The sequence below is a fragment of the Campylobacter sp. RM19072 genome, from assembly GCF_024723485.1.
Classification (GTDB): domain Bacteria; phylum Campylobacterota; class Campylobacteria; order Campylobacterales; family Campylobacteraceae; genus Campylobacter; species Campylobacter porcelli.
Genome location: NZ_JANQCU010000007.1, coordinates 1 through 57,671, shown reverse-complemented (window position 1 = coordinate 57,671; position 57,671 = coordinate 1). Strand labels below are relative to the sequence as shown.

At 33.9% G+C, this 57,671-nt stretch carries 54 protein-coding genes and 2 pseudogenes (1 of these 56 running past the window's edge); 22 read left to right on the top strand and 34 right to left on the bottom strand.

Translation table 11 applies throughout. The features are described from left to right. The 4 genes from pyk to CSUIS19072_RS04980 all read right to left on the bottom strand — a co-directional run. Positions 1-1,288, bottom strand: partial view of a pyruvate kinase gene (pyk, locus tag CSUIS19072_RS04995; RefSeq protein ID WP_086293061.1) — the 5' portion only. It extends 155 nt beyond the left edge of the window; 1,288 of the gene's 1,443 nt are visible here — the first part of the coding sequence; the start codon lies at positions 1,286-1,288; its stop codon lies off the left edge, out of view. A gap of 89 nt (positions 1,289-1,377) precedes the next feature. After that, positions 1,378-2,724, bottom strand: coding sequence for an FAD-dependent oxidoreductase (locus CSUIS19072_RS04990; protein ID WP_086293063.1), 1,347 nt, complete (start codon positions 2,722-2,724; stop codon positions 1,378-1,380). A 188-nt stretch (positions 2,725-2,912) separates the two neighbouring features. Next, positions 2,913-4,208 carry a DNA recombination protein RmuC gene (locus CSUIS19072_RS04985; protein WP_180379398.1) on the bottom strand — a complete coding sequence of 432 codons (1,296 nt, stop codon included), beginning with the start codon at positions 4,206-4,208 and terminating at the stop codon, positions 2,913-2,915. Positions 4,209-4,251: 43 nt separating this feature from the next. Continuing rightward, positions 4,252-4,461 carry an alkylphosphonate utilization protein gene (locus CSUIS19072_RS04980; protein WP_086237644.1) on the bottom strand — a complete coding sequence of 70 codons (210 nt, stop codon included), beginning with the start codon at positions 4,459-4,461 and terminating at the stop codon, positions 4,252-4,254. Between the two features lie 141 nt (positions 4,462-4,602). Here CSUIS19072_RS04980 and alaS point away from each other — a divergent pair, with 141 nt between their 5' ends. From alaS to CSUIS19072_RS04960, 4 genes are read left to right on the top strand one after another with little or no spacing between them, the layout of a single operon-like run. After that, positions 4,603-7,140, top strand: a complete 2,538-nt coding sequence (gene alaS, locus CSUIS19072_RS04975; protein ID WP_086242529.1) for an alanine--tRNA ligase — start codon at positions 4,603-4,605, stop codon at positions 7,138-7,140. After that, positions 7,137-7,619 carry a hypothetical protein gene (locus CSUIS19072_RS04970; protein WP_086237642.1) on the top strand — a complete coding sequence of 161 codons (483 nt, stop codon included), beginning with the start codon at positions 7,137-7,139 and terminating at the stop codon, positions 7,617-7,619. The genes alaS and CSUIS19072_RS04970 overlap by 4 nt, the downstream gene beginning before the upstream one ends. Beyond that, a complete protein-coding gene (gene maf / locus CSUIS19072_RS04965) occupies positions 7,616-8,161 on the top strand; it encodes a septum formation inhibitor Maf (RefSeq protein ID WP_086237641.1) in 546 nt (181 codons plus the stop codon). Before CSUIS19072_RS04970 ends, maf begins: the two co-directional genes overlap by 4 nt. Beyond that, complete coding sequence (locus tag CSUIS19072_RS04960) at positions 8,158-10,098, top strand: transglycosylase domain-containing protein (RefSeq protein ID WP_086237640.1); 1,941 nt, start codon at positions 8,158-8,160, stop codon at positions 10,096-10,098. The genes maf and CSUIS19072_RS04960 overlap by 4 nt, the downstream gene beginning before the upstream one ends. Positions 10,099-10,129: 31 nt before the next feature. On the opposite strand, the gene CSUIS19072_RS04955 is transcribed toward CSUIS19072_RS04960, so the two are convergent. The 22 genes and pseudogenes from CSUIS19072_RS04955 to rpmH all read right to left on the bottom strand — a co-directional run bounded on the left by CSUIS19072_RS04955 (position 10,130) and on the right by rpmH (position 29,361). Further along, a complete protein-coding gene (locus CSUIS19072_RS04955) occupies positions 10,130-11,800 on the bottom strand; it encodes an FTR1 family iron permease (protein ID WP_086293065.1) in 1,671 nt (556 codons plus the stop codon). Positions 11,801-11,808: 8 nt separating this feature from the next. Next, positions 11,809-12,966, bottom strand: a complete 1,158-nt coding sequence (locus tag CSUIS19072_RS04950) for a Dyp-type peroxidase (protein WP_086293067.1) — start codon at positions 12,964-12,966, stop codon at positions 11,809-11,811. Between the two features lie 9 nt (positions 12,967-12,975). Continuing rightward, positions 12,976-13,788: an iron uptake system protein EfeO gene (efeO, locus tag CSUIS19072_RS04945; protein ID WP_086237637.1), complete on the bottom strand. Its 813-nt coding sequence runs from the start codon at positions 13,786-13,788 to the stop codon at positions 12,976-12,978. 245 nt (positions 13,789-14,033) lie between these two features. Next, the gene (locus CSUIS19072_RS04940) at positions 14,034-14,315 is read right to left on the bottom strand and encodes a hypothetical protein (RefSeq protein WP_086237689.1); all 282 of its coding nucleotides are present in this window, start codon (positions 14,313-14,315) and stop codon (positions 14,034-14,036) included. A gap of 118 nt (positions 14,316-14,433) precedes the next feature. Next, positions 14,434-14,790: a 50S ribosomal protein L19 gene (gene rplS, locus CSUIS19072_RS04935; protein WP_086237636.1), complete on the bottom strand. Its 357-nt coding sequence runs from the start codon at positions 14,788-14,790 to the stop codon at positions 14,434-14,436. A gap of 9 nt (positions 14,791-14,799) precedes the next feature. After that, positions 14,800-15,483, bottom strand: coding sequence for a tRNA (guanosine(37)-N1)-methyltransferase TrmD (gene trmD, locus CSUIS19072_RS04930; RefSeq protein ID WP_086237635.1), 684 nt, complete (start codon positions 15,481-15,483; stop codon positions 14,800-14,802). A gap of 9 nt (positions 15,484-15,492) precedes the next feature. Beyond that, positions 15,493-16,023: a ribosome maturation factor RimM gene (rimM, locus tag CSUIS19072_RS04925; protein WP_086242525.1), complete on the bottom strand. Its 531-nt coding sequence runs from the start codon at positions 16,021-16,023 to the stop codon at positions 15,493-15,495. After that, complete coding sequence (locus CSUIS19072_RS04920; RefSeq protein ID WP_086237633.1) at positions 16,013-16,258, bottom strand: KH domain-containing protein; 246 nt, start codon at positions 16,256-16,258, stop codon at positions 16,013-16,015. The genes rimM and CSUIS19072_RS04920 overlap by 11 nt, the downstream gene beginning before the upstream one ends. Continuing rightward, entirely contained in the window at positions 16,258-16,485 is a 228-nt protein-coding gene (gene rpsP / locus CSUIS19072_RS04915; RefSeq protein WP_086237632.1) for a 30S ribosomal protein S16, read from the bottom strand. The genes CSUIS19072_RS04920 and rpsP overlap by 1 nt, the downstream gene beginning before the upstream one ends. Before the next feature lie 68 nt (positions 16,486-16,553). After that, positions 16,554-17,900, bottom strand: coding sequence for a signal recognition particle protein (gene ffh / locus CSUIS19072_RS04910; RefSeq protein ID WP_086293069.1), 1,347 nt, complete (start codon positions 17,898-17,900; stop codon positions 16,554-16,556). Between the two features lie 134 nt (positions 17,901-18,034). Further along, positions 18,035-18,439 carry an acyl-CoA thioesterase gene (locus CSUIS19072_RS04905; RefSeq protein ID WP_086237630.1) on the bottom strand — a complete coding sequence of 135 codons (405 nt, stop codon included), beginning with the start codon at positions 18,437-18,439 and terminating at the stop codon, positions 18,035-18,037. Positions 18,440-18,549: 110 nt separating this feature from the next. Continuing rightward, a pseudogene (locus CSUIS19072_RS08540) lies at positions 18,550-19,071 on the bottom strand (methyl-accepting chemotaxis protein); the annotation flags it as partial. A 333-nt stretch (positions 19,072-19,404) separates the two neighbouring features. Continuing rightward, a pseudogene (locus CSUIS19072_RS08535) lies at positions 19,405-20,004 on the bottom strand (HAMP domain-containing protein); the annotation flags it as partial. Positions 20,005-20,260: 256 nt separating this feature from the next. Next, positions 20,261-21,793 carry a bifunctional phosphoribosylaminoimidazolecarboxamide formyltransferase/IMP cyclohydrolase gene (purH, locus tag CSUIS19072_RS04895; protein WP_086293071.1) on the bottom strand — a complete coding sequence of 511 codons (1,533 nt, stop codon included), beginning with the start codon at positions 21,791-21,793 and terminating at the stop codon, positions 20,261-20,263. Between the two features lie 9 nt (positions 21,794-21,802). Further along, positions 21,803-22,513: a DnaJ domain-containing protein gene (locus CSUIS19072_RS04890; protein ID WP_086293111.1), complete on the bottom strand. Its 711-nt coding sequence runs from the start codon at positions 22,511-22,513 to the stop codon at positions 21,803-21,805. 2 nt (positions 22,514-22,515) lie between these two features. Beyond that, the gene (gene purL / locus CSUIS19072_RS04885) at positions 22,516-24,711 is read right to left on the bottom strand and encodes a phosphoribosylformylglycinamidine synthase subunit PurL (protein WP_086293073.1); all 2,196 of its coding nucleotides are present in this window, start codon (positions 24,709-24,711) and stop codon (positions 22,516-22,518) included. 21 nt (positions 24,712-24,732) lie between these two features. Then, entirely contained in the window at positions 24,733-26,043 is a 1,311-nt protein-coding gene (mnmE, locus tag CSUIS19072_RS04880; RefSeq protein ID WP_086293075.1) for a tRNA uridine-5-carboxymethylaminomethyl(34) synthesis GTPase MnmE, read from the bottom strand. Next, positions 26,040-26,918 carry a Jag N-terminal domain-containing protein gene (locus CSUIS19072_RS04875; protein WP_086293113.1) on the bottom strand — a complete coding sequence of 293 codons (879 nt, stop codon included), beginning with the start codon at positions 26,916-26,918 and terminating at the stop codon, positions 26,040-26,042. Before CSUIS19072_RS04875 ends, mnmE begins: the two co-directional genes overlap by 4 nt. Further along, positions 26,914-28,473, bottom strand: coding sequence for a membrane protein insertase YidC (yidC, locus tag CSUIS19072_RS04870; RefSeq protein ID WP_086293077.1), 1,560 nt, complete (start codon positions 28,471-28,473; stop codon positions 26,914-26,916). The genes CSUIS19072_RS04875 and yidC overlap by 5 nt, the downstream gene beginning before the upstream one ends. Next, positions 28,467-28,808, bottom strand: a complete 342-nt coding sequence (gene yidD, locus CSUIS19072_RS04865; RefSeq protein ID WP_086237624.1) for a membrane protein insertion efficiency factor YidD — start codon at positions 28,806-28,808, stop codon at positions 28,467-28,469. Before yidD ends, yidC begins: the two co-directional genes overlap by 7 nt. A 77-nt stretch (positions 28,809-28,885) precedes the next feature. Beyond that, positions 28,886-29,218, bottom strand: a complete 333-nt coding sequence (gene rnpA / locus CSUIS19072_RS04860; protein WP_180379396.1) for a ribonuclease P protein component — start codon at positions 29,216-29,218, stop codon at positions 28,886-28,888. Between the two features lie 8 nt (positions 29,219-29,226). Further along, positions 29,227-29,361, bottom strand: a complete 135-nt coding sequence (gene rpmH, locus CSUIS19072_RS04855; RefSeq protein WP_086237623.1) for a 50S ribosomal protein L34 — start codon at positions 29,359-29,361, stop codon at positions 29,227-29,229. A 153-nt stretch (positions 29,362-29,514) separates the two neighbouring features. Between rpmH and CSUIS19072_RS04850 the strand changes: the two genes are divergently transcribed. From CSUIS19072_RS04850 to CSUIS19072_RS04840, 3 genes are read left to right on the top strand one after another with little or no spacing between them, the layout of a single operon-like run. After that, positions 29,515-30,168, top strand: coding sequence for a hypothetical protein (locus CSUIS19072_RS04850; RefSeq protein ID WP_086237622.1), 654 nt, complete (start codon positions 29,515-29,517; stop codon positions 30,166-30,168). Further along, positions 30,168-32,984 (top strand): hybrid sensor histidine kinase/response regulator, encoded by a 2,817-nt coding sequence (locus CSUIS19072_RS04845; RefSeq protein WP_086293080.1) that lies wholly within the window; start codon positions 30,168-30,170, stop codon positions 32,982-32,984. The genes CSUIS19072_RS04850 and CSUIS19072_RS04845 overlap by 1 nt, the downstream gene beginning before the upstream one ends. Further along, positions 32,981-33,361: a response regulator gene (locus CSUIS19072_RS04840; protein WP_086293082.1), complete on the top strand. Its 381-nt coding sequence runs from the start codon at positions 32,981-32,983 to the stop codon at positions 33,359-33,361. Before CSUIS19072_RS04845 ends, CSUIS19072_RS04840 begins: the two co-directional genes overlap by 4 nt. Here CSUIS19072_RS04840 and CSUIS19072_RS04835 read toward each other — a convergent pair. After that, complete coding sequence (locus CSUIS19072_RS04835) at positions 33,353-33,760, bottom strand: hypothetical protein (RefSeq protein WP_086237619.1); 408 nt, start codon at positions 33,758-33,760, stop codon at positions 33,353-33,355. The two genes, CSUIS19072_RS04840 and CSUIS19072_RS04835, sit on opposite strands and share 9 nt — an antisense overlap. A 98-nt stretch (positions 33,761-33,858) precedes the next feature. Between CSUIS19072_RS04835 and CSUIS19072_RS04830 the strand changes: the two genes are divergently transcribed. The 5 genes from CSUIS19072_RS04830 (at position 33,859) to CSUIS19072_RS04810 (ending at position 38,623) form a co-directional block, all read left to right on the top strand. Then, entirely contained in the window at positions 33,859-34,392 is a 534-nt protein-coding gene (locus CSUIS19072_RS04830) for an ATP/GTP-binding protein (protein WP_086237618.1), read from the top strand. 103 nt (positions 34,393-34,495) lie between these two features. Continuing rightward, positions 34,496-35,191 (top strand): dUTPase, encoded by a 696-nt coding sequence (dut, locus tag CSUIS19072_RS04825; protein ID WP_086237617.1) that lies wholly within the window; start codon positions 34,496-34,498, stop codon positions 35,189-35,191. Continuing rightward, positions 35,188-35,904 carry an EI24 domain-containing protein gene (locus CSUIS19072_RS04820; protein WP_086293083.1) on the top strand — a complete coding sequence of 239 codons (717 nt, stop codon included), beginning with the start codon at positions 35,188-35,190 and terminating at the stop codon, positions 35,902-35,904. The genes dut and CSUIS19072_RS04820 overlap by 4 nt, the downstream gene beginning before the upstream one ends. Next, positions 35,904-37,658 carry a Na/Pi cotransporter family protein gene (locus tag CSUIS19072_RS04815; protein ID WP_086237615.1) on the top strand — a complete coding sequence of 585 codons (1,755 nt, stop codon included), beginning with the start codon at positions 35,904-35,906 and terminating at the stop codon, positions 37,656-37,658. The genes CSUIS19072_RS04820 and CSUIS19072_RS04815 overlap by 1 nt, the downstream gene beginning before the upstream one ends. Positions 37,659-37,660: 2 nt before the next feature. Next, the gene (locus CSUIS19072_RS04810) at positions 37,661-38,623 is read left to right on the top strand and encodes a cation diffusion facilitator family transporter (protein ID WP_086237614.1); all 963 of its coding nucleotides are present in this window, start codon (positions 37,661-37,663) and stop codon (positions 38,621-38,623) included. On the opposite strand, the gene CSUIS19072_RS04805 is transcribed toward CSUIS19072_RS04810, so the two are convergent. The 3 genes from CSUIS19072_RS04805 to CSUIS19072_RS04795 are packed head-to-tail and all read right to left on the bottom strand — an operon-like array spanning position 38,620 to position 41,719. Beyond that, positions 38,620-39,213, bottom strand: coding sequence for an NUDIX hydrolase (locus CSUIS19072_RS04805; protein ID WP_086237613.1), 594 nt, complete (start codon positions 39,211-39,213; stop codon positions 38,620-38,622). The two genes, CSUIS19072_RS04810 and CSUIS19072_RS04805, sit on opposite strands and share 4 nt — an antisense overlap. Then, entirely contained in the window at positions 39,198-40,553 is a 1,356-nt protein-coding gene (gene mgtE / locus CSUIS19072_RS04800) for a magnesium transporter (protein WP_086237612.1), read from the bottom strand. The genes CSUIS19072_RS04805 and mgtE overlap by 16 nt, the downstream gene beginning before the upstream one ends. A 2-nt stretch (positions 40,554-40,555) precedes the next feature. Further along, positions 40,556-41,719 (bottom strand): peptidoglycan DD-metalloendopeptidase family protein, encoded by a 1,164-nt coding sequence (locus CSUIS19072_RS04795; RefSeq protein ID WP_236845300.1) that lies wholly within the window; start codon positions 41,717-41,719, stop codon positions 40,556-40,558. Between the two features lie 117 nt (positions 41,720-41,836). On the opposite strand from CSUIS19072_RS04795, the gene CSUIS19072_RS04790 reads away from it, so the two are divergent. Genes CSUIS19072_RS04790 through CSUIS19072_RS04780 form a run of 3 tightly spaced genes read left to right on the top strand, consistent with a single transcriptional unit; the run spans position 41,837 to position 44,739 of the window. Further along, complete coding sequence (locus tag CSUIS19072_RS04790; protein WP_086293085.1) at positions 41,837-42,553, top strand: plasminogen-binding N-terminal domain-containing protein; 717 nt, start codon at positions 41,837-41,839, stop codon at positions 42,551-42,553. 9 nt (positions 42,554-42,562) lie between these two features. Next, positions 42,563-43,942, top strand: a complete 1,380-nt coding sequence (locus CSUIS19072_RS04785) for an FAD-linked oxidase C-terminal domain-containing protein (RefSeq protein ID WP_086237609.1) — start codon at positions 42,563-42,565, stop codon at positions 43,940-43,942. After that, on the top strand, positions 43,942-44,739 hold the full coding sequence (locus tag CSUIS19072_RS04780; protein ID WP_086237608.1) for a YihY family inner membrane protein: 798 nt from the start codon (positions 43,942-43,944) through the stop codon (positions 44,737-44,739). Before CSUIS19072_RS04785 ends, CSUIS19072_RS04780 begins: the two co-directional genes overlap by 1 nt. Position 44,740: 1 nt before the next feature. On the opposite strand, the gene flgH is transcribed toward CSUIS19072_RS04780, so the two are convergent. Beyond that, positions 44,741-45,448 (bottom strand): flagellar basal body L-ring protein FlgH, encoded by a 708-nt coding sequence (flgH, locus tag CSUIS19072_RS04775; RefSeq protein WP_086237607.1) that lies wholly within the window; start codon positions 45,446-45,448, stop codon positions 44,741-44,743. 71 nt (positions 45,449-45,519) lie between these two features. Here flgH and pta point away from each other — a divergent pair, with 71 nt between their 5' ends. From pta to CSUIS19072_RS04760, 3 genes are read left to right on the top strand one after another with little or no spacing between them, the layout of a single operon-like run. Continuing rightward, positions 45,520-46,893 (top strand): phosphate acetyltransferase, encoded by a 1,374-nt coding sequence (gene pta / locus CSUIS19072_RS04770; protein ID WP_086237606.1) that lies wholly within the window; start codon positions 45,520-45,522, stop codon positions 46,891-46,893. Next, complete coding sequence (locus CSUIS19072_RS04765) at positions 46,894-48,117, top strand: acetate kinase (RefSeq protein ID WP_086237605.1); 1,224 nt, start codon at positions 46,894-46,896, stop codon at positions 48,115-48,117. Further along, positions 48,104-49,396: a DUF2920 family protein gene (locus tag CSUIS19072_RS04760; RefSeq protein ID WP_086237604.1), complete on the top strand. Its 1,293-nt coding sequence runs from the start codon at positions 48,104-48,106 to the stop codon at positions 49,394-49,396. Before CSUIS19072_RS04765 ends, CSUIS19072_RS04760 begins: the two co-directional genes overlap by 14 nt. A 45-nt stretch (positions 49,397-49,441) precedes the next feature. On the opposite strand, the gene uvrB is transcribed toward CSUIS19072_RS04760, so the two are convergent. Then, positions 49,442-51,418 carry an excinuclease ABC subunit UvrB gene (gene uvrB / locus CSUIS19072_RS04755; protein ID WP_086237603.1) on the bottom strand — a complete coding sequence of 659 codons (1,977 nt, stop codon included), beginning with the start codon at positions 51,416-51,418 and terminating at the stop codon, positions 49,442-49,444. Positions 51,419-51,566: 148 nt separating this feature from the next. Between uvrB and CSUIS19072_RS04750 the strand changes: the two genes are divergently transcribed. From CSUIS19072_RS04750 to CSUIS19072_RS04735, 4 genes are read left to right on the top strand one after another with little or no spacing between them, the layout of a single operon-like run. After that, on the top strand, positions 51,567-51,800 hold the full coding sequence (locus CSUIS19072_RS04750) for a hypothetical protein (protein ID WP_086237602.1): 234 nt from the start codon (positions 51,567-51,569) through the stop codon (positions 51,798-51,800). Then, positions 51,797-52,036: a hypothetical protein gene (locus CSUIS19072_RS04745; RefSeq protein ID WP_086237601.1), complete on the top strand. Its 240-nt coding sequence runs from the start codon at positions 51,797-51,799 to the stop codon at positions 52,034-52,036. The genes CSUIS19072_RS04750 and CSUIS19072_RS04745 overlap by 4 nt, the downstream gene beginning before the upstream one ends. Further along, complete coding sequence (locus tag CSUIS19072_RS04740) at positions 52,020-52,379, top strand: type II secretion system protein (protein ID WP_086237600.1); 360 nt, start codon at positions 52,020-52,022, stop codon at positions 52,377-52,379. Before CSUIS19072_RS04745 ends, CSUIS19072_RS04740 begins: the two co-directional genes overlap by 17 nt. Then, a complete protein-coding gene (locus CSUIS19072_RS04735; protein ID WP_086293087.1) occupies positions 52,376-54,205 on the top strand; it encodes a primosomal protein N' in 1,830 nt (609 codons plus the stop codon). Before CSUIS19072_RS04740 ends, CSUIS19072_RS04735 begins: the two co-directional genes overlap by 4 nt. Before the next feature lie 82 nt (positions 54,206-54,287). Here the strand turns inward: CSUIS19072_RS04735 and CSUIS19072_RS04730 are convergent, their stop codons facing one another. Both CSUIS19072_RS04730 and CSUIS19072_RS04725 read right to left on the bottom strand, forming a co-directional pair. Next, entirely contained in the window at positions 54,288-55,799 is a 1,512-nt protein-coding gene (locus CSUIS19072_RS04730; protein ID WP_236845369.1) for a hypothetical protein, read from the bottom strand. 118 nt (positions 55,800-55,917) lie between these two features. Next, positions 55,918-56,250: an MGMT family protein gene (locus CSUIS19072_RS04725; RefSeq protein WP_201790162.1), complete on the bottom strand. Its 333-nt coding sequence runs from the start codon at positions 56,248-56,250 to the stop codon at positions 55,918-55,920. Positions 56,251-57,671: the final 1,421 nt, after the last annotated feature.

Genomic DNA, 57,671 nt, shown 5'->3' with positions numbered 1-57,671 from the left:
TGGCTAGAAGTAAATTCAGTTGATTTTTAGATACAACTAAGCTTGGAGTCACGCCCCATACGATTGTAATACTTCTAGCTATGTCCTCATCGTGTGTTACGGCAATTATCGGCATTGATGGTCGATTTCTAGCCATTTTGATCGCACTTGATCCACTGCTAGTGATAGAGATTATCGCATCAGCGCCGATTCTTTGAGCTAAATGCGAGCTAGCACTAGCTACCATATCTGTCTCATCGCTAAATTCAAACTCATCAAATTTACCATAAGGATATATAGATTCACTCTGCAATATAGTAGCGCTCATAGCCTTTACTACCGCTACTGGATTGATACCTACAGCGCTCTCTTCACTTAGCATCACCGCATCAGTCCCATCTAATACCGCATTGGCAACATCACTAATCTCAGCTCTAGTAGCACTTTGGCACTTAGCCATTGTAAGCATCATTTGAGTAGCTGTGATTACTGGGCGATTGGCTGCGTTGGCTTTTTTAATTATTAATTTTTGGATACTTGGCACTTTATAGTATGGCACCTCAATTCCTAAATCTCCACGAGCTACCATAATTCCATCGCTTGCTTCTATAATGCTATCTATATTTTCTACTGCGTCAAATTTCTCTATCTTAGCAAAAACCTTAGCATTAGAGCCAAAATCTCTTAATATCGCCTTGGCATTTATAATATCATTTGCGTTTTGAACGAAGCTAATAGCTACAAAATCCACGCCATTTTGCGCTCCCCAAAGCATATCATCTCTATCTTTTTTAGTGATAACATCGATATTTAGATTGGTATTTGGGAAATTCACACCCTTATTTGAGCTTAATACCCCATCATTTTCTATAATAGTCTCTATAACATCAGGTGAGCATTTTATCACCCTAGCCTTAATGCTACCATCATATAAATATATATACTCACCCTCTTTAATCAAAGACAAAATTTGAGGTTGATTGATACTTAGCTCATAAATTTCGCCATTTTTACGACCAATTATGCTATCTTTTAATACATTTAATCTATCACCAGCTTTTAGCTCAAAAGGCTCATTTAAAGCCCCTACTCTAATCTTTGGTCCGCAAATATCTTGTAAGACTCCAACTCTGATTTTAAGGGTATTTGATGCTTCTTTGATCTTCTCAATTGTGGATTTATGATACTCGTGCGTGCCGTGTGAGAAATTCAGCCTAAATACATTAACGCCCTCTTGGATTAAGGATTTAATCACCTCTATAGAATCACTAGATGGACCGATGGTTGCTACGATTTTTGTCTTTTTCATATTTGCTCCTAAATTTTGGTAATTATATCAAATTTAAGGATAAATGATGAGAATTTTAGCAGATTTTAGGCGGATAATCCGCCTAAATATTAATCAAATAACTCTTCGTTTAATTTGGCTTCGTTGAAGTTCTTGCCTAGATATTCGCAAATTTCACGCACATCTCTTAAGGCATTGCCAAGGCAGCTTGTCGCACCTGGACTTGGAGTCATATTAAATATTATACCAGTTTTTGGATTTATACTAGCTTCACCTAGCATTAATTTTTTCTCCGTTTTATTTAACACTTGAGGGCGAACACCGCCAAAACCTTTAGCATAATAAATATCGTTAGTACTTAGGCTTGGGACAATTTTTTGAGCATCTTTGACAAATAATTTTTTGTTTAGATATGGAACTTCAAATAAGAAATTGCGTAAAATATAGTTGCGAATTTCGCTATCTTTAAATAGATCAAATAATATACCAGCAATGGCTGAATCAAAATTTAAAGTCTTACAAAAATCAAGGAAACTTCCCCAATTATCATGGTATCTCTCTAGTTTAGGAAGCGCTAAAGCAGTAGGGCCAAATCTAGTACAACCATCAGCTAAAATATCTGGATCACCATGTAAAGCAGCAAATGGCAATTTAGGATTTTGCACCATATAGACCTTGCCGTTTAATAACTTTTTCTTAGTTAAATAAAAGCTCCCAGCCACAGGCAAACAGCCAAAATCCAGCCCATATCCCATTTTGTGAGCTAAATATAAAGAGTGAGCACCAGCATTTACTACGACAAAATCAGCACTAATTGATAGACCATTTGCAGTTTGGATATAGTATTTATCTGCATTTTGAGTGATTATATCCACTTTTGAGTTTAGATATACATCGCACTCTCCGCCCTCTTTTTTAGCATTTTCTACAAATGTAGTTGTAAATGCACCATAATCAACGGTGGTATATTCACCACTTTTCACACCCATACCAACCACATTTTCAGCCCTATGAGTACCATCGCTATTTAATATAATTTTTGGCTCGATTTTAGCTAGTTCAGCCTTATCATAAAACTCCAAGTATGGATAAAGCTCTTTAAATTCATTAAATCTATTTTTAATATAATCAACCTCAACATCGCCTACGCCAATTGCCATTTTTTGACCATCAAACATATATTTGCCTTGATAGCCGTGCTGTAAGCCATATTTTACCACCATTCTAGCAGTTTTGCTGACTTTTTGAGCCTTTTCGAATGTATAGTTTGTCTCAATATCGCCACAATGGATAGTTTGAGAATTAGCCGTTCCTTTCGAATTTAGCGTAGCTAAACCGCCATATTTTTCTATTAATGCTATACTTTTAACATCTGTATATCTAGCCAATTCATATAGTAGCGCACCGCCACTGATACCGCCACCAATTATCACCACCTCATAGTGCTTCTCTTTCATCTTTCACTCCTAAGATTTTTTGAATTCCGTAGTATATATTAATAAAACTTAAAGATAACAAAAGAAAAATAGTAAATTATAATATTTAAAAATTATTCAGCTTTAAAGCTGAAGATTTAAATTTAATTAATTAAATCCCCATATTTTGCTATTTTACTTTTAAAATTACATAGTCTTTATCCCCTATTTTATGATATTAACTCATCATCGCTAATTGCATATGGCAAAGTTTTTGTAGTTTTAGCTCCTAATTTTTTAAGGTTTTCAAACTTGCTTATTAAATTTCCACGCCCTTGATATAGAGTGGTTTTACCATCTTCGATTACCTTAGACATTGCAATTACTTGATTTTCTAATCTTTCATAATTTTTGATAAACACATCAAATTTATCATATATTTTACCAGCTTCGCTAAATATCCTAGCAGCATTCTCATCGCTTTTTAAATTTCTCCAGCAGATATACACGGTTTTTAAAGCCATCAAAAGAGTAAGTGGCGTGGTGATAAATATCCCTTTTTCATACGCATATTCATAAAGAGTGCTATCAGCACCAAGAGCGACAAATAGCATATTATCATTAGGTATAAACATAAATACATACTCATAATTTTTACTATCTAAAAATGCATAATCTTTGGAGCTTAAATTATCAATATGATTTCTAATATCCTTAGCCAAAGCCTTAGCATAGCCCTCTTTTAGGCTCTCATCTGTGGCGTTGTGATACTCATTATAATTGATAAGTGAGCATTTTGCGTCTATTATCGCTTTTTTATTCTCATCAAATTTAACCACAGCATCAAGATATTTTTGATTGCCATTTTCATCTTTACAAGCTACTTGCTTATCATAATTAACACCCAAAATAAGCCCACTGCTTTGTAGCACGCTATCAAGTTGGATTTCACCCCAATTGCCTAGAATTTTCTTATTGCTCTTTAAGGCTTCGGCTAAATTATGAGCTTGAGTCATAACGCCTTTAGTTTCGCTTTTTAAATTCTCAAAATTTACCTTAAATGTGTTATTTATCTCTAAATTTGATTTTTGATATTTATTTATCTCATCTTTTAATGGCGCAATCAAGCTCTCTAAAATTTTAGCTGAGCTTTCAGCCATCTCTTTACTACTTAAATTTAGCAAATTCTCACTCATCTGCTTGGTTTTTAGCTCAAAATACTCCCTAGTCTTGTTATCTAGCTCATCTTGACGCTCTTTTAGCTGCGTGTTTATCTCATTTGCACTTTCTAATTTTGTAGTTAATTGTGTGATTTTTTGGATATTTTGGATATTTTGCTCTTGTAAATTTTTATTCTCATCTTTTATGAAGTTTAGCTCTTGATCTTTTATGCTTAAATTCGCACTTAAATCGTTAAATTTCTGTCCTAGACTAGCTAGCTGGCTCTGCTTTTTAAACAGCACAAAACCAAGCCAAATCAACACAACTACCGCCACCGCAACCACTGCGCTTAAAATCTCAACCATCTAAATCTCCACACTAAGAATCAAAGCTTTTTAATACAAATTATCAAATTTTCTTTAAAAATTCACACTTTAACACCACAACGCCAACCCCATTTATCTTACACTCTACCTCACTATCTTTGCTTGTAAGCTTGATATTTTTAATCGTTGTGCCACGCTTAATCGTGCTACTAGCACCTTTTACCTTCAAATCCTTAATCACGCTAACGCTATCTCCAGCGTTTAATTCTATCCCGTTAGAATCCTTTGCCACTACATACTCCTTAAGGTTAATTTGAGCCAAAATTATAGCTATTTAATTCTTAAATTTCATAGCTATAAAGCATAAAAATTGAGTATAAATTTAGTAAATTTATGATACAATCAAGCCATTTTTAAATTTAGGAAATTAATTATGGATATTAGAAAAGAGTATTTGGAATTTTTTAAAAGCAAAGGACATGAGATTATAGATTCAGCTCCGCTAGTCCCAGATGATGCGAGCCTACTTTTTACAAATGCTGGAATGGTGCCTTTTAAAAGCATTTTTACAGGCGATGTGCCACGCCCTACTCCACCTATTCGCACTAGCTGTCAAACCTGCATTAGAGCTGGTGGCAAACACAACGACTTAGATAATGTCGGCTACACTGCTAGGCACCATACATTTTTTGAAATGTTAGGAAATTTCAGCTTTGGGGAATATTTTAAAGAAGAAGCCATCGCTTATGCGTGGGAGTTTGTAACTGAGATTTTACAACTACCAAAAGATAGATTATATGTAACCGTGCATGAAAATGATGATGAAGCCTATGAAATTTGGCAAAAACATATTCAAAAAGATAGAATTTATAAATTTGGAGATAAAGATAACTTCTGGGCTATGGGAGATACTGGACCTTGTGGCCCTTGTAGCGAGATATTTTACGATCAAGGAAGTGAGCATTTTAATAGCGATGAAGATTATATGGGTGGCGATGGAGATAGATTTTTAGAGATTTGGAATCTTGTATTTATGCAGTTTGAAAGGGATAAAGACGGCACTATGACTCCACTTCCAAAGCCATCAATCGATACTGGAATGGGGCTTGAGAGAGTAACTGCTATAAAAGAGGGTAAATTTAGCAATTATGATAGCTCTTTATTTATGCCTATAATAAACGAAGTTGCTAAAATCGCAAATTTAAAATATGAGTATGAGAGTGGTGCTAGCTTTAGAGTTATAAGTGATCATATTCGCTCAACTACATTTTTACTAGCTCAAGGCGTAAATTTCGATAAAGAGGGCCGTGGATATGTCCTAAGACGCATACTAAGAAGAGCTCTTCGCCATGGATACTTGCTTGGGATAAAAGAGCCATTTATGTATAGATTAGTTGATAAAGTAGTAGAATTAATGGGTGAGCACTATGATTATTTAAAAGAGAAAAAAGAGTATGTAAAAGAGCTGATAAAACTAGAAGAGGAGAGATTCTTAGCCACTATCTCTGCTGGGCTTGATCTATTTAACGAAGAGTTAGCAAAAACTTCAAGCAAAACTTTTAGCGGTGAAGTAGCGTTTAAATTATATGATACTTACGGATTTCCACTTGATCTAACGGCTGATATGCTAAGAGAAAAGGGACTTAGCGTAGATGAGGCTAAATTTGATGAGCTAATGAATGAGCAAAAAGCAAGAGCTAAAGCTAGCTGGAAAGGTAGCGGAGACGCTGCAAAAGAGAGTGGAGACTTTAAGGCTTTGCTTGAAGAATTTGGCGAAAATGAGTTTATCGGATATGAAAATTTAAAAAGCACTAGCAAAATTTTAGCCCTTTTAAATAGCGAATTTAAAAGAGTAAATGAGCTAAAAAATGGAGAAATCGGATATATTATGCTTGATTCTACTCCATTTTACGCTCAAAGTGGCGGTCAATGTGGAGATACCGGGCTTTTAGGTGGCAATCAAGTTCTTGATACAAAAAAATATTTTGGATTAAATCTAAGCACCATAGAGGCAAAAAATAGCGTAAAAATAGGAGAAAGCATAGATTGTGAAGTTAGCCTTAATAGGCTAGAAATTCGCCGCCACCACTCAGCCACTCACTTACTCCACGCAGCACTTAGAAGTATCCTTGGATCTCACATAGCTCAAGCTGGAAGTAGCGTAGAGGCTAATAAGCTTAGATTTGACTTCTCTCATCCAAAGCCACTCTCAAAAGATGAGTTAGAAAAAATAGAAAATTTCGTAAATGAAGCAATACTAAAAGGTGCTAAAGCAAAAGTAGAGATAATGGGGCTAGAAGAGGCTAAAAATAGCGGAGCCATCGCTCTATTTGGCGAGAAATATTCTGATAAAGTCAGAGTGCTGACCTTGGGATGCTCTAAGGAGCTTTGTGGTGGCACTCATGTGGAAAATTTAAATGAGATAGGAAGCTTTTTTATCATCAAAGAAAGTGGCGTAAGTGCTGGAGTAAGGCGTATAGAAGCAGTTTGCTCTAAAGCAGCATTAAACTATGCAAATGAGCTAAGAAAAGAGCTTGAAGAGATAAAATTTAGCCTAAAAGGAGCTGACCCAATCATCGCTATAACCAAGCTAAAAGATGAGATAAAATCATTACAAAATGAGATTAAAAATGCCAACTCATCAGTAGAGCTTAGCCATGAGAGTATAAATGGTATAAATGTAGTAGTGGGCGAGTTTAATGGCGATATAAAAGCCAAAATAGATGAGATAAAAAATAAATTTGATAAGGTTGTGGTATTTTTAGCTAGTTCAAAAGATAATAAAGTAAGCCTAGCTGTAGGAAGCAAAAATACAGATATAAAAGCCGGAGAGCTAGTAAAAGCTATAGCCCCTATAGTTGGCGGCGGTGGCGGTGGTAGAGATGATTTTGCTACTGCTGGAGGTAAAGATATAAGCAATATCTCAAAAGCCTTAGAAGAGGCTAGTAAGATGATAAAGAGTAAAATTTGAATAGTGCATTTGCAAGGCTAGATCAGATAGCACCATTTATACATATTAGCATAGCTGTTTTATTCATAGCCTTGCATATAGTAACAGCAATTTGCGCTCACTACTGCTTTAAAAATACAGAGCAAAATTGCTATAAACTAATTTTAAAAGAATTTACCAAATTTCTCTTTAGTGCTTTGGCAATGGTGATACTTTTGCTATTTGGTGGATTATACATGTCTTATGGTGAGCACTTCCCAATAGGCGATCCAATGGTAGAGGCTATTGTCAAAACCAAGATTGCGATACTAATTTTCATCTGTGCTAATCTAGCCTATATCTCATATAAGTATCACCAAGCCAAAGGGGCATTTATCAAAGATGATATGATAATGAGCCATGAGAATTTAATTCTTATAATCTACTATTTTATCCCATTAAATATAGTTTTATCATTTATAAATATATACCTTGGCATAACTTTTAGAGGGTTTTTATGATAGTTTTAGCTTCTAGCTCTGCTAGTAGGGCTTTGATTTTAAAAGAGCATGGCGTGGAGTTTATCCAAGTTTGTATGGAGTATGATGAGAATTTTGATTCTAATTTGCCACCAGCTAAATACGCTATGAGTATCACAAATAGCAAGGCTAAGCAGTTTTTTGATAAATTTAAAAACCAATATGATCGTGTGCTATTTGCTGATAGTAGCGTGGTATGTCAAGGAGTTATTTTAGGCAAGGCAAAAGATGAGATAGAGGCTAGATATATGCTAAAACTCCAAAGCAATAGCCTAACTAGCGTATATACTGCCATGAAATTTATCACTCAAAATATGATAATTGATATGCTAAGCATCGCAAGCTATAAATTTAAAAAATTTGATAACGATGATCTAGATAGATATATAGCAAGCAATCTATGGCAAGGCAAGGCTGGAGCTATGATGATAGAGGGATTTAATAAAAAATATATAGAAGTCCAAAAAGGCAATAAACCCACAGCCATGGGGCTAGATATTATAAATTTAAAGGCATTTTTATGAAATATATTTTTAATCTACTAATAATAATTGCTTTAACCGCTATAGGTGGAGTTATATATTTTTACTCTCAAATTAAGATTGATATATCAAAAATTGTAGATTACAACCCAAAGCTCACAACTCATATATATGATAGAAATGGGGATTTAGTCGCTTATATTTTTGATGAAGAGAATAGACAATATGCTAAATTTAACGAAATTCCCCCACGCATTATAGAGGCACTAATTGCCATTGAAGATACCGCATTTTTCGAACATGGCGGGATAAATTATGAAGCGATCTTTAGAGCGGCGATTAAGGATATTCAAGCAATGGCATTAGTCGAAGGTGCCTCAACCCTAACTCAACAGCTAGTTAAAAATATGCTCTTAACAAGGGAGAAAAAATTTACTAGAAAACTCAAAGAGATAATCATATCTTACGAAGTAGAGCAAAAGCTTACAAAAGAGCAGATAATCGAACGATATTTAAATCAAGTATATTTCGGGCATGGATATTATGGGATTAAAACTGCCGCACTTGGATACTTTAAAAAGAATTTAGATGAGCTAAGCATAAAAGAGATCTCTATGCTAGTTGGTCTGCCAAAGGCTCCTAGTAGCTATGATCCAACTAGGCATTTAGATCTATCTCTCTCTAGGGCAAATAATGTCCTTTTAAGAATGTATAATATCGGCTGGATCACAGATAAAGAGTATCAAGCCGCTATAAAAGAGACACCAAAAATTTACGAACAAACCCTAACTCAAAACAAAGCCCCATATCTAGTAGATGAGACTATCAAACAGCTAACCCCACTTTATAAAGATATTAAATATGGCGGATATAAAATCACTTTAAACGCTGATTTAAAAGTCCAAGAGATAGCTAGAAATGCACTAAAATTTGGCTATAATGAAATTTTAAAAAGAAATAAAGATGCCAACACTACAGTTTTAAATGGTGCAATGATAGTTACCAATCCTACCAATGGCGAGATATTAGCGTTAGTTGGCGGGGTTGATTACGCAAAAAGCAACTTTAATCGTGCCACTCAAAGCTATAGACAACCAGGCTCTAGCTTTAAGCCTTTTCTCTATCAAATAGCACTAAATCAAGGCCTATCCCCTCAAAGCAAAGTCGCTGATATATCTAGAATTTATGAAGGAGCAAATAAGAATAGTGAAGAGGATAAGGATTGGAAGCCAAAGAATTTTAGCGGTAATTTCAAAGGGCTAATCACCCTTAATGACGCATTAAAACAATCAAGAAATCTTGCCACAATAAACCTTTTAAATTCCATTGGTCTTGATGTAGTTCAAAGGAATTTAGAGGATTTCGGATTTAAAAATATACCAAATAACCTATCAATCGCACTTGGTAGCTTCGGTGTAAGCCTTATGGATTATAGTGAGCAATACTCTATATTTCCAGGGCTTGGCACTAGGCATAAAACTAGACTCATCAACTCAGTTGAGAGTAAAGATGGGCAAATATTTAAATTTGAGCCAAAAAGTAGTGAAATTATCAAGCCAGAGCAAGCTTATTTGATGGTTAAAATGCTTCAAAATGTTGTAAATAACGGCACTGGACGCTCTGCTAAGATTGATGGTATAGAACTAGGTGGGAAAACTGGCACTACAAATGATAGCATAGATGCGTGGTTTTGTGGATTTGCTCCTGAAATTCAAGTCCTAGTCTGGTATGGAAATGATAATAACACTCCAATGAGATATGTGGAAGGCGGCTCTAGAACTGCAGCTCCTGTATTTAAGCAATTTATGCAAGAGTATATAGCAAATTACCCACAAACCAAACGAGATTTTGATATGCCTAGTGGCGTTTATCGCAAAATATATGATGGAGTAGATGCCCTATACACATCTACTTCACCACTACCAAAAGAACAAAATAGCATACTAGAAAAGCAAGATAAAGAGGGGATAATATTTTAATAGCTTTAATAATGGTAAATTGGTTGAAATTCTAAACCGCCTTTTTTCTCATTAAAAGAGCTAGAATTATTACAGATGATATATAGGCAATTTGCATAATCAACCCCTCAAGCGTATTATAAAATCCAATGAAAGATATAGAAGGGATAGATGATATAATGCTATTTGGCACTATATTTGTAAGTTGTAAGGCATGCACGCTAACACCTAAAATCTTAAAGCCAAGTGCGTAAAGCAATAAACTCATAAGCTTAAAAATATTGTGCATAGCTATTTTAGAAGTGATAAATTTCATAAAATATGCTATCAAAATCAAAATAGCCAAAGCCCCAACTATACCACTTATAAAGCTTGAAATTTGCACCTTTGGTAGCATTCCAGCATAAAATAGTATAGTCTCAGCACCTTCTCTAAAAACAGCTAAAAATGATAATAATCCAAACCAAAGCAAACTACCACTAGCAACAGCTCTATTGATCTGCTTAGTTATATAGGCATTCCAAGCCTTAAGGCTACTTTTAGAGTGTAACCAAGCTACTACAAACACCATAACAACCACAGCCAATATACCCACTATTCCTTCTAAAATTTCTCTATTTGTACCAGCTGCTGCCAAAGGAAATAGATAGCTCAAAGTCGCCGCACCAAATACACTAGCTACTATAGCAATACCAGCACCACCTAAAATATGAGCCTTAGCTCTTTGTAAATTACCTGTTTTTACAGCAGCTAAAAGTGCGACTACTATAAGCAAAGCCTCCACTCCCTCTCTAATAAGCACTATAGCTACATCATAGGCGTTGTAATTTGCATTAAAATCTAGAGAATTGATATTATCTATAATGTTATTTAGCATATTTATGGATTTTAAGGAGTCTATATCGGCTGCTATTTGTGGTAGATCGCTCTCTATTGCGTTGTATAAATTCGCACTGCGAGTTCTAATTTCACCTTCAAAAAGTGGCCAATTTGTTATAAAATTTAAAATATTGCTCTTTGCCTTAGCGTTATCAATGCCGATTAAACCTTTTACCTCATCAAGTAGAGTTAAATTTCGTTTAAGCTCTTCTAAGGTATCGCCATCAACTTTTATCTCCTTAGTATTACCAGCTAGAAAATCGTTTAAAAACTCACCTAGCTCTATAATTTGACTATCCATGGCGGCTATATCGCTAGGAGTGCTTACCATAGCCATTCTATATAGCGCCATTGATGTCTCTATCTTGCCATAATGCCAAGGACTTAAATCACCCACCACACGCTCATTTCGCTGCCAAGAATCGTAAAATCTCTTAAAAATAGACGGAATTTGCTCTAAATCTCTATCTTTAGTAGCATTTACTAACTGCTTATATAAAGACATCACCTTTTGTTTAAATTTCGCCCTTTTAGCCTCATAATCTACAGGGTTTTGCTCCTTTTCAAAAGCAATTAATGCACTAGATAAACTCTCGATATTCTCAACACTTGTATCATTTAAAACAGCTTTTAATCTCTGCTTTACATCATTAGATAAAACTGTATTGATATTAAGAGCATTAAATTGTTCTTGAAATTCAACCATTATATCTTTTGCTAGTTTGCTATCTCCGCTTTTAGCCGCACCTAAAGCGTCTGAAATTTGTATAAAAAATGGACTCATATTAGCTTCTAAATTTAAAGCAAAGAGTAAAGATAAGATCATAAAATAAAATTTAGACATAAAAACCTCTACCCTAAAATCGATCTAGCAAGATAGTCACCATCACCGCTTACACCACCAAAACAGATAAAAAGCCCCGAGCCAATATGCGTGATATACTCATTCATTCTATCTACATTTCCCAAAGTATTTTGTATCTTTATAAATTGCTCTGGGTCTTTTTGAAATGAGATAAATAAAAGCCCCGCATCAAACTGATTAGTCTTAGGTTCCACACCGCTAGCATAGGAGTATGACCTTCTAAGTATCTTAGTATCTGCACTTTTAGATAAAAATACATGAGAATCAGCTGGTAAAGGAGTATTTGAGCTTATATCAGCTTCATCAAATTCGCTCTTGCCGCCATACGGTGCGCCGCTATCTCTAAATCTACCAAAGGTATCATTTTGTCCTTTTAGATGAGTTCTATCCCAAGTTTCTAAATGCATTTGTATCTTTCTTACTGCCATGTAAGTGCCACCATCAAATGCTCCACCCTTTATCCAAACCTCCTTATCAAGCTCAGCACCCTTAGGATTGATTGTCCCATCTTTAAAGCCAAAAAGGTTGCGTGGGGTATCACTATTCATAAATGAGTTAAAGCCCATTTGTGACCATTTCATAGTAACTTGTAATCTTGCCACACGCACCAAATTACGCACCGCATGAAAAGCCACTTGCGGATCATCGCTACAAGCTTGTATGCATATATCTCCACCGCTAAATTCAGCCCTAATCTGATCTCTTGGAAAATGCGGTAAATCCTTAAGCTCCTTTGGCTTTAGCTTATCCAAACCAAGTTTTTTGAAAAATGACGCACTCACACCAAATGTCAAAGTAAGCCCACTACTTCCCAAAGAATCAGCCTCTCCAGTATCTAAAGTGGGGATAAATTTATTACTGCCATATTCGCTCACATTTTGTCCAGATGTCAATTTAGCTGAATATATAGTCCAAATTTTAAACATCTCTTTAATCTCATCAAGAGAGTTAGTATGTAAGTCTAAAACCATAAAGTATATATGCTTTTGGATAGCGGTAGCTATGCCTTGCTGGTGCTTTCCATAGAATGGATAGATATCTTTCTCATCTGATTTAATGCGTGGATTTAAGAGTTGACTAGCCCCAAGCGTACTAGCCCCAAATGCTAATACTCCACCAATAAAATTACGGCGTTTGGAATTCATATCGATACCTTAATCTAAGATTACACCCATTTTTGACAATGGCTCACCTAGTTTATTTACCGCTTCTGCTAGCTCTTTTATATCAGATTTTGATAGCTTGTCATAGCCTATATACTCATATCCATTTTTACTTTTATTGTGCTTTTCTAAAAGATTATTTACATTAGCAAACTGAATTTCAATATCTTTTGCTAATTTAGGATCTTTTTTAATTAAGTGAGATTTGAGAATTTCATAGATCTTTTGCGCTCCTTGAATATTTGCCTTAAAATCATAAAGATCGGTTTTGGAATATATATCCTCTTCTCCTGTTATCTTGCTAGTTGATACCTCATTTAATAAATCTACCGCACCAGTTAGCATTAACTCCGCATCCACCTTGACAGTTGGCACCTTAGCCCTTAACTCCTTAATATCAGCTAGCAACTTATCAGCCACGGCCTCGCTACCTTTTGTCGTATTATCTACCCATAAAATTTTTTCAATCTTATGAAATCCACTCCAATCATCTTCTCCCTTACCATCTTCTTGTAAATCAGCCAAACGGGCATCTATACTAGGATCAAGCTCTCCAAAGCTCTCAGCTATAGGCTCTGAGCGTTCATAATACATTCTAGCTAATGGATAGAGTTTTTTAGCATTTTTAGTATCTCCAGATTTTAAGTAACCAACAAATTTCTCTGTGTCTTCTAATAATTTGTCTATTTGACCGATAACATAAGACCTATACTCATTTGCCTCTTTTGATAAATCAACTGCTCCATACAAGCTACTTCCTAGCATTAAGGCCGATAAGCCTAGAGTGATTTTTTTAAATTGCATTTTTGCTCCTTTAAAATAAAATTTAAAAATGTATAGATATTGATAAACATTTTCATAATCACTATTTTAATAAATATTATCTTAAGATTATCTTATATTTTATGGTAAAATTTAAAAATTATTTAATTAATTTATTTGATTAAATTTAAGATCAATAATCTATTTGCGGGGTTAAAAGAATATAAATAAAGATTAAAATGATATAATTAAACTACTAATTTATAAAAATAAATTAAAATATTTTATTAATTATTAATGACTTTAAACACTCTTGAATGGGTATCTGATTTAGATAGGCTAAGTCTGATTATAGAGTCTTTCAAAGCTTTTAAAGAGTGCGGTACAAAAGCTGGTAGTGTAATCATATCAAGCTCACTCATTACCACAATATCCCCACTCATCTCAAACTCTATCTCTCCACGAAGAATTTGAACGATTATGGCATTTGGTGCCTTATGCTCTTTCATTATGGAATCTTTAGCCATGGTAATGCGTATCTCTTTACTAAATTCACTTTCGCAAAGCATAGCACTCTTTACACCTTCAAATGTATCAAAGTTAAAAACAATTTTTTCCACGCTAAATTCCAAAATAAAATAAAACAGATAAGCCCCAATAAAAAGGGGGCTAAAGTCTAAATGAATGCTATTTTTTAAGCTCTTTAATTCTAGCAGCTTTACCGCGTCTATCACGAAGATAAAATAGTTTAGAGCGTCTTACACGACCTTTGCGTAATACAGTAATGCTCTCTAAACTATCACTATATATAGGGAAAATTCTCTCTACGCCAACGCTATTAGCACCTATTTTTCTAATAATAAAGGTCTCTCCAGTACCGCTACCACGGCGAGCGATACATATGCCTTCAAAATTTTGAATTCTGCTTTTGTCGCCTTCTTTGATGTGAATAGCAATTCTCAAAGTATCACCAGCACGAAAGTCAGGCACAGACTTAGTCGCAATTTGAGCATTTTCAAATGCTTCAATATATTTATTTCTCATCTTATTTCCTTAAAGTTTTGGCGATTTAAGAGTTTGATACAAATCAGGGCGAAAAAACCGAGTTTTGCAAAGCGCCATATGATTTTTTAAAGCGAAGATTATACTATGATTACCCTTTAAAAAAGCTGAAGGAGCTAGTAGGCCATTAAAGATATTTGGCTTTGTAAAACTAGGAGCTTCCAATACTCCGCCCTCAAAACTCTCAATATTCAAAGAGTTAAAATTACCCAAAACTCCATAAATATTGCGACTAATTGCATCGCAAAGGCTCATAGCAGCTAACTCTCCACCAGTTAAGATAAAATCTCCAATGCAAAAAACCTCATTTACCCTACTCTCAACTACACGCTCATCAATACCCTCATATCTACCACAGATAAATGTTATATTTTTTAGCTTTGAAAGTCTTTTGGCGTCATTTTGATTAAATTTTTTACCAGCTGGAGTAAGATAGATTATGTGAGTATCTCCAAGCGTATCGATGGTATCGCAAAGCGGTTGTGCACTCATCAAAAGCCCGGCACCCCCACCAATCATATACTCATCAACTTTATTATGCTTTTGCTTTGTATAGTTGCGAGGATTAATGCAATTAATCTCTATAATCCCATTCTTAACTGCCTTACCAAGTATGGAGTCGCTAAAATATGGGGTTATTAAATTTGGAAATAGTGTTATAAAGTTAAATTTCATATCTAAAATTTAAGAGTTAATAAGTATATTCATAGAGTTTTTGACCTCTACTTTTTTGGTTGCAGTATCAATCTTAATTATAAAATTATCTTGATAAGGTATATAAAACTGCTTAGGTAAATTTTGAGATACCAAATCTAGATCTGTTTTAATGCTAAATAAAAATCCGGCACCAACTTCTAAAATATCATCAATCCTACCAAGCAAATCGCCATCTTCATAAACCATAGAGCCTATAATATCAAAGTAAAAATACTCATCTTTTTTAAGCTTACAGCTCTTTTTAGTATCTTCTATTGTGCGATATAAAACCCTATTTGTAAGCTCTTTTGCCTTTTCAACACTATCAAATCCTTCAAATATCACAAGCGAATTTGAAGGCTCATAGCTCTTAATAGAAAAAAGATTGCCAAATTTATCATAAAATTTAGCGCCCTTTTTATACTGCTCGACAAAATCGCTACGATTATGCAGTCTTAAAGCTCCCTTTAATCCAACGGATTTACCAAGTATGCAAACCTCTACTAAATCACTCTTCAATAGCTTTTACCGTAATTCTATATGAGGTTGGATCTTTAGCCTTATAGCCTATAACCACGGTTTTAATAGCATTTATCATCTTACCATCTTTGCCGATTAATTTCCCAGTATCAGCCTTGCTAGCGTATATAATGATTTCATCGAAATTCTCTCCAAGATTTATCCGCTCAGTGCGAATAATATCAGGAGAATCACTTATAAGCTTAGCATACTCTTTTAAAAAATCTTCAACCATTATTTTGTAATTTGAGCGACTCTATCGCTTAATTTGGCACCTACACTTTTCCAATATGCAAGTCTATTAGCATCAAATTTAATCACTTCTGGCTCTACCATTGGGTTATAATATCCAATACTTTCAATCCAGCCGCTATCGCGTCTTTTTCTACTATCTGTAACTACTATACGATAAAATGGTCTTTTTTTGCGTCCCATTCTTGTTAATCTTACTACTGTTGCCATCTTTGTCTCCTAAAATATTTTTATAAGGCTTAGTTATAGCTAAATTTATAGCCATAAATAAACCCTAATTATCTAGGGCGATTAGCATTTGCTAGCATATTAGCAAAGCCTTTCATACTATCTTTATTTGAGAATTTTTTGGCTAATTTTGCCGCACTGCTAAACTGCTTTAAAAATCTATTTACACTCATCTGATCTAGTCCAGCTCCAGCTGCTATCCTGCGTTTTCTAGCGTTATTTAATAGATCAGGATTCTCTCTCTCTTTTGGTGTCATCGAGTTTATCATAGCTTTTATATGTTTTATCTGTTCTGAATTATCCAAATCTATATCTTTTAACTGATTAGCCATACCCCCAAGACCTGGTATCATACCTATTAAACTCTTCATACTTCCAAGCTTTTTAACACTCTCAAGTTGAGCGATAAAATCATTGAAATTAAATTCTCCCTTTTTAATCTTTTTATTAAGTTTTTTAGCCTCTTTTTCATCAATTATCGTTGATGCCTTTTCAGCCAAAGTCGCAAGATCCCCTTCGCCAAGAATCCTACCTACAATCCTATCTGGGATAAAGCTCTCAAGATCTGCTACTTTCTCACCAACACCAACAAATCTAAGCGGAATTCCCACTTGATGGGCTATACCAATTGCCACACCGCCTTTTGTGTCAGCATCAAATTTGCTTAAAATCACTCCTGTTATGCCAAGAGCTTCATTAAAGCTAGCTGCGGTGCGAACGCCATCTTGACCACTCATAGCATCAGCTACATAGAATATTTCGTGCGGATTTAATGCGGTTTTAATCTCTTTTAGCTCACTCATTAAAGCCTCATCAATTGCCAAGCGACCAGCAGTATCGACTAAAAGCACATCATAAAGAGCATCTTTAGCCTTTTTAAGCGCCTTTTTGGCTACATTTACTGGATTATTCTCTCCATCAATGCTAAATAGCTCAATCTCATTAGCACTACATAGTTGTCTAAGCTGCTCAACCGCTGCTAAACGCTGCAAATCAGCAGCAGCGACAAGAACGCGTTTTTTACGAGCTTTTAGATAACTTGCTAGTTTAATAGTAGTTGTGGTTTTTCCACCACCTTGCAAACCAGCCATCAATACAATAGTTGGTGGATTAGAAGCAAAAACAAAGCCGCTACCCTTATTTCCATCATTTGGAGCGGTTAAGATATTTGTTAAATTTGATTTTATACTATCTAAAAATTGCTTTTGACCTATAGCGCCCTTTTTCATATCAGACTCTACAAGAGCTACTAACTCTTTAGTAACCTTATGATATACATCAGCTTTTAATAGCGACTTTTTAAGCGTCTCTAACGCATTTTTTAAAGCCTTCTCATCATCGACAAATTTAAGTTTATTTACAGCTGATTTTAGCGACTCGCCAATAAGTTCAAACACAATTTACCTTTATTAATTTTTATTAAAAGGAGATAATTATATCTTTTATTTACTTTAAAATTCTTTAATCGTAATGCTAATTGGAGATAGTATAATAAATTAAATTTAGCCACCCAAAAAAAGGTAGCTAAATATTAAAAACCATGAAGTCGCTTTAGATCATTATCTATGCTCTTTTTCTCCCCTTTTTCATCTACGCTTACATATGTAACCTCAGCAGTAGTTACTGGGACGCACTCACAAAATCCTTGAGCATTTAATCTTTGGACGACAACTTTAACTCTTGTTGTGATAGAGGTGCTACCTACATTTGTGATTTTAGCATAGCAACTAACAATATCACCTATAAATACTGGCTCTTTGAATATAACCTCTTTCATCGATATTGTAACAACCCTAATTGGGGCTAACTCTCTAGCTGCAATTGCTCCAGCTAAGTCTATTTGTGATAAAATCCAACCACCAAAAATATTTCCAGCTGGGTTTGTATCGCTAGGCATAGCTACGATTTTAATTCTTGGTTCTCCCATACCTTTCATAAAATATCCTTAATATTTTTTAATTTATTAATTTTAACTCTAAAATATTAATTATAATTAAATTTACAATAAAAATTATAAATAAATAGTCGCCCAAAGAGAGCTTAAAATCAAGTTTTAAATTTACTTAAATCAACTTCAAGTCTGGTTGCTACATCTTTTAAATTCGTAGATACATCTAAGAATTGATTAACTATCTTAGCATTATTATCAAAAGTCTCTACAGATTCTTCAGATTGATCTAATAGCTTTTTAATCTTTTTGCTAATATCAGTAGCCATAGCCGATACCTCTTGAACTATTTGCATGGATTCATTTGTGGCTGTTTGAGTAGATCTTGCTCTATCCATAAGCTCATTGGCACTTTTGCTAATTAAAGCAATGTTTTTAGCATTTTCATTTAATGCATTTCCAAGCTCCGTAGTAGATTCTATCATATTTTTAGCATTTAAATTTATACCACCTAAGGATTCATTTGTCTTTTCAGCTAGCACTCTGACCTCTTCAGCAACTACAGCAAAGCCCCTTCCCATCTCTCCAGCTCTAGCTGCTTCTATGGCCGCATTTAAAGCAAGTAAATTTGTCTGGTCTGCTATATCGCCTATAATATCTAAAACTTTTTTCATATCTTTGGTTTGGCTAACTACGCTTATGGTTTTTTGTGCTACCTCTTGCTCTTTAGCATTTGCTTCATTTAGGTGAGTTACAACCTCGCTTAATGATTGTATCATCTCTTCTAACTCATCATATGACTGCTTGTTTGCACCAGCTGCCTGGGTGGATTTATCCGTTGAAATCTCAAGCTCATCAGATATACTTTTACTAATAGCATATGAGCTTCTAGCCTTATCTTTTCCATCTTCTGTGCTGCTAAGGAGTATGGAAGCGTTATCGTGTAAGGTTAATGTCTGGCTCTCTACGCTTTTAGCACTACTTTGAGCCTTTTTGACTATATCTTGAATTTTTTCTATAAAGAGATTTATATGCTTACAAGTTTGCCCGATCTCATCGCTGCTTTTTATAGATATTCTAGCACTTAAATCACCATCTCCACTGCTTAAATCTTTAGCACGATTTAAAAGCTCTAACACAGGAGTTATAACAACCCTTTTTAATACCACCAAAACTATAATAGCTGTTAAAATCAAAGATATAGCAAATATTAATAAAAACATAACGCTCTTATCTCTTAAATCTTTATCCATAGCATTCAAAGAGTACGATAGATCCATAACGCCTAAGACTTCATTCTCTTTAGAAAGAGTATGACAAGCTAAGCACTCACTCTTAGCAATGATTGGAGTGACTAATCGTAATGTGTGATTATCTTGTGTTTTTATAGTTTGAGTATAATTTTTAGGATTTATAAATTGTGATTTTATTATATCATCTTTAGGTGCTACCTTTTCAAGACCAAAGCTTTCTGATACGGTATCTGAGCGGTATATTTTTAAAGATGCCACACCTTGGATTAAGCTTGCATCGTGGATTGATTTTTCTATTATTTGTGGATCACCAGTATTCATAGCAGTCTGAACTGTCTGAAATATAGATGAACTAAGCATATTTAAGCTATCTTTGGTAATCTGCGTAGATGAGTTATTAAATTGAGCTATGATGATAAATTGCATAGCTATAAAACTTATAAATAAAACTGCGACAATACTAAAAACTATCTTTTTACCTATAGTATTTATCATGCTGTCTGCCTTGAAAGAAGATATAGTGAAATTATACTCATTAAACTCTTATTAAAAGTTTAATGAGATAAATAGACCCTTAATTTAAGGTAAATTAAATATAAATTTACCTTAAATTTAATCAATGCAAGAAGTGTCTAATGCCAGTAAAATACATACTCATTCTAGCTTTATTGGCAGCTTCTATCACCTCATCATCTCGGATTGAGCCACCTGGCTGAATTACATTAGCCACGCCCACACTAGCAGCTATCTCTATACTATCAGCAAAAGGGAAAAACGCCTCACTAGCTAACGCACAACCCTTTAAATCTATCCCCATATCATTAGCCTTTGCCACCGCTGCACGAGCCGCATCAACCCTACTAGTCATACCCATACCAATTGCTAAAAGTGTGCTATCTTTGACATAGACAACGCAGTTTGATTTAGTTAATGCTGCTATCTTCCACGCTATTTTAAGATCTGTAATTTCACTAGGATTTGCTGCTTTTATAGTAACTTGTTTAGCATTATCAACTTCGCTATCATTTAGGCTATCTTTTTCTTGAAAGACAAACCCCCCATCAATGTGTTTAAAGTCCCATTTATATCCCGAAGTTACTAAAAATTTATTATTTTGCGTAAAGATTTTAGTGCGTTTTTTATCACTATAAAGCTCTAAAACCCCATCTTCTACATTTGCAGCAATTATAACCTCTATAAATATCTCTTTAGTTTTTAAAGCTAGCTCCTTTGTAAGAGTTCCATTTATCGCCACCACGCCACCAAAAGCACTAACTGAATCGCACTTAAGTGCTTTGATATAGCTATCTAGCTCATTTTCTCCAATAGCAAAACCGCATGGATTAGCATGCTTACAAATAGCCACCGCTGGAGCCTTACCAAATGATGAAGCTATCGCCACGGCTGAATTAATATCAGTCATATTATTAAAGCTTGCTTCGCCTTTTAATTGAGTGAAATTTAAACTTAAAAAGCTATCAAATTCATACGCAGCGCCCTTTTGGTGTGGATTTTCACCATATCTTGTATCAAATACCTTTGAGCCAGTTATAAATCTCTTAGCACCAAATCCACCCTTAAATCTCTCATTCATATAGTTAGCTATCATTGAGTCATATGAGGCTGTATGTTCATATGCTTTTATCATCAAATCCCGTCTAAATTCATAGCTATCGCTACCATCTTTTAGTGATTTTAGCACTATTTCATAATCATTCACATCAGTAACAATTAACACATCTTTGAAATTTTTAGCAGCACTTCGCACCATAGCAGGGCCACCAATATCTATATTTTCGATAATCTCATTAAAATCATCTGTGCGGATTGTAGTCTCTTTAAAAGGGTATAAATTTACACAAACTAAATCAATTGCCTTAATATTATATTTATTAGCTTGTTCTATGTGGTTAGCGTCATCTCTTTTATGTAAGATACCGCCATGAATTTTTGGATGTAAGGTTTTAACCCTACCTTCAAACATCTCAGGACTAGCGGTAAATTGGCTAACTTCTATAACTTTTATGCCACTATCTTTTAAAGTTTTATATGTCCCACCTGTACTTAAAATCTCAAAGCCCAAAGCCTCAAGCCCTAAGGCAAACTCCACCACACCGCTCTTATCACTTACACTAATTAAAGCTCTCATAAATCCTCCTTATTTATTAAATTTATTTTTTAATATCTCATATGCTTCATTTATTTGCTGCATTTTCTTAGTCGCTTGGCTTATAATATCATCGCTCTTATCCATCATAAAATCTGGATGATACTGCCTAGATAATCTCCTATGACTAGCTTTAATCTCTTCAAAACTAGCATCTTTTGAAACCTCTAAAATCTCATATGGATCAATGCTATGCTCTTTGGATAAATTCTTAAATTCAGCCTCAAAATGAGAAAAAAGCTCTTCTACAATGCTCTTATTAATAGCAAATCCATCGCAAATTTCGCGTAAAATTTCTCTCTCATCGCTATTAAATTCCCCATCGATATAGGCTAAATTCATAAAAAATACTATACGATTTATCCAAATATTTTGACTAAATCCTAGCCTTTGCCTATACTCTTTAGCAATTGCGTAGGCTGAGCTTTGATTATCTTTATAATAAAGATATATATCTTTTAACTTGGCTCTAACATCTCTATTACCAAGCTTTAAACAAATATCATCTAATAAAAGCGATATATAATTAGCCTCATCCTTACTCACAGCTCCATCGCTTTTAGCGACCTTTGCCGTTAGCATAATTAGATATTTAGCATCATCATATTGGAGTTTGTTAATCCTTAAGCTTGAGCTAGTAAATCCACGACCAAGTAGCCAAAATATAATAATAACGCCAATTAAAATTAAAAATATATGCACTATCAATCTTCACTTTTAATAACAGTAGCAAACTCGCTAAAATAGATATTTTGTAGATCTTTTAAGCTAATTTTAATATCATTTAAAACAAACTCATCGCCACCACTTAAGCCAATTTTAATAAATTCAATCCCATATTTCTTAGCTAACTCTTTAAATTTAAGCTCATCTCTAACCCCTACAACTGCCCTAGAAAAGCTCTCATCAAATATAAAGCGACTATCTTTAAGCTCTATTTTGCCATTAAAACCAATAGAGCTAACCGCTGCCATCTTGGCTAAAGTAATGGCGATACCACCTACTCCAACGCTATTTGCAAACTCCAATACTCTATCTTTATTAGCCTCAATAACCAAATCCCAAAGTGCTCTTTCAGCCTTATAATCTATCTCTTTTAACTCTCCAGCGCATAAATTTGCCACCACCTTCATATATAGCGACCCTGCAAACTCGCCAGTAGTCTTACCAAGTAGATAAACACTCACATTTTCACCGCTAAATTCGCTAATCAAGCTATTTTTAGCATCATCTCCTACGCCTACTGATACTATGCTTGGTGTAGGCTGGATACTAACTCCATCTGTCTCATTATACAAGCTTACATTACCGCTAACTACTGGAGTATTTAGCTTTGCACACGCCTCTTTAATCCCTTCGCAACCTTGTGCGAACTGCCACATAACCTCTGGATTTTGCGGATTACCATAGTTTAGACAATCAGTAATCGCAAGCGGAGTTGCACCACTCATAGCCACCTTTCGCCCACTAGCTGCGACTGTGGCTGCAGCGCCGATTTTAGGATTTACATAATTATGCCTTGTATTACACTCCATGCCCATAGCAATTGACTTGCCATTTTGCTTAATTCTCATTACAGCAGCACCCAATTTACCAGCTTTTTTAATCACATTTGTGCCTACTGTTGAGTCATATTGATCATAAATAAAACTCTTATTTGCCACATTTAAATCTTTGATTAATAGCTCAAAGGCCTCTTGATTGCTGATTTTTGGTATATTATTTAAATTTATATTTGCGATCTCATCAAGATATTTTGGTCTGCTAGTTGGGCGATTTAGTATTGGTGCGACCTCGCTAAGTGGGGCTATTGGCACGCTACCAGCTAACTCATTATGCCAGTATAGCTCCATTATGCCACTATCAGTTACTTCTCCTATAATCTCAGCATCTAAATCCCATTTATCAAATATCGCTTTTATCTTATCTTCACAACCCTTTTTAGCACAAATTAGCATTCTTTCTTGAGACTCGCTAAGCATTAATTCATATGGCGTCATTCCACTTTCACGCATAGGAACTCTATCTAAATATAGCTTCATACCGCTACCGCTTCTACCAGCCATCTCAAAGCTACTTGATGTAAGTCCAGCTGCACCCATATCTTGAATTCCAACTATATAATCGCATTTAAATAGCTCCAAGCAAGCCTCCATTAAGAGCTTTTCAGCAAATGGATCCCCAACTTGCACTGTTGGCCTTAAAGATTTATTCTCTTCATTAAAGCTATCACTTGACATCACAGCCCCACCAAGACCATCTCTACCAGTCTTTGAGCCAACATATATAACCGGGTTTCCTACCCCTTCAGCCTTAGCATAAAATATCTCATCACTTTTACAAATTCCAAGCCCAAAAGCATTGACTAAAATATTACCATTAAAGCTCTCATCAAATGTGGTTTCACCGCCAATAGTTGGCACACCCATACAGTTGCCATAGTGGCTAATGCCAGATACCACGCCTTTTACTAAATAGCGTTGATGGCGACTAATCTTTGTATCGCCACGCACTTGACCAAACCGAAGTGAGTTCATACTCGCCTCAACCCTAGCCCCCATGGTAAAAATATCCCTAAATATACCACCAACTCCAGTTGCAGCACCAGCAAATGGCTCAATAAAGCTTGGGTGATTATGGCTCTCCATCTTAAATACAGCTGCCATACCATCGCCACAATCTATCACCCCAGCATTCTCGCCTGGACCTTGAAGTACCCATGGAGCCTTAGTCGGAAAGCCATTTAGATATTTTTTACTTGATTTATAGCTACAATGCTCACTCCACATCGCAGAAAATATACCAAGTTCAAGTAAATTTGGCTCACGCCCTAAAATCTCTAATATCTTTTTATACTCATCATCGCTAATCTTATGTGCTTCTATTGTCTTTTTATCCATTATTATATCCCCTTTTTAAAATTATTTTCCTAAGCAAAAATTGCTAAACATTTTATCTAAAATTTCCGAATTTTGTAGCGGTTTTGTGATGCTTCCTATCTCTTTTATAGCTCTATTTATCTCATAAGCAAAAAGCTCAAGCACAGACTCATCTAAAAGATGGATAGCTCTATTTATCGCACTTTTGGCATCATCACAAGCTTTTATTTGTCTATTTGAGCTTAGCATTATCTCATTTGTATCTTGTGAATTTAAGTATTCTTGGATTGCTAGTTTTAAAGCATTAGAGTTATCTTTTGCACTAAGTAAAATTCCATCAATATTAAGGTCAAATTTAAATTCCAAATCAGATTTATTTAATACAAAAATTACCTTCTTATTTAAGCTATTTACAAAATCCAAAATCTCCATATCTTCGCTATTTACAACCCTTGAGCTATCAAATACACAGATGATTATATCAGCGCTATTTGCGGCCCTTTTGGAGTATTCTATACCGATATTTTCTATATCGTGATCGCTATGCCTAATACCAGCAGTATCGATTATACGCACTAAGTGGGTGCCGATTTTAATCTGCTCTTCGATAGTATCTCTAGTGGTTCCTGGAGTATTGCTAATTATGGCTCTTTCATAATTTAAAAGTGAGTTTAAAATGGAGCTTTTGCCTACATTTGGGGTGCCGATTATCGCTACTTTGTAGCCGTCTATTAGACCTTTTTTTGAATTTGAAATTGATATTATATTATCTAGTTTTGAATAAATTTGCTCTAATTTTAGCTTAATTTGCTCCATTATATCAGCTGGCAAATCATCATCAGCATAGTCAATGCAAGTCTCAGTATAAGCTAAAGCTGATATTAGCTCATCACGCAAAGTATCACAAAACTCAGCCAACTCCCCACTCATAACCCTAGCTAAAATCTTAGCCGCACCTTCGCTTCTAGCATTTATAAGACCCTGGATACTCTCAACCTTAGCTAGATCAATTTTGCCATTTAGCACCGCTTTTTTGCTAAATTCGCCAGGATTAGCAACCCTAGCCCCATAAGATAATATCTCATCGATAATCAAATTTGCTACAACCACTCCGCCATGAGTCTGAAACTCCACCACATCTTCGCCAGTGAAGCTAAATGGAGCCTTAAAATATATCACAATTGCCTCATCTAAGATATTGCCAAATTTATCCTTTAGCTTCTTTAAATATGCTACTCTAGGCGTTAGATTACCACAAATTTTATTAGCTATGCTTAGGGCATCTTTGCCACTAAGTCTAATAATAGATATAGCTCCGATGCCATATGGGGTTGCAAGTGCTACTATATTCATTTTTTATGAAAATCATTTATAACAATGAATTTGCTTTCATCGCTACTTTTAATTCCAACATATTTATCTGGAAATCTCTGCCTAAGCTGCTCTAAAGCGATTTTAACTAATACCCCATCAAGAGGCTTGGTTTGAGCCTTGCCAATTAGCTCTACTCTTTCTATAACTCCATTTAAATATACAGCCATACTGCTCTCTTGGTTTTTTAAAAATTCAGCTATCTCTAGGCGAATTCCTTTATTATATTTAGCATTAATCCAGTTAAATATGAGATATGAAATAGCCTTATATCTATAGCCCTCCTTGCCTATCATTAGTGCTGCATCAGCTCCATCAAGCTTGATATATATAGTATCAGCGTCATAAATTGATAGCTCACTAACCCAAATATCAAATAAACTAGCACCAAATAGCCTATCAAGCCCAGCTCTAATCTCTAATAAGATATTATCCAAAGATACCGCGGTTTGATTATCATCAATTTTATGAAATGAATCAAATATGGATTGGTCTATATTTAGCGTTGATTTTCTAGCCGGTTTTGCAAATTGCGCTTCTGCTTGGGTATCGCTTTGGGTTATAGTGATGTTTGGCTCAAATTTATCTTCACTACTTGGCTCGAATTTAGAGTGTGTGGATTTTTGGGCTTTATCGCACCTTATGCTCTTTTCAATGCGATCATTTTTTGGCTTTTTAACTCTTTTTTCACCATCTTTTTTTACAGATACTTCAAAAATACCATCTTTTTTAAAAAAGCCTAAAAATCCCTTTCTAGCTGCTTTTATCTGTGTAATTTCTAAATTTATGGCAGAGCATTTAAGCTCATTAGCTGCTTTTATATAAGCACTTTGTAAATCCTTAGCTTCAATCTTAATTCCCATGGTGTTTCTCCGCTATCTCTTGAGATTTATGACGCTCAAATATTTTATTTACGACCATTTGCTGAGCTATAGAGCATAGGTTGTTTATAAACCAATAAAGAGTAAGCCCCGCTGGGAATGTAATAAAGAAAAATGTAAATATCAAAGGTAGAAATTTCATAATCTTTGCTTGCATTGGATCTGTAAAATTGGTTGGCGTGATATGCTGCTGAATATACATTGTAATACCCATAAGGATTGGTAATATAAAGTAAGGATCAAGCTCTGCAAGGTCATTAATCCATAAAATCCACTCAGCACCTTTTAGCTCAATAGCATTTAGCAATACCCTATAAATTGCAAAGAATATTGGAATTTGGATTAAAATTGGCAAACAGCCACCCATAGGATTAGCCCCATGCTTTTTGTATAGCTCCATTACATGGGCGTTTATTTTTTGTGGATCGCCTTTATATTTGGCTTGTATCTCTTTCATCTTTGGAGCTAGATCTTTTAGCTTATTCATTGAGACCATACCCTTATATGTAAGAGGAAATAAAACTATACGGATAATGATGGTTAGTGCCACAATAGCAAAGCCCCAGTTGCCTATAAATGAGTAGAGCCAATCAAGTAGCAAAAAGGCAGGTTTAGCAATAAAGGTAAACCAACCATACTCAATGGTATCAACTAAGCTTGGATTGATTGATTTTAAAATTTTATAATCTTTTGGGCCGATGTAGCCTTTAGCACTGAAATTTCCAATATTTCTAACAAAGCTTAGAGTATTCTCATCGGTATCTTTTTGGATAAAGACCTCCATAGATTTCTTGCTATCATAAAATAAAGTAGTGTAATATCTATCACTATTAGCTAATAAATCCACACTTCTAAAGACCTCATTTCCTTTAGCGTCCCCATCTTCAATAATTTCTAAGCTATCATCTTCTTTTCTAAGCAAAACTCCATGAACAGTATATCCATCTACTGCTACAACTGGGCGAAATCCAGCTGTAATGAAATATTCATAATTTGAGCTTACTTTAACATCAATATCATATGAGCCATCTGCGTAGAATGTTATATTTTTTACCACGCTTACAGATGATAAATCTTGAGTTAAGCTTAAAGTAGCTGGGGTAGTGCCAACATCGATTTTATCGCTACTTGCCTTATATGCCACCTTAAAAGCCTCTTCATTTATAGCCCTATCAGAAAATCGAATTTCCAAAGGTAGTGGCGAAGTAGGTTTTAAAAGCGAAATTTGCTCACCATTTTCATTTTTAAATTTAGAATCTTTAAGCGTAAAGCTACTAATCCTTCCTAACTCATCGATTGTAGCGGTATAATTAATCCCTTCGATTGTAGCGATATTCTTGCTAGTTTGCTTTGGGGCTTGAGTGGTGCTGTTTGTTGTGGTTGTTGTCGGGGCGCTTTGATTTTGCTCTAAAGTTTTATTTATATCTAGTGGTTGCTTTGGTGCAAAAAGAGCATCATAAGCTATAAAAAATAGAACAGATATAACTGTGGCTATTATGAGCCTTTGCTGAGTTGAAAGTTTATCTAACACTTTTTATCCTTTGATAAGTCAAATGCTTTTATTAAATAAAATTTATCTTTTTTATATTTAATTAGCCAAAATTTTGGCTCTACATAATATGGCTTTGAAAATATATAAGATGGCTTAAATTCCCATCTAATAATAGGATAATCTATACCACCTCTAAAGAGTTGATTGCATCGCAAAATTCTAAAGCCAATAGCAAATATAGAAGTGATTATTCCACTATGGCTAAGCTGCCAAAGTGCATATTCAGAACAACTAGGATAGTATCTACACGACCTTGGCAATAATGGCGAGATATATTTTTTATAAAAAATAACCAAACTAGTGGCAATTTTCATCAATTTGCACCTAATAAATTTGCAAACAGAACAAGCACAAGAGTGCTAAATTCGCTACTTAAACTAAATAGCACAGGCTATCTTATGGAGTCCATTCGCTTTAACGCCCATCTAAAATTTTTACAAATTTTATCAAAAGGCACCTCATCTGCTCCGCTTTTTGCAATGAAGATATATATACCGCTTTTTAACTCATTACTAAGCGCAAAAAATGCAGCACGGAAAACCCTTTTAACTCTATTTCTTACTACTGCTTTTCCAATCTTTTTGCTTACTACTGCGGCAAATCTACTCATATCTGACTCTAAAAAATAGACAACTGCCAAATCGCAATGCCACTTTTTGGCATTTTGATAGACCCTTTTAAACTCTTTACTATCACTAATAGAGTCAAATTTGCTAATTTTCAATTTAACTCTTAAGCAGCTAGTCTTGCTCTACCTTTTGCCCTTCTAGCGCTAATTACTTTACGACCATTTTTAGTTTTCATTCTAACACGGAAGCCGTGAGTGCGTTTTCTAGGTGTTTTATGCGGTTGATAAGTTCTTTTCATAAATGTTCCTTTTGGGTAAAATTAAGTTTTGGATTTTATCTAAATTTTACTTAAACGGCTTTTAATTTGATAAATTTCATCTTGGCTAGATATATTTAAATTCTATCTAAAGCAAATTACGCTAAAATCAAGCAATTTATTTTGGAATTTAATATGATACTTTATAATCAAAACTATGAAATGATCGGTATTAGTAGCGAAGGGCTATCTCTTTTTGGCTTTTTAACTCCTGAGGATTTTTTTAGAAGTTGTAATGATGTGAGCGACTATTTTTTAGAAACTAGCCCCCTATATAACACCAAAAAACACTATATAGATCTCATAATATCTGAGTCCCAGTCCAATATCCAAGATATGCAAATCAAGCTTGATAATGGCGATATAATGAGTGCTAAAATTGCCGTTGAAGTGGTAAATTTAAAGGATTTAAATGAGCATTATTATAGCGTCAAGCTACTATTTGATGGCAATAGACTATCATATTTTAGCGACCAAACTAGATGGCTATGGGATATACTATACATTAGTAGATTGGATGCTAATGAGTTTAAAACTAGAGTTTTAGAATTTACTAAAATAGCCAAAGAGAGATATGAAGCCTTATATGAAGCGAAGCTTTTATTGATAGATGCTAGTGATATTATCAAAGAGCTTGCCGCGATGGCTACAAACTTAAAATTAACTGAATTTTGCCAAATTCTAATAAATATCCAATCTACTAATGATGAAAAAATACTCAATGATGAGTTCTACCAATATATGCAATTTATCGAAAATATCGAAAATATAATTAAAAGCGAGATGTGATGAGACTACACTTTGGCCTACTTGGAATTTTACGCTTAATAGCGACAATACCTTTGTGTATTATATTTTTTCTATCTAGCTGGTATTTGGTTAGACAGTATGATATTAATGCTGATTTAAAAGATCTAAAATCCAAATTTATCATCTCACTAGATCTTGTAAATCTCTCTAAAGAGTTGGATAAAGAGATGATTATCAATGATACAACAAGTAAAAATATAAATCGCCAAATCACAGATCACGCAATAGAGCATATCAAATCCCTACACTATAATCAAAAGAGCATAGAGCCGATTTTAAATAAGCTTAATACGCTTTTTCAAATTCGCTATAAATTAGATAATTCAGACTTTAATAAAAGTGAAATTTCAAGCTATTTTAGAGATATTAACCTACTTATCAAAGATGATATTTTAAAGCTTAGAAATTATGATATATCGCATAGAATAAATATATTTATCCTTGCTTTTGCCTCATCATACTCTAACACCATAGCCATAAGCGCTAAAAGAGATCTGGTGGCTAATATTATCAATTATAGATCCCTTAGCGATCAAGAACTTCTTTTATGGCTTGAGCTTATAAGAAATAATAAATTAGATTATAGCCACCTACCATCAAGTCAAGCCAAAAATACTATAGAATCAATACTTACAAGCAATGAGTATAAACAAGCTATTGATAATCTTAGCGCCTTTGCAATTGAGATTATAAAATATGGCTTACCAAGTGGCTACCTAGGACAGAAATATTACGATCTAATCAGCGATGAGCTAAAATTCGCATATCAAATTCAAGAAGCGATAATATCTCAAATCAAATCTGAAATAGATAATTTCTCTACAGAAATTTTATTTGATTCTATCATAGCTTTTGTGGTTTGGCTTATTAGCATTGTGCTGATTTTAACATCATATTACACTAAAAATTATATAAGAGCTAATATCAATAATCTATCAAAAATTATTAAAAAAATAAAATCAGTCTCATCTGCAAATTTATCTGATGGCACCCAAGAAAATTCGCTAGAAAATGGCCATAAAATCATCAATGAGGCCTTAGATAGGATTATCGCACAAAAAGATATAGCCCAAAGCGATAGTAGATCTAAAACCGCCTTTTTAACCAATATATCGCACGAAATCAAAGCTCCGCTAAATGGCATAATGGGCTTTATAGATCTTTTAAAAAGTCGCTCACTAGGCAAGGATGAAAAAGAGCTAATTGATATAATCGAACATAGCAGCCAAACTCTACTAAAAGCTATAAACAATATCATAAATATGGCTAAGATCGAAGCTGGAGAGAGCGAAATTTATGAGAGTGAATTTGTGCTTTATAATCTATTTGATGAGATTATAACCTCATATTTTGATAGGCTTATAGCTAAAAATCTATCCCTTACTTACTATATCGATCCAGAGCTTATGATAACTGCATTTAGCGATGAAGAGAAGATAAGGCAAATAGCTATAAATTTAATTGACAATGCCATCAAATTCACGCCAAATGGTGGCAAAATCAATATATATGCAAAGAAAATTTCATCTACAAATAGCGATATTAGCTTTGATTTTATAGTCAAAGATAATGGAATTGGGATCGCTCAAAATGCTATTAATAAGATATTTGATAGCTTCTATGTAGATGAAAATTTATCAAGAACTTATGGCGGAACTGGTCTTGGCCTAAGTATAATCAACCACTATGCTAAGATGCTAAATAGCAAGATAAATGTCCAAAGTCAGCTAAAAAATGGTAGTGAATTTAGCCTAAACTTAACCCTAAAACTCCGCCCACATAATGATAAAAACTACGCTAATATATTTAAAGGCTCAAAAGTATCGATTAATAAAAATGATATTGATGAGGAGAATTTAGAGATTATAAACCTATATTTAAAATACCTTGGCGTAGCAGTTGAGCCAAATGCCACGCCAGTTATTGGCAAATTTAAAGGCGATAAAAATCCAAAAAATATAGAGTATCAAGAGCTTAATCACGGCTTTAGCCCTAGCCTAATCTCTTTGATAAATGCACTATTAAATAGCCTTAAATCCACACAAAAATATAATTTAAAAATTCTAATTGCCACCAATGATACAAGCAAAAAAATTAAAGAGATGTTTGAGGAGATATGTGCTAATGTAGATGTGGTTTATGATGGCAAAAGCTTGTATGAGCTTACTTTGATTAACCACTATGATGCGATTTTTACTGATATTGCCCTAAATAAGCAAAACGCCATAATCGCTACAACAAATATTATCAACACGCAAGATGAAAAGGATATAGAAAGAACACCTATAATAGTGATGCTTTCAAGCCCTAAAGATAAGATAAATAAGACAAATTTGCTATTTGATTACTACTTGCAAAAGCCGTTTTTTAAATCACAAATTATCGAAATTTTATCTAGCATTGATAATAAAGACCCACTAAATGCCCTTGATGATACAAGAGATATATTACTATTAAAAAAGAGTAAAATGGAAAATAGAATTTACCAAGCCGTCCTATCAAAGATCTGCCATAGCATAGATAGCACTGATTCTTTAGATGAGCTTGAAGAGATCATACAAAATAGAGCTTATAAGCTAATTTTAATTGATTATGGAGCAGCTCAATTTGACTTTAAAAGGGTCTTAAATATCCTAAAGACTAGCTATGAATTACATAAATTTATGAGTAAAATGGTGCTATTTATAGAGCCAAATATTAAAATTCCAACACAAATAAAAACGCAATTTGCTAAGATACTAAATACAAATATCAGCAAATCTGAGCTAGAAAATCAGATAAAAGAGCTACTATGATAAAGCTAAATGTCCTTATAATCGATGATGATGAGATTACTCTTAAGCTATTAGATATGATCTTGGCTAATAATCTCTATATAGCAAGCATAACCACAGCCAAAGATGGATTAGAGGCGATGGAGATTTTAGAGCGTAGATTTGATATAAATTTGATACTACTAGATATATATATGCCACGCCTTGATGGGTTTGAGTTTTTAAACAATTTCAAACAACGCAAATATCTCCAAGATATTCCAATAATAGTCATCAGCACAGATATTTCTCAGCGTCAAAAGGCGTTGGAATTTGGGGTATATGACTTTATAGTAAAGCCAATTAGCAAAAAATCATTAAATAAATTTATAAAAAAGATAGCCAACGCTTTAGGCTAAATTTAACTCAATTTTCTTACCAAATCCTAGGCTATTATCTGTAAATTTAAGCCAATTTAGCCTAATTGTGTATAAATTTAGCTTCATAAACCTAGCATAAGCAAACCTCGATATATAGGCACTTTTATGCTCTTTAATATCGCTTTTACTTATCACTCCTTTGGCTTGAAGACCTTGAATTTTCCCTACTATATCTGTTTGTAAGGCAATATTTATAAAAACCCTATTATCACTTTGTATAGCCCTTAGGTGGTAGCTACCACTTCCAAAAGCCACAATAATCAAATTTGGCTCAATAAAAGCATAAAAACAGCTACAAAGATACGCCCCATCTGGCGAATTCACGCCAAGGGTTAATATATGCTCGTCTTTAATAAATTTAACTATCTTCTCATTCATCTTTTATATTGGCACTATTTTTGCTTGATTTTAGCCAAATTTGGCTTAAAATAAATCGCTTTTAGCCGATTTTGTTATAAATTTTCAAGGAAATCATAATGACAACTAGCAACTACGCAAACGCCTCTTATAATGCGTTTAACTACTCTTTTAAAACCAGCTCAGGCGATACTATCAATCTTTCAATGTATGATAATAAAGAGCTTAACTACTCAAATAAAAACTCTACAAATTCGCAATCACAAACCCTAAGTCTTAAACACTCTTATGGATATAAATTTGAACTAAATAGCGATAATGGCCTAAGCCAGCAAGATAGAGATGAGATAGCAAAGGCTATGGAAGAACTTCGCCCAAAAATAGATGAGTTTATGAAGCAAGTTAAGGAAAATGAGCCATTTAGCGATGAGACAATCGCAAATATCTCAAATTCGCTTAAAAAATATCTACCAGATTTAAGCAGTAATGATGCAAAAATAGAGCTAAAAAAATCGCTTTTAGATATGTTTGATGAGATGCTAAAAGAGAATAAAAGTACAAATAATAAAATAAATAAAACCTTGCTAGAACAAACCAATAAGCTATTTGAAAATATGATAAAACCACAAAATAGCCTAAACTACTACGCTTAAGCTTGCTTAAAAGCAAGCTTATTAGCTAAATTTTGCTATCTAAATTTAATCATTAACTAAATTTTTGTATAATCTTTAATTTTAAAAATTTTAAGGTAAAGCTATGATATATAGAAATTTAATAAAAGAGATGTTAAAACTTCAACAAGAACTAAATGATAATACAAATGGCATTGGCTGGGAGAGAGGCACCACTAAAGATGGCAAACTAATTAGCTGGAAGCGTTGTATATATATGGAGTGTGCTGAGCTAATTGATAGCTTTGCTTGGAAACATTGGAAGGAGATAAATGCCCCATTAGATGTCGATAATATCGCTATTGAGATTGTGGATATTTGGCATTTTATTATGAGTTTGGGACTAGAAAATTATAAGATTAACTCCCTTGGAGATATAGAAAATTTAGCTAATGATATAGTAGCAACAAGCGGATTTAATGAATTTTGTAAAGAGCCTTATAATATTAAAAAGTATAGCATTTATGAGATTATCAATGATACTGAGCTTATCATAAATCGTTGTAGTGGGTTTAATATAAATTTCTTTGATCTTTTAAGGGATTATTTTAGAGTTGCGTTAAAATGCGGAGTGAATTTACAAAAATTATTTAATATCTATATAGGCAAAAATGTATTAAACAAATTTCGCCAAGACCACGGCTACAAAGATGGTACATACAAAAAAATTTGGAATGGAGTAGAAGATAATATAGTAATGAGTGAGATATTACAAAGTGGAGTAAGTAGCGTAGATGAAATTTACTCTAAACTTAAAATTAGCTATCAAAATATCCAATGAATAGTGTGATTAAACGCTCATTTGCTGATTTTTTAAGCCTTAGATTTATCCTATTATCCATCTTGCCACTTGCGGTATCTTTGGCTAGTTTAATTGGCTTAGTTGTGCTATTTGGCGATGATATTTTTGCCGCTTTTGCCAAGCCGCAAATCCAAACCTATGCTAGTGGAGATGGATTTATAGCGTGGCTAATATCACTAAGCTTAGTTCAATTCATCATAACCTCATCATTTTATGTAATTAGCATATTCTTAGCCATCATCTTAAGCGTCGCAATCGCTGCTGTAATCACAGGATTTTTAACCCCATATATAGTTAAATTTATAAATCAAAAATATTATAATTACAACACAACCCCAGAGCCAAGCAACATTAGAGTATTAAATTTAATCTTTATCACATTTATCAAATTTATACTAATTTTTCTAATTTGTATCCCACTTCTATTTATCCCAGTAATCAATCTTTTTATACTAAATTTGCCATTTTTCTACCTATTTTATCGCCTTATGCTAATTGATGTCGCTAGCAATACCTCTGATAGATTAATCTTTGAAGTTGATTTACAAAAAGGCGGTGGAGTTAAATTTTTTAGCGCTTCAGTGATATTTTACATAATCACCTTAATACCATTTGTTGGATTATTTAGTCAAATATTTTTTGTAATATTTTTAAGCCATTTATTATTGGAGAAAAATTCAAAAGGGTTTTGATGAAAAATATTCTATTTTTTAGCTTTATAGTTTTAATATCTATTTTGATGTATATCAGCCAGAGTTTTTTGACTATTATTTTTGGGGTTTGTATATTTTTGTATGCGATGAGTGTGCTTGAAAAGAGCTTTTCAATGATGGCAAGCTTGGAGACATTTTTAAAAAAAATGACTAAAACAAATTTTCAAAGCTTTATATTTGGCTCTGTTTCTACCACCATAATGCAATCAAGCGGTCTTGTAAGCGTTCTTGCTATATCATTTTTAAGCGCTGGGCTAATCTCTTTAGCTTCAGGCCTTGCTATTATATACGGGATAAATTTAGCCACCATTACCACAGGTTGGTTTTTAGCTGGATTTGGGGTTAAGGTAGATATAGCTGCATACTCAATGCCTCTTATCGTAATTGGTATGCTATGTATGGTTAATAAAACTCAAAAGATAAAAGGCTTTGGGTATTTTTTATTTAGTATTGGGCTTTTATTTTTGGGAATTTCATATATGAAAGGTGGCTTTGACCACATTAAAGATAGCATTGATCTATCACAATTTGCTATGTCTGGCATTGGAGGATTGCTTATATATACGCTTGTAGGGGTTGTAGTTACTGTGCTAATTCAAAGCTCACACGCATCTTTAACCCTAGCAATAGCCGCTCTAAGCGTAGGACAGATAACATATGAAAATGCCGTTGGTATAGCCATCGGCTCAAATGTAGGCTCAACTGTCATGGCTGTAATTGGCTCATTAAATGCAAATATAGAAGGCAAGAAGCTAACAGTAGCTCATGTATTATTTAATGTATCGTGTGCGATAATAAGCATTATTTTAATCACGCCATTTATGTATATCACCGATATTACTAGTGATTATTTTGGTATTGCTAAAGATGATTATACTCTTAGACTTGCTGTATTTTTATCATATTTTAATGCTGTTGGCGTAATCATATTCTACCCATTAATACCATTTATCGAAAAACTACTAAATAAATTTATGAAAGATAGCAAAAAAAGGAGTAAAATCGATAGCGCTAAGTATCTTGATGAGCACTCATTACAATTCCCAAATAGTGCTTTAGAGGTCTTAAATAAAGAGATGCTACACCTATATTCTAACGCAAACTCAATCATCGCAAAAGCCATTAGCATTAGTAGTAGCGATATACAAAATAGCGATACCCCCGCTAAAGATATAATCGCCCTAAGGCAAACTGCGATTAAAATTGACTATGATGAGCTATATAATAATAGATTTAAAGAGATATATAGTCAGATTATCGACTACGCCATATTAGCTGGAGCTAATGCTAAGCCAGAACAATTGAGTAAATTTATGGATATTAGGCGCTCAGCACTGATTATGGCTGAAACCTTAAAAGATATGAAAAATGCCCAGCCAAATATCTATAAATATATCACAAGCTCTAATCAATATGCTAAAGAGGAGTATGATAAACTAAGAGTTGAAATGCTACAAAGCCTTCGCATAATGTATAAAATCGCAAATATCAAAGACCCAAGTGAGCTAGAAAATCAGATAAAAAATTTGCGTAAAATATATCAAGAGTATGATAGTGAGTTTAACTTTGATGTATTAATCATCAATAAAAAAATCACCAACAAAATGGCAACATCTTTGATGAATGATACGGCGCTAATGAAAAATATCACAAAAGGTATGCTTAAGGTGGTTGAGATGATATTTACTCATCATCATAGCGAAGAAAAATTAGAAGAGATAACGAATGCATAAATATGATAAAGCCACCGCAAAATAAGTATAAAAAAATTAGAAATAACATAGAGCAGCCATTAACGCAAAGCCAAAAAGAGCAATTTACGCTAAAAATATCGCTATATTGTGCGGTGGTGTTAGCGATTTTTGGAATTTCGTATGGGATATACATTGGCTCAAAGGCGATTATTTTTGATGGTTTGGTGGCGTTTTTGTCTATTATTTTAATCTTACTTAGCGTAATTACATCAAAATTTATCTATAAAGAAGATGATGATATTTTCCAATATGGATATATGCGATTTGAGCCTATGGTAAATCTATTTAAAAGCTTGATTTTACTAATACTATGCGTGTATGCCATAATCAACGGCATTGAAGGCATTTTAACCGGTGGCTATGAAGTTAAATTTGACCAAGCGATGCTTTACTCATTTTTATCTATGATTTTATCTATTGGAATTTGGCTTTTTACATCATATCAAGCTAAAATCTTACAATCCCCACTAATATCTGTTGATAGCCTAGAGTGGCTTATAGATAGCGTGCTTTATATGGGTGGATTTTTAGCTTTTGGGGCGGTTTGGCTATTTGATAAGGAGAGTCAAACTATATGGGCTAGATATTTAGATCCTACGCTTTTAGTGGTATTGTCTATGATCTTAGCCATAATGCCACTAAAGGTATTTATAAAAAATTTAGCCGATTTAGCCATGGTCGCACCTAAGGATATGGATGATAAGATAGACACTCTACTACAAAATATATCAAAAAAGTATAATTTTAGCGATTATGATACGCATGTAGCAAAGAGTGGGAGATTTTTTATGATTGAGATAAATATCTTAATGGGTGAGTCATTTAAAATTCAAAGCATAGATGAGATGGATCAAATAAGAGATGAGATAGAGCAAGGATTAAATATCCCAAGTTATAAAATTTGGCTTAGCGTTAGCTTTACAAAAAACCCAAAATGGCTTTAATCAAATTTAGCCTTTTTATTCATCATCCACCAAAGTATGGAAAATTGTAGATTTGGTGCCTTTACCTTGCTTTCATCATAGATGAAATTTAATATCTGGTTTTGCTTTATAAATACTAACTCTATTTTCTCATCATCTACCCCACCGCCACTTGAGACTTTCATACTCTCATCAATTTCGCCATAAAATAGAGTTTGAGAGTTCGCTCCAAATCCAAGTGCGGTAAAACTACTAGTAACTCGCTCTATATTACTAAGGCTATATCCTGTCTCTTCTATAATCTCTTCAATCATAGTAGCTTTAGTATCTAGCCCCTTATCCATAATCCCCGCACAAAGCTCATATGTAAGGCCGTTTTTGGTTTGAATTTGATTTTTCTCTTGATAGTACCACACAGATGGGCGAAACTGCCTAACAAACAAAAATGAGTCAAACTCCCTATGATATAGCAGACAACTCACGCTATCGTGTGCCTCAACGCAATCCCAACACTTCTTCTTACCATCTTGAGTATATGAGATACTAAATGGTCTAACAAATTTAGACTCCTTTAATGGTATGATTTTTAAATCACTTATAGTAAAATCCATGTCGCTAGTCCTAAAAATACAAAAAATCCTATAATATCAGTTGCAGTAGTTAAAAACACCGTGCTACCAACAGCCGGGTCAAGTCCTATGCGCTTTAAAGTAAGGGGGATAAATGTGCCTAAAAATGCCGCCATAATGATATTTGCTACCATCGCTACTGCTATTACCACTCCAAGCATTGGCATATCAAACCAAAGTCCTACTAAAACCCCTAAAAAAATCGCAAAAATCAAAGAGTTAAAGACCGCCATTATAATCTCTTTTTTAAGCACCGTCCAAAAATCATCAATCCCAATCTCGCCAAGAGCAAGTCTTCTTACAGTAACGGCTAGCGTTTGATTTCCAGCGTTACCACCCATACTAGCTACTATTGGCATTAAAACTGCTAAGGCGACCAAACTCTCAATAGACTTTTCAAAAAATCCAATAACTATAACCCCTAAAATTGCCGTAATCAAATTCACAAACAACCAAGCAGCCCTAGCTCTACCAGTTTTGACTAGCCCCTCCTCTTCAGCTTCATCATTAACCCCAGCTAGATTGTAAATCTGCTCAGTAGCACTCTCTTTTAAAAAGTCGTGAATATCATCAGTAGTAATCCGCCCAAGCAAAATTCCAGCTCTATTTGTAACCGCAATCGCACTTAAATCATAATCCATAATAATATCAGCCACAACCTTAATATCATCACTATCAATAGCAAAATGCGGTTTAAATCTCTCCTCATCTTCAACTACAATTTGATTTAAATTTAGATTAAAATCATATGTTATAAGATCCTCAAGTGCAATTGTATGCTTTAATACCCCTTCATTATCCACAACAAATAAAGAAAAGACATTTTCAATCTTATTTTCTTGCTTCATTATACGAAACCTAGCTATAGCACTACCTAAGCTCTCATCTAACCTAGCGCTAAATAGCTCTGTTTGCATATACGCACCAGCTTCGTTATATTCATAATTTATAAGCTTACTAATCTCTTTTTGGCTATCTATCTCAAGTGAGCTAAATAGCTCTTTTGCCTTCTCTTCATCTATCTCTTCTATGGTCTGTATAAGATCAGTTGCGTCATCGCTTTCTAGCTCATCTATAGCTTCGGCTATCTTATCATTTGGGATATTTTCGATCACATCACGGAGCATATGCTCTGGCATCTCCATAGCCGCCTCGCCAAGCGTGTGAGCGTCAAGCTTTTCTAGATATTTAGCATACTCATCTTCATCGTGAGTTTTTAATATCTTTAGATGGCTTGCTATATCAGCAGCACTTAGCTCACTCTCATCTATAATATGCTTTTTAAGCTTCTCTTTAGCCTCTTCTAAATTTTTATTTGGCATTGTTATATCTCGGTTATATTTGCTATATCTTCAAGTGGAGCTTTATTAATATGATTTTCAAAACTAGCTTGAATTTGATTATCTAAACTCTCTTTTAGTTTATTAAATTCGATTTTTTGCTCTTTTTTTAGCTCGGATTTAGCTATTCTTACTACAGATTCTGGATTGATGGCGTTGCCATTTTTATATAGACCAAAATGCAAATGCGGACCAGTGCTTAAGCCTGTGCTTCCTACATAAGCAATTAGCTGACCCTTTTTAACTTTTTTGCCCTTTTTAATACCCTTTGCGTAGCCATTTACATGAGCATATAAAGTCATATATCCATTTGAGTGATCTATAGTTACGGTTTTGCCATATCCGCCCTTATTTCCAACAAAGCTTACCACCCCATCTCCAGCAGCATATATTTTTGTTCCTCTTGGCGCAGCATAATCAACACCAAGATGAGCCCTATATCGCTTTAACACTGGATGAAATCTCTTAGGATTAAATCTTGAGCTAATCCTTGCATTTGGCACTGGTCTAGTAAGCAAGAAATTTTCAATCTCCTTGCCATCAACATTATAAAATACATCATTAAATTTATATATATAATTTTGCTTACCCCTTGTCTCCACCATCGCAACCTTAATATTTGGCTCTCCAATATACTTACCCAAACGCTTTTTACGCTCATAGATAATAGCTAGTCTATCGCCTTTTTGCAAGGTTTTAAAATTCACACTTCCATTAAAAGATTTATTAAAAGCATTAGCTAAAATCTCATCATTTGTCGCTTTTTTAATCTCTTTATATGGGGAGTCTTGTATTTGCACATTTAAAATCATCTCTTCAATCTCATATACAATTGGGATAAAATCCAAAGAGTAGTGATTATTTATATCTTTAAAAATATGAATTTGTATCTCATTGCTTATTGGTAATAAAATTTGGCTAATCTCATCATTTATATCTCTTAAAATTTGAAATTTTGTCCCAGCACTAAGCTCACTAGCTAGCTCTTTATCTTCGCCTGAGAGATTATAATATATGGATAATGGGATATTGTGCCTTTCTAAAAAGGTCAAAAATGTATCACCTTGAGGCCATATCAGCTCTTCAACGCTCACATTTACTGCATTTAAATTCATAAAAGCTAAAATAGATAAGATAAATTTTTTCATCAAAAGTCCTAATAAAAAGATTAATCACACAATTATAACTCAAAATTACTTACACTTTACAAACATTTACCCAAACTAAGTATAATTAGGCAAATTTAAACACACAAGGGGTTATAATTGAAAAAAATCGCACTTTTACTAATTGCCATCTTCACTTTTAGCTTTGGGGCTAAATTTGACTTACAACCAAGCTATAATCTAATCCTAAACACAAATGAAGGCAACGCCACAATAGTTGATAATGATAGTTTTATAGTTGGCTCAAGCGGAGTTGTAACACGCAAACTAAAAGATGGTAGCAAGACCATAATAGCCCGTGCTGTAGTAACTCAAAAAAGAGATGGCTATGCGAATTTGAGATTTGAGGTATTTGACCAGCTTAAGCAACCAGCCTTACCCCTGCCTAATATTTTGCCTCAAGCTGGTGATGAAGTGATACTAAATTACATGTATAATAGATCTTTAATCATCACACCAAATAAAGAAATTTACGATCAAGTAACAAAAGCCTTTAACCACATCACATTTATCCATCCAGATATTGTAGCGGCATATCTAAGCTATGAGTATAAGCCAAATCCAAGTAGAGCTGACTTTCGCAAAATGTGTGCTTTGAATGCGGCTGGGCTGATATTTATCGCACTTGATGGGGAGGCTGTCTTTGCTGATTGTGGTAGCTTTGAGATATTACAAAGCTTCAAAACTGGCGAGATAAGCTACTATGAGGTGCCATTTTATACAAGAATAAAGGATATAGATAGTGTATTTTGGAAATTTGATGGGGCGAAAATTAGTAACTATAATAAGTATTACAATAAACTTTTAGATAGATAAAGGAATAAAATGGATACAAAACATATAAAATATTTTGAAAGCTTAATTGGCAAGGATAATGCTAAATTTGATAAGGCTCATCAGATAGCCTACTGCTATGATGCTACCAAAAAACGCTATGAGCCAGATGGGGTTTTATTTCCAAGAGATGAAAATGATGTAAGTGCGATTTTAAAATATTGTAATGAAAATAAAATAATAATTGTCCCAAGGGGGGCTGGAAGTGGATTTACAGGTGGGGCTCTAGCTAGTAGCGGTGGCGTGGTATTAAGCTTTGAAAAGCATATGAATAAAATTTTAGAAATAGATATGCAAAATATGGTAGCCGTAGTCCAACCAGGCGTAATCAATATGGATTTACAAAAAGCCGCACTAGAAGTAGGACTATTCTATCCGCCTGATCCAGCTAGTGAAAACTATAGTAGCATAGGTGGAAATGTAAGCGAAAATGCCGGCGGAATGCGTGCTGCAAAATATGGAATTACCAAAGATTATGTAATGGCTCTAAGAGCTGTATTGCCTAATGGAGAAATTATAAGAGCTGGTAAAAAAACAATCAAAGATGTCGCTGGATACAATATAGCTGGAATTTTAATAGCAAGTGAAGGGAGCTTAGCAGTAATTACAGAGATAACTCTAAAATTAATAGCTAAACCTAAATTCAAAAAAACTGCTATGGGGGTATTTCCTAGTGTAAATTCAGCCATGAATGCTGTGTATAAGACTATGGCAGCTGGTGTTACCCCTGTGGCAATGGAGTTTTTAGACTCATTAAGCATCAAAGCAGTAGAGCAAAAATTTAATAAAGGCTTACCGCTTGATGCTGGAGCGATACTAATTAGCGATGTAGATGGGGCAAATTTAGATGTGATTGATGGGGATTTAGAGATTATTAAAAACTGCTTTATACAAAATGGCGCTATAGATTTTAAAGTAGCAAAAGATGAGCAAGAGAGTACTGATATATGGTTTGCAAGACGCAACTGCTCGCAAGCCATAACAACATATGGTAGCTTAAAATTAAATGAAGATATAACAGTCCCACGCTCAAAGCTACCTGAACTCTTAGACAAAATAGCTCAAATTTCAGCCAAATATAATGTTACTACCCCGTGCTTTGGCCATACAGGCGATGGCAATGTCCATACAAATGTAATGGTGGATAAATCCGATCCCAAAGCAGTAGAAAGAGGTTATGAGGCTATTACAGAGATTTTTAAAGCTACAGTTGAGCTTGGCGGCACCCTAAGTGGCGAACACGGCATAGGCATATCTAAGGCTCCATTTATGAGCCTAGCATTTAGCGATGGCGAGATGGAGCTATTTAGATCTATCAAAAGAGCATTTGACCCCAATAATATACTAAATCCATTTAAAATGGGACTTTGATGGCTAATATCAAAGATATTGTAAAAATAGTAGCAAAGGAGTTAAGTAATAAAGAGCTATTTCACTTTGCTGCTTCTCTTAGCTTTCATACTCTTTTATCGATAATACCAATAATTTTCGTATCTCTTAGCATATTTACAACCATGCCAAGCTTTAAAGAGTATTATATTAAAATCAAAGATTTTATCTACTCAAATTTACTTCCTAGCCAAAATATAACTCAATATTTAGACCAATTCTTAAATAACTCTAGCTCACTTGGGATTATGGGCGTTGTAGCGATACTTTTTACTAGTTTGCTATTTTTTGCTGAGTATGACTACGCTATATCCACTATTTGTGATACTCAAAAGCGTAAATTTTGGCAAGGACTTAGCAACTACTGGACGCTAATTACTCTTATGCCCCTTGGTCTAGGACTATCATTTTGGCTATCTAACTCTATCCAAACTGCCCTAAAAAGCAGTGAATATACAAGCTGGATAAATTTCCTTGCTATATTTCCATATATCATTATATGGGCGATATTTGCCATCACATATATAATTAGCATTAATAGAAATTTATCTATTAAAAGCATAGCCATAAGCTCATTTATTAGCTCCCTTGCTTGGTCAGTATCTAAATGGCTATTTATAGAGTATTCATTTTATAATAAAACATACGCTAGTATATATGGCTCTTTTTCGATAATTCTATTTTTTATCCTATGGATATATATATCGTGGATAATATTTTTACATGGCATTAAGCTATGCTACGCCATAGAAAATACCAAATTTACAAAAAACCAATAGATTAAAACGGCCATATAGTCTCTAAAACTCTAGTCCCCCACGGCTTATCTGTAGCGCGTTGTAAATCACCTTCAGTGCGATATAGTATCTTAGCATCTGAGATATATTTTGATTCTATCTCATTATTTTGACTAATATCATATGGTCTAATCACACCGCTAATTTGCATTATCTGCTTTTCATTGTTTAATAATATCTCTTTACTACCTTCTATAAAGTAGTTGCCATTAGTCAAAACCTTAATAATTCTAGCTGAAACTGTAGTGGTAAAGGCCTCTACCCTAGTAGCCGTGCCACTTCCAGCATAGCTACCACTACTTCCAGCACTAAAGCCAATCCCAGCAATCTTATTAACATCATTTAGCGGACCTTGTAGTGGCGAACCAGCTGGAGTAGTAAATGTCCCCCCATTTAAAGCCGTAGCACTATTTTTAGAAGTAGAGCGATTAGATTGTGAGCTTTGGTTGGCATTTTCTTCTATGATTACTGTAACAATATCATTTACATTCATCGCTTTTCTATCTGAAAATAGCGGATTATCCCCCTTGCCAAATAGACTACCAGGATTGCCTATTCCACCACCTTGAACGCGACTTGGTAGCTCCTCTACATATGCAGGTGGCGCCATCGATATATGCGGATCAGCCCCAGTAGTACAACCAGTAAAAGCAACTACACAAAATAGTGTAAAAAAAGAACTCTTTTTCATAAATAACTCTCAATTTTATGATACAATATAGCAATAATTGCACAAAATAATACCAAAGATAGGATAAAACAATGCTAAAAGCTATTTATGTATTAAAAAGCGACTATGAAAATAGCGAATTTAAAGCCAAATTAAACGATAAATTACCTGATAGTGTTACATTTTTACCCATTAGTTTAGATAATCAAGATAATCTTAGAGTTTTTAACCCAGATGAGGCCATAAGCCTTTTAGAAAACGCCAAAGAGAATGAGCTTATAAAAGCTATAATGGCTAAATTTGATAGCATAAAAGATAAATTTATAGTAGTTGTAGGCTGCGATAACGAACTTCTTGATCTCTTAATAGCCAAAAATTTAAATGCTCCATTTTTGCTTAGTAAAAAATCTCTTTATAAAGCAAAGCTTTTGGGATTTACTTGCCTTAGCGATATTGATGAAATTCGCACAATCCAAAGCAACTACATAACTCCATTAAAATTTGAAACTCTCCTATACCAAAAAGCCGCCCAAAAGCAAAAAATAGTAGTCTTACCAGAAAGCGATGATAATAGAGTGCTTAAAGCGTGTGATGCCTTGCTAAGCAGCAACGCAGTGGCTATAATCTTGCTTGGAGATAAAGATAAAATAGATAAAAGGGCTAAAGATTTGGGGTTAAACTTAACCAAAGCAAACATTATAAACCCAGCCACAAGCGAATTTGTAGATGAATTTGCCACTACCCTTTATGAACTTCGCAAAAATAAGGGCTTAAGCTTAGATGGCGCTAAGGAGCTAATCAAAGATAGAACATACTTTGGCACAATGCTAGTTTATAAAGGATTAGCTAATGCGATGGTAAGCGGAGCAAGCACAACCACAGCCCAAACTATCCGCCCAGCCTTGCAATTTATCAAAACAAAGCCAGGAGTTTCTAGCGTAAGCGGTAGCTTTATAATGTGCGTAAATGGTCAAATTCACTTCTACGCTGATTGTGCCATAATCCCAAATCCAACCCCAAAAGACCTAGCCACAACAGCCATATCCACAGCCTTACTAGCTCGTGAGTTTGGCTTTAACCCAAAAATAGCAATGCTAAGCTACTCTACAGGTGATAGCGGAAGCGGGGTTAGCGTTGATGTTATTATAGAGGCTACAAAAATTTTAAAAGAGCTAGACCCAGGCCTTGATGTAGAAGGCCCAATCCAGTTTGATGCAGCCATAGACAAAGAAGTAGCGGCTAAAAAATTGCCAAATTCAAAGGTAGCTGGCAGTGCAAATGTATTTATCTTCCCAGATTTAAACTCAGGAAATATATGTTATAAAGCAGTCCAAAGAACTTCTAACGCACTAGCGGTGGGTCCAATTTTACAAGGATTAAATAAGCCAATTAACGATTTAAGTCGTGGCTGCTTAGTAGATGATATAATAAATACGGTATTAATTAGCGCAATTCAAGGAGATTAAGTGAAGATTTTAGTTATAAACTCTGGTAGTAGCTCTATTAAATTTAAACTATATGATATGGATAATGAAAGCGTAATGTGTAAAGGATTAATAGAGCAAATCGGCTCTGAAAATTCATATGCCAAGATAGTAACAGCTTGCGGAAAGAGCAAAGATAGCTCAAATCCCATATCAGACCACGCTCAAGGTATCGATATAATGAATGAGCTTTTATTTAATTCAGGAGTGGTTCAAAGCCTAGATGATATAGATGGCGTAGGGCATAGAGTAGTTCAAGGTGCTGATATATTCACAGATGCGGTATTAATCGATGAAAGCGTAATGCAAAAGATCAAAGAGTTAATCCCGCTTGCTCCGCTACATAATCCAGCTCACCTAGCTGGAATGAAAGAGACCTTGAAGCTAAGGCCTGATATTCCAAATGTAGCTGTATTTGACACGGTATTTCATCAAACAATGCCAAAAAGCTCATATATGTATGCCTTGCCACTTGAATTTTATGAAAAATATAAGATACGAAAATATGGATTTCACGGCACTTCTCACCACTTTGTCTCAAAGGCTGGAGCTAAAATTTTGGGGGTTGATTATGATAAATTTAGCTGTATCTCAATGCACCTTGGCAACGGAGCTAGTATAGCAGCTATAAAAAATGGCAAATGTATAGATACCACAATGGGGCTTACTCCACTTGAAGGGCTGATGATGGGAACTCGCTGCGGTAGCATAGATCCAGCTATTATGCCATTTTTGATGAAAAATGCAAATTTGAGTGGCGAAGAAGTTGATAATATAATGAATAAAAAATCTGGCCTTTTAGCAATTGGTGGCACAAACGATATGCGTGAAATCGAAAAGCGAATGGACGCAGGAGATGAGAATGCCAAACTCGCTTTTGATATGTTTATCTTAAGAGTGAAAAAATATATTGGATCATATATTGCGATTTTAGGTAGGGTTGATGCTATTATATTTACTGCTGGAATTGGCGAAAATGACGCTAGGGTAAGAGAGACTATATGTAATGGACTAGATGTATTTGGTATCAAAATTGATAAAGATAAAAATATAGAACCAAAAGATGAACCGCGAAGAATAGGAGCTACAGATACAAAAATCAAAATCATCATTGTGCCTACAGATGAAGAGCTCGCAATAGCTCAAGATACAATGAGAATTATAAATAATTTAAAGTATAAAAAGGCAATAGATGATACAGACTAAAACTTATAAAATTGATGGCGTAAATGATGCTGAGCTAGGCATAAAGCGTAAATCAAAGCTTGAGTTTAAACTCACATATGATAACAAAAAGGAGATTAGAGCCTTAATAGCTATTATACCAGGACTTGGCGAAGATGGCGATTCATACTATAGACAAAAATTAGCTCAAAGTATCGCTAGGGATCTAGACGCAGCGGTTGTAACAACAAACTATTTTGCCGTAAGAAGCAATCCCCCAGCGGCTAAATTTAGCATTGATGAGATAGATGAATTAATATTAAGAACCGTAGCCCAAAGCATTAACCGCCCTATCCCTGATGATGTAGAACTAACCAAGATGGGCTCAGATGAAATTTGGGAATATCTAAATAGCTATCTATATAATTTCATCGGTATGCAAAAGGTAACTGGCAAATTAAAGCTAAATTTTAAACTTCCGTTTCATTTAACACTAGCTCCACCAAATGATGAGTATCAAAATTTTGGTTTAATGGCTTCACTTGATGTGGTAAATGCCACCTTATACGCTCAAAGCAATCCGCCATTTAAGGTAGCAAATTTAAATGGGGGGGGGCTTGCCAAAATTTATGTAGGCTCTAGCCATGGTGGCTATATAGCTAACCTATGTGCTAAATACGCTCCATGGGCAGTAGATGCTATCCTTGATAATTGCGGTTGGAATTTAAGCACAGATATATTTGATAAAGAGAATTTTCAGCCAGGGACATTTCGCACTATTGGCTTTGGTAAAGAGATTGACTTTATGCATTATAGACGAGATAGCAGAGATAATGAAAACTTCCACCTATGCGTCTCAGATAAGACTAAATGGACCTCAAATTCGCAAAGCCCAAACTACTTTAGTCGCTCAAGATATGAGATTAGAGATCTAAATGAGCCAAGCCATCTTATAACACAAGCTAAATATCCAAAACCAATTTTTAAATGCTACCATGTAAAAGATGACGCCGTAGCTCCAGTTGGTGAAAAGATCAAATTTTATGAACAGCTTAAAAATCTTGGATTTGATGTTACGCTTGATATTATCAGTGATAAATCCAGAGTTGATGGCAAATTTATCAAAAATATAGAGCATGGTATGGGTATGAGTATGAAGCTGCTTGTAGCAAATAATTATGAGTGGATAATGGATAAAATCGCTAAAAATAAAAAGCCACCATATGAGCCAAATATCGAGTTTAAAACCAGCCAATACCTATATAAATTTAGCCAAAAAGATAATCAAGTAAGCCTAAAATGCACTAAAATCACAGATTAAATTTATAGCGACTTTATAATATCAAGGTCGCCGCTAAATTTTAAGCTAAATTTGCCTTAATTTAGCAATCTCATCACGCAAAGCGGCTGCTTTTTCAAATTCCAAATTCTTAGCCGCTTCCATCATCATAGCTCTTAGCTCTTTTACCATTTTAGCACGCTCGTTTGCTGGCATTTTTTCTAATTTTTTAGCCTTGGTATAAAGCGTTTGAGTATCATCTTCTTTTAAGCTATCTTCGATATTTCTACTAGTGCTTTTTGGGGTGATATTATTTGCTTTATTATACTCATCTTGATATTTGCGGCGAGCGGTTGTAATATCGATAGCTTCACGCATTGAGCCTGTTATTTTATTAGCAAATAGTATCACTTCTCCATTTACATTTCTAGCAGCCCTACCCATTGTTTGAATAAGGCTAGTCTTTGAGCGTAAAAACCCCTCTTTATCAGCGTCCATCACAGCTACTAAGCTAACTTCAGGTAGATCAAGCCCCTCACGAAGTAAATTTATCCCAACCAAAATATCATAATCCCCACGCCTAAGCCCCCTTATAAGCTCATTTCTCTCAACAGCGTCAATATCAGAGTGCATATACTTAATCTTTAATCCAAGCTCTAAATAGTATCTTGTTAGCTCCTCAGCCATCTTTTTAGTTAGAGTTGTAACTAGCACTCGCTCTCCACGCTCTATTACAGCCCTAGCTCTATCGTATAAAATTTCCACTTGATTATCACTACTTATTACCTCTATTTTAGGATCCAGCAGCCCTGTTGGTCTTAAAATTTGCTCATAAATATGCCCCTTAGATAGCTCTAGCTCATACTCATTTGGCGTAGCAGAGACAAAGAGAAATTTCCCCTTCTTAGCGATAAACTCATCAAATTTAAGCGGTCTATTATCCAAAGCACTAGGCAGTCTAAATCCATACTCTACTAATATCTCCTTTCTACTTCTATCCCCAGCATACATTCCACGAAATTGCGGCAGACTAACATGGCTCTCATCTACTATAACCAAATAATCCTTCCCCTTAATCTCAAAATAATCAAACATAGAATATGGCGTCTCTCCTGGTTTTTGCCCTGTTAAATATCTAGCGTAATTCTCTACACCTTTTGTGCTACCAGTGGTTGAGAGCATCTCTAGGTCAAACTCCACCCTTTGCTTTAGCCTTTGATACTCCACTACCCTACCTTGACTTTCATAAAATTTTAATCTCTCATCTAGTTCAGCTTCAATGCCCTTAATAGCTGATTTTAGCCTATTTTCCCCTACTACAAACTGACTTGTAGCATATAATATAAAGCGATTTAAATTCTTAGTTTTTTTATTATCCAAAGCGTTAAAATGGTAAATTTCCTCTATCTCATCACCAAAAAACTCAAGCCTAATCGCCTCATCGTTAAAATACGCCGGATATATATCTACCACATCGCCATTTACACGAAAATTTCCACGCTCAAAAAAGCTATCATCTCTTTTATACCCCATATCAACAAGCTTTAAAAGTAGCTCTTTTTGACCTATTTGCATACCTTGCTCTAGCGTTATTACCATACCTTTATACTCTGCTGGATTACCTAAGCCATAATTTGCCGATACACTAGCAATAACTATAGTATCATCATACTCAAGCAAATTTGCCGTAGCTGATAGCCTTAGGCGTTCTAATTCATCATTGATTGAGCTATCTTTTTCTATAAATAGATCTTGCCTTGGTATATAAGCTTCAGGCTGATAATAATCATAATAGCTAATGAAATACTCCACATGATTATGCGGGAAAAAGCCCTTAAATTCGCTATATAGCTGAGCGGCTAGAGATTTATTGTGTGTCATAATTAGCGTAGGTATATTTAGCTTTTTTATAATATTTGCCATAGTAAAGGTCTTGCCGCTACCAGTAACACCAAGAAGCGTGCTATACTTTGCTCCGCTTTTAAAAGCCTTAGTAATGCTATCAATGGCGTTTTGCTGATCTTTACTGGGTGAAAATTTACTATTTAACTCAAATTTATCCATATTATTACCTTATTTTTTCTTGATTTTACCATCTTTTTTTAAAAATTCAACCTAGCAATTAGAGACAAAATAGCCCAAATTTAGACCATATTTATAATAAATATGATAAAATTACGCAAATTTATCACTATAAAATAAGGATTTCGTAATGTTTGAGAATGAAAAGGTATTAAACACTCTAGCTTCAAAAGTTACCGAGCTAATGCTAAAATATGAAGAGGTATGCGAAGCAAATGAAAATTTAAGAAATGAATTAATAAGCGTAAAAGCACAAAATGAAGCTAAAACAAATCAAATAATGAGACTAGAAGAGGAGCTTAAAAATCAAGATTTAGCAAGCGATGATCTGCTAAAGCAAGTTGAGGCTGTGCTTGGTCGATGAGACAAATCACACTAACTGTAGCATCCAAAGATTATAATATAACCCTTGATGATGAGTTTGCTGATTATTTCGAAGCTGATATAAAGCAGCTTTTAGATGATAAACATCAGCTTGCTATCAAGGATCTACTAACTGCCTTTGTGAAAAAATGCCATGAAAATTATGAGCAAAAGAGCGAATTAAGCTCAATTCTTGGTAATATAAACAAAGCCCTTACTAATGATAAAAGCATTTAGCCTAATTGAGCTAACATTTGTAATTATTATTCTTGGCGTTTTATTAGCCATAGCGACGCCAAGACTTTCTTTTAATAAAAATGACGCAAATTTACTTAAAATCAAATCTGATTTAGCCACAATCCAAGCTAACATTCTCCACCAAAAAACCGCCTCATTACTCACTGCTAAAGTCCAAGAACCAGTGCTAAATTCAGATATTTTACTCTCTATTAATCTAGCTAAATGGAAAGTAGAAGATAAAAAACTAATATTTAATGAAGAGGTGGAATTTAGCTACGATAGTAACGCAAGCATCAAGTGTCTATCACCACAAGAGATATGCAAAAAGCTTGAGCTATGAACTACTATAAAATTGCTATAATAGGCGTAAATTTACAGCCTTTAACATATGAAAGCGAATTTGAATTAGGCGAATTTGAGATAGTAAGCGTTATATTAAGAGGCAAAAAACAGAGCGGTTGCGTTATAAACCGCACTTCTAAGCCAAATTTTAAAACTGCTAAAATAGTAGAAAGACTAGGTAGTTTTACCAACTATCAAATCACTTTAGCTAAATTTATTAGCCACTACTACACTTGCGAAATAGGCGTGGCATTTGGGTTATTTGAGCCTTTTAGCGGCTGCCAAATGGCAAAATGTAGCTTTATAAAATCACCAAATTTAAGCCCACTCCAGCAACAAGCCGCACAATTTGCTAAACAAAATCAAATTTGCCTACTCTTTGGGGATACTGGAAGCGGAAAGAGTGAAATATACATAAGCCTTATAAAAGAGTGTTTAAATAGCGGCAAGCAGGCTCTATTTTTAATGCCAGAAATCTCACTAACTCCACAAATGCAAGAGCGACTTAAGGCTTATTTTGGCAAAAGTGTAGGCATATGGCACTCCAAAATTTCTGCTAAAAACAAAAAAACTTTGCTAACTAATTTTAGTTTAGGCGATGTAAAATTAATCGCTGGAGCAAGGTCAGCACTATTTTTGCCTTTTAGCGATTTAGGCTTAATCGTAGTCGATGAAGAGCACGATGATAGCTATAAAAGTAGTGGCGACCCATACTATAACGCCAAAGATTTAGCCGTATATATCGCTAATAAAATGGGGATAAAATGCCTTTTAGGTAGTGCTACACCAAGCCTAAATAGCTATGCTAAATTCCCGCATTTTCGCCTAAAGGGGCGATTTTATAACTCGCAAAAAGAGTATATATATGACCATAGCCCAACTGGATTAAATGAGCTATTATTAAGCCATATATCTGATACTATAAATAGAAAAAAACAAGCGATAATATTCTTGCCTACAAGGGCAAATTTCAAATTTCTAACTTGTAAAAACTGCGCTCAAAGTATCCAGTGTCCATACTGCTCAATCTCTTTAAGTCTACATAAAAAAGATAAAGCCCTAAAGTGCCATTACTGCGGATTTGTCTGTGCGATACCAAGTATATGTCCATCTTGTAATAATCAAATGCTAGAATCTCGTAAAATCGGCACTAGTGAGCTTGTCTTACAGCTTAAAAGCCACTTCCCATCTGCGAATATAGCCAAATTTGATAAAGATGAGATCACCACGCAAAAAAAGCTCACAACCTTGCTAAAAAATTTTAATGAAAATAAGATTGATATAGTTGTAGGCACTCAAATGCTAAGCAAAGGCCACGACTACCACAATGTAACTCTAGCTATAATTATGGGGCTAGATGAGCATTTGGATTATAGCGATTATCAAGCAAGAAGCAAAAGCCTAGCACTAGCAATGCAAGTAGCTGGTAGGGCTGGTAGGGCTGATTATGGTAAGGTGATAATACAAGGGCTAAAGTGCGAGTTTTTCGCTGAGTATATGGATAAATTTGATAAATTTATAGATGATGAAATGGCTATTAGAGAGGGATTGTATCCGCCATTTACACGACTTTTGCGTATAAAAATAGAAGAAAAAGATGAAAATAAAGCCATAATCAAAATGGAAAAAATCCTAAAAGAGTTAAAAGAGATAAGAAATTTAGAGATAATAGGCAGTGGAAAGTGTATAATCGAGATGATAGCCTCTAAGCACAGATACCAAATACTACTTCGCTCAATCTCCCACACTCCGCTACTACAAGCTAGTCAAATAGCTAGAGTTTATGGTGCTTTGCCAGATATAGATCCGGTGAATTTTAGCTAAATTTATCTTAATCAAATTTAGCTAAAATTTTATAGATACTTGCTAATTTCATACTATGCTTTATATTAAATTCTATATTTGGCTAATTTTGCCATTTATGCTCGTTTTTTATCTTTATCGCTTCAAATATGAATTTAATATATCCGCCCTTATACCAACTTTTGTGTGCCTTTATAAGAGCATTGCCTAGTTTATAGCTTAGATGATTTTTGAAATTTGCTGCTTTTTGGTAGCTAGTTTGTAAGGCTTTAATCTCATTATCTTTTTTAGATATCTGCTCTTTGAGTAAATTTATCTGATCTTGCAAAGATGGCTCTTTTGGTTGTTGTGGCGTGGCTTTAGGCGGTTGCAAGACCAACAAGTGCTCTTTAATTTTATTTATAATTTGTGGCGTTAAAACTTTATCTATGTGTTTTGTAATATTTGGATATAGGTATCCGATATACTCATCTATAAACTCCATAGAATCTTTAAAAAATACTATATTTGGTATAAGATGAGAGCGGTCTATATCTCTATCAATCTCTATATCCTTATCGTTTGGTATAACACTTAGGTCAAATAGCTCCATATTTGGATTTGGCTTACATAAGAAAAAGGCGATTAGATCAAAATATGGTAAAGATATGCTATTTGTATGATTAGAAATTGACATACTATAAAACTCAGTGTCAGGTAATTTTTGAGAATTAAATTGTATTTGTAAATCTTTGCCAATCAGTGGCTCTGCTTGTAGCTCAAAAAATCTATTTAGCTTAGATGTAGATTTTATTATAGTATTTTTATGCGAACTTATACATATTGAACCGCATTGAAATTGCGCTTTATCAACAGGAATTTTGCTTATGCTCCCATCTTCTTCTAACATCCAACTATGGATACCTATTATCTTATAACCATCTTCATTCTCAAAATTTAAAGTAGAGTTATATTCTAATCTATATACGACTTCATCAAAAATTGAATTTTTTGGAGTAAATACTTTTAGTAATGAATTTCTATTCATATTTTTTGGAGTAATTATTTTAAAATTTGGAATATCAACTTTTAAACTTATATTAGAAACTACAAATTTATCAATATTTTTAGAAATATTGCTTCCAAGTGCTTTATTGACTACGCATAATTGATGATGCCCAAATTTATTACCAAATTCTACAAGATTATATTTCTTATAATAATCATGTAGACTAATTAAAGAAAATTTATAAAAATTGACTAAGTATTTATGCATATTATGGATTATATTGTATTTATTCTGATGAAATGATGGCAATATAATAACGCATACTGGTATTTTTAATTCATATAAACTAGCATAAAAATATTGCATATTTCTAAATATTATTTCTAAGCTCAATTGTTCCCGTTCATTTAAATGCTGATGAAGCTCATTTATATTGCTCTCAGTTACTATTAAATCTGCATTTTTTATAGCCTCTTGATTTTTTTCTCGTTTTAATTCATATAAATTCTGTAAGCATGTACTACCACCAAGGGCTAAATTTGTTACATTAGCATACTCTCTAAGACCTTTTTGTAATCCATTTACCATTACAGAATTGCTACCGCCAAGAAGCACTATATTTTTCATTTTCTAGCTTTCTAAATTCAATCTCAAAAACGGCAGTTTATCAAAAAAAAAAAAAATGAAATTATAAATTAAAACTAATATAAATATTTAAAAATAAATTTATATTGTGCTAAATCATCTAGCCCTTGGATTTTATAAATTTCTCAATGTCAAACCCATAAATATCAAGCTTAACACGATTAAATTTATCAAATTTAATATTCTCATCAACCAACAATCTCATCTGCCCTTCACTCCCACCAAATGCAAATGCCTTAGATAGCTCACCTTTGCGATTTACCACCCTATGGCAAGGATATAGCGTTGGATTAGGATTATTATGTAGCGCATTACCAACAGCTCTAGCTAGTTTTACATTACCTAAACACAACGCAATCTGAGAGTAAGTAACCACCTTGCCTTTTGGTATTAATCTTAATAAATTATAAACTTCTTGATTAAAATTTGCCACCACTTATATCCTTATTTTAAATATAAATCATTAAACCTAGCATTATTTTGCTTATAAATGGATTTTTAGTTTGGTAATTTTGGGGATATTATTAGAAATTTTGCTCTATGGCTTGGCTACTTTTAATCTTAGACACCAAACCACTTACACCTAAATATATGATAAATAAAGCACCAAAAATCGCCACTTTATTAAGCAATTTAAATTTAAACTATCAAAAATAAAAAAAACTATAAACACAAGATAAGCTAAATTTGTGCCTAGAATAGAGCAAACCAAAGTTTTAAATCCAACACTTATAGCATTTTATAACAAATATAACGACTAGTTATAGCGCCACTATAAATGCAACCGCTACAAAAATAGATTCAAATTTAAATCTAGCATTTTATTTTTGAATAAAATATTATCGTAAAAGGATAAAAAGAAAGTTAATTATATCTTGTTATACTAGCTTCAAATCACTAACACTTTGCTTTTATCTACGATCCAAATAAAGCTTGACAGCGTTAATCATTGCCTCTCATTTACCCTTGAACAAAAATAAGCTTTGCCATAGCTCATTAATATTCTCTTGTTTAAAAATTTAAATAATCAACATACCCAACCATTCATAATCTCCTTAAATATATTGATAAAAATAAAAAAATATAAATACAATAGCCAAAATCGCATCTAGCTTTTTGGAATGTCTTATGTAGATCGCTTTTATTTTGGCATTTAAAAATAAAAGAGTAACAAGAGAAAAATAAATAAAACTCCCAGCATTAAAAATTGCAATCGCTACTAGATTTATATTAAAATTTAAACTTGAAAATATGCTAACAAAAATAAAATAATGCTTTTACATTACTGATATTTATGATAAATCTAGTCAAAAATAGATTGCCAGAAATGCTAAATTCCGTAAATTCGCTTTGACTTCTTAAACTTTTTAAAATAAAATCCACCAAAAACACTTAAAATTATATGCAATATTGGAAAAGTTAAAAAATCAAATTTAAATGCCAATAGAAACTATAACCCAAATGCAAATTACTAAACTAACACCAAAAACCACCATTAAAGCATTTTTAAATTTCTCTTTAATAAATAAGTAGTTACTATAAAAATCTAATCTAAGAATTAAAAAGAATAAAAATAAATTAGTAAAATAAGTAAAACACTCAACTATCGCTCCTTAATAAAATCAATAACAATACTATCATAAACAAGATAAATTGAGAATAATTTAATAAAATTAATATCTAAACCTAAAAAGCCAGAGAAATAAAAATAATAAAAATAATAAAAATAATAAAAATAATAAAAATAATAAAAATAATAAAAATAATAAAAATAATAAAAATAATAAAAATAATAAAAATAATAAAAATAATAAAAATAATAAAAATAATAAAAATTAATATCACAACCTACAC

Coding starts and splice junctions, on each gene's coding strand:
- CSUIS19072_RS04990 (WP_086293063.1), bottom strand. CDS start 2,724: ATGAAAGAGAAGCACTATGAGGTGGTGATAATTGGTGGCGGTATCAGT.
- CSUIS19072_RS04985 (WP_180379398.1), bottom strand. CDS start 4,208: ATGGTTGAGATTTTAAGCGCAGTGGTTGCGGTGGCGGTAGTTGTGTTG.
- alaS (WP_086242529.1), top strand. CDS start 4,603: ATGGATATTAGAAAAGAGTATTTGGAATTTTTTAAAAGCAAAGGACAT.
- maf (WP_086237641.1), top strand. CDS start 7,616: ATGATAGTTTTAGCTTCTAGCTCTGCTAGTAGGGCTTTGATTTTAAAA.
- CSUIS19072_RS04960 (WP_086237640.1), top strand. CDS start 8,158: ATGAAATATATTTTTAATCTACTAATAATAATTGCTTTAACCGCTATA.
- CSUIS19072_RS04955 (WP_086293065.1), bottom strand. CDS start 11,800: ATGTCTAAATTTTATTTTATGATCTTATCTTTACTCTTTGCTTTAAAT.
- CSUIS19072_RS04950 (WP_086293067.1), bottom strand. CDS start 12,966: ATGAATTCCAAACGCCGTAATTTTATTGGTGGAGTATTAGCATTTGGG.
- efeO (WP_086237637.1), bottom strand. CDS start 13,788: ATGCAATTTAAAAAAATCACTCTAGGCTTATCGGCCTTAATGCTAGGA.
- CSUIS19072_RS04940 (WP_086237689.1), bottom strand. CDS start 14,315: ATGCTTTGCGAAAGTGAATTTAGTAAAGAGATACGCATTACCATGGCT.
- rplS (WP_086237636.1), bottom strand. CDS start 14,790: ATGAGAAATAAATATATTGAAGCATTTGAAAATGCTCAAATTGCGACT.
- trmD (WP_086237635.1), bottom strand. CDS start 15,483: ATGAAATTTAACTTTATAACACTATTTCCAAATTTAATAACCCCATAT.
- CSUIS19072_RS04920 (WP_086237633.1), bottom strand. CDS start 16,258: ATGGTTGAAGATTTTTTAAAAGAGTATGCTAAGCTTATAAGTGATTCT.
- rpsP (WP_086237632.1), bottom strand. CDS start 16,485: ATGGCAACAGTAGTAAGATTAACAAGAATGGGACGCAAAAAAAGACCA.
- CSUIS19072_RS04905 (WP_086237630.1), bottom strand. CDS start 18,439: ATGAAAGGTATGGGAGAACCAAGAATTAAAATCGTAGCTATGCCTAGC.
- purH (WP_086293071.1), bottom strand. CDS start 21,793: ATGAGAGCTTTAATTAGTGTAAGTGATAAGAGCGGTGTGGTGGAGTTT.
- purL (WP_086293073.1), bottom strand. CDS start 24,711: ATGGATAAAAAGACAATAGAAGCACATAAGATTAGCGATGATGAGTAT.
- mnmE (WP_086293075.1), bottom strand. CDS start 26,043: ATGAATATAGTAGCACTTGCAACCCCATATGGCATCGGAGCTATATCT.
- yidD (WP_086237624.1), bottom strand. CDS start 28,808: ATGAAAATTGCCACTAGTTTGGTTATTTTTTATAAAAAATATATCTCG.
- rpmH (WP_086237623.1), bottom strand. CDS start 29,361: ATGAAAAGAACTTATCAACCGCATAAAACACCTAGAAAACGCACTCAC.
- CSUIS19072_RS04850 (WP_086237622.1), top strand. CDS start 29,515: ATGATACTTTATAATCAAAACTATGAAATGATCGGTATTAGTAGCGAA.
- CSUIS19072_RS04845 (WP_086293080.1), top strand. CDS start 30,168: ATGAGACTACACTTTGGCCTACTTGGAATTTTACGCTTAATAGCGACA.
- CSUIS19072_RS04840 (WP_086293082.1), top strand. CDS start 32,981: ATGATAAAGCTAAATGTCCTTATAATCGATGATGATGAGATTACTCTT.
- CSUIS19072_RS04835 (WP_086237619.1), bottom strand. CDS start 33,760: ATGAATGAGAAGATAGTTAAATTTATTAAAGACGAGCATATATTAACC.
- CSUIS19072_RS04830 (WP_086237618.1), top strand. CDS start 33,859: ATGACAACTAGCAACTACGCAAACGCCTCTTATAATGCGTTTAACTAC.
- dut (WP_086237617.1), top strand. CDS start 34,496: ATGATATATAGAAATTTAATAAAAGAGATGTTAAAACTTCAACAAGAA.
- CSUIS19072_RS04820 (WP_086293083.1), top strand. CDS start 35,188: ATGAATAGTGTGATTAAACGCTCATTTGCTGATTTTTTAAGCCTTAGA.
- CSUIS19072_RS04815 (WP_086237615.1), top strand. CDS start 35,904: ATGAAAAATATTCTATTTTTTAGCTTTATAGTTTTAATATCTATTTTG.
- CSUIS19072_RS04810 (WP_086237614.1), top strand. CDS start 37,661: ATGATAAAGCCACCGCAAAATAAGTATAAAAAAATTAGAAATAACATA.
- CSUIS19072_RS04805 (WP_086237613.1), bottom strand. CDS start 39,213: ATGGATTTTACTATAAGTGATTTAAAAATCATACCATTAAAGGAGTCT.
- mgtE (WP_086237612.1), bottom strand. CDS start 40,553: ATGCCAAATAAAAATTTAGAAGAGGCTAAAGAGAAGCTTAAAAAGCAT.
- CSUIS19072_RS04795 (WP_236845300.1), bottom strand. CDS start 41,719: ATGAAAAAATTTATCTTATCTATTTTAGCTTTTATGAATTTAAATGCA.
- CSUIS19072_RS04785 (WP_086237609.1), top strand. CDS start 42,563: ATGGATACAAAACATATAAAATATTTTGAAAGCTTAATTGGCAAGGAT.
- CSUIS19072_RS04780 (WP_086237608.1), top strand. CDS start 43,942: ATGGCTAATATCAAAGATATTGTAAAAATAGTAGCAAAGGAGTTAAGT.
- flgH (WP_086237607.1), bottom strand. CDS start 45,448: ATGAAAAAGAGTTCTTTTTTTACACTATTTTGTGTAGTTGCTTTTACT.
- pta (WP_086237606.1), top strand. CDS start 45,520: ATGCTAAAAGCTATTTATGTATTAAAAAGCGACTATGAAAATAGCGAA.
- CSUIS19072_RS04760 (WP_086237604.1), top strand. CDS start 48,104: ATGATACAGACTAAAACTTATAAAATTGATGGCGTAAATGATGCTGAG.
- uvrB (WP_086237603.1), bottom strand. CDS start 51,418: ATGGATAAATTTGAGTTAAATAGTAAATTTTCACCCAGTAAAGATCAG.
- CSUIS19072_RS04750 (WP_086237602.1), top strand. CDS start 51,567: ATGTTTGAGAATGAAAAGGTATTAAACACTCTAGCTTCAAAAGTTACC.
- CSUIS19072_RS04745 (WP_086237601.1), top strand. CDS start 51,797: ATGAGACAAATCACACTAACTGTAGCATCCAAAGATTATAATATAACC.
- CSUIS19072_RS04740 (WP_086237600.1), top strand. CDS start 52,020: ATGATAAAAGCATTTAGCCTAATTGAGCTAACATTTGTAATTATTATT.
- CSUIS19072_RS04735 (WP_086293087.1), top strand. CDS start 52,376: ATGAACTACTATAAAATTGCTATAATAGGCGTAAATTTACAGCCTTTA.
- CSUIS19072_RS04730 (WP_236845369.1), bottom strand. CDS start 55,799: ATGAAAAATATAGTGCTTCTTGGCGGTAGCAATTCTGTAATGGTAAAT.